The organism is Aeromonas sp. s1(2024) (assembly GCF_040908005.1).
GTDB classification, from domain to species: domain Bacteria; phylum Pseudomonadota; class Gammaproteobacteria; order Enterobacterales; family Aeromonadaceae; genus Aeromonas; species Aeromonas caviae.
In genome coordinates, this window is the sequence record NZ_JBFOCW010000035.1 from 1 (window position 1) to 57295 (window position 57295).

The window sequence follows — 57295 nt, forward strand, 5'->3', positions numbered from 1 at the left end:
AACGATAACCAACTGGCGATGTTATTCACGCTGGCCAACCTGTTTCGGGCGGACCAAATGATACGTCAGTGGGAGAGATCTCACTAAAAACTGGGGATAACGCCTTAAATGGCGAAGAAACGGTCTAAATAGGCTGATTCAAGGCATTTACGGGAGAAAAAATCGGCTCAAACATGAAGAAATGAAATGACTGAGTCAGCCGAGAAGAATTTCCCCGCTTATTCGCACCTTCCTTAGGAAATCTACTTTACCACGCAAACGATATGAAAATGAAAAGACACTACTCGGGTGTCTTTCTTATTGTTGGGTGTTGGAGCCAACTGGTTGGAGGCTATGACCCCTCCCCGCTTTGCCCCGTAGCCAAATCAGATCGGGGTGATGGCGGTGATATGGGCCGAACCATCCAGGGATTGGAAGATCTGCACCACGGCTTCCCCGTGGATCGGGTTGGGCAGCGGCACCATGGTTTTGCATTTGAAACGGTAACTGGTACGCCTGCTATCACTTGGGGGGATTTTGAAGGAGTGCTCCCTTCCCATCTTTTGATGCTGGACACAGTGGCACTTAACTTTCTGGGCATAACACTCGTGGATGGCCTTCAGAGGCTATGCAGCAAAGCCTTTCCTCTGCCCGGAGAAACCACAACCTGCCGCCGTGTGTGGATGCGATAGATGAGGTTCTGCCGATCGACTCGGGCACTCACCACGACAACATTGGTAACAGAGCCCTCACCCCTTCGCCAGGAGCAAAATTTTCTCGCAAACGATTGGAAAAAGAAAAGGCGCCTCAAGGGCGCCTTTTTGACAGTTTTGCGTTACCGCTGGGAGAGAGGCGTTAGCCGCTTATTCCCACGCCTTTTATTCCCACTCAATGGTTGCGGGCGGCTTGCCGGAGACGTCGTACACCACGCGAGAGATGCCGTTGATCTCGTTGATGATGCGGTTCGACACGTGGCCGAGGAAGTCGTACGGCAGGTGGGCCCAGTGGGCGGTCATGAAGTCGATGGTCTCGACGGCGCGCAGCGCAATGACCCAGTCGTACTTGCGGCCATCGCCCATGACGCCGACGGAGCGCACCGGCAGGAAGACGGCGAACGCCTGGCTGACCTGGTTGTAGAGGTCGGCCTTGCGCAGCTCTTCGATGAAGATGGCGTCAGCCTTGCGCAGCAGGTCGCAGTACTCTTTCTTCACTTCGCCAAGCACACGCACGCCCAGGCCAGGACCCGGGAAGGGGTGACGGTAGAGCATGTCGTAGGGCAGGCCGAGTTCGAGGCCGACACGGCGCACTTCGTCCTTGAACAGCTCGCGCAGCGGCTCCACCAGACCCATCTTCATCTCTTCCGGCAGGCCGCCGACGTTGTGGTGGGACTTGATGACGTGGGCCTTGCCGGTCTTGCTGGCAGCGGATTCGATGACGTCCGGGTAGATGGTGCCCTGGGCCAGCCACTTGGCGTTCTTGAGCTTCTTGGACTCGTCGTCGAACACTTCGACGAAGACGCGGCCGATGGTCTTGCGTTTGGCTTCCGGCTCGTCAATGCCCGCGAGGGCGGAGAGGAAGCGCTCTTCGGCGTCGACCTTGATGATGTTCAGGCCGAAGTGATCGCCGAACATGTCCATCACCTGCTGGCCTTCGTTCAGGCGCAGCAGGCCGTTGTCGACGAAGACGCAGGTCAGGCGATCGCCGATGGCGCGGTGCACCAGCATGGCGACCACGGAGGAGTCCACGCCGCCGGAGAGGCCCAGGATCACCTCGTCGTCACCCACCTGCTCGCGGATGCGGGCAACGGCGTCGTCGATGATGGTGGCCGGGGTCCAGAGGCATTCGCAGCCGCAGATGTCCTTGACGAAGTGTTCCAGCATACGGGCACCCTGACGGGTGTGGGTCACTTCCGGGTGGAACTGCACGCCGTAGAAGCGCTTGGCCTCGTCGGCCATGGCGGCATGGGGGCAGGTGGCGGTCTGGGCGATGGTGGTGAAGCCGGCGGGGATCTCGGTGACCTTGTCGCCGTGGCTCATCCAGACGTCCAGCAGGGCATTGCCGTTGTCGGCAATGGCGTCTTCGATGTTGCGCAAGAGGGCGCTGGTCTTGCCGGACTGGCCCAGCACTTCGACCTGGGCGTAGCCGAATTCACGCAGGTTGGAGGACTGCACCTTGCCGCCGAGCTGCTCGGACATGGTCTGCATGCCGTAGCAGATACCGAACACCGGCACACCGGCGTTGAACACGTACTCGGGGGCGCGCGGGCTGCCCGCCTCGGTCACTGATTCCGGGCCGCCGGAGAGGATGATGCCGCTCGGATTGAACTCGCGGATCTGCTCTTCGGTTACGTCCCAGGCCCACAGCTCGCAGTAGACGCCGATTTCACGGACGCGACGGGCGATGAGCTGGGTGTACTGGGAACCGAAATCCAGGATAAGGATACGGTGGGCGTGAATGTCTTTAGTCATTTTATTCCTGCATCAGGCTGATGTTGTCACAAAAAGCACGGGATAAAAAAAGGGTGGAAAAACGGGGCGCAGAGCCCCGTTTCATCAGCCCATCCGGTAGTTGGGGGCTTCTTTGGTAATGGTCACGTCGTGAACGTGGGACTCTTTCATCCCGGCGCCCGAGATGCGCACGAACTCGGCCTTGGTGCGCATGTCGTCGATGGTCGCGCTGCCGGTCAGACCCATGGAGGAGCGCAGGCCGCCCATCTGCTGGTGGATGATCTCTTTGAGGCGGCCCTTGTACGGCACGCGCCCTTCGATCCCTTCCGGCACCAGCTTGTCGGCGGCGTTGTCGGTCTGGAAGTAACGGTCGCTGGAGCCCTTGGACATGGCACCCAGAGAGCCCATGCCGCGGTAGGACTTGAAGGAGCGGCCCTGATAGAGCTCGATCTCGCCCGGCGCCTCTTCGGTACCGGCAAACATGGAGCCCACCATGACGCAGCTTGCGCCCGCGGCGATGGCCTTGGCCACGTCGCCGGAGAAGCGGATGCCGCCATCGGCAATCACCGGCACGCCGGTGCCTTCCAGGGCGTCGACGGCGTCGGAGATGGCGGTGATCTGGGGCACGCCCACGCCGGTCACGATACGGGTAGTACAGATGGAGCCCGGGCCGATACCGACCTTGACGGCGTTGACACCCGCTTCCACCAGCGCCTTGGCGCCAGCGGCGGTGGCGACGTTGCCGCCGATGATCTGCAGGTCAGGATAGGCTTCACGGGTCGCCTTGATGCGATCCAGCACGCCCTGGGAGTGGCCGTGGGAGGAGTCAATCAGCAGCACGTCCACACCGGCTTCCACCAGGGCGGCGACGCGCTCTTCGTTGCCGGCACCGGCACCGACGGCGGCACCGACCCGCAGACGGCCACGCTCGTCTTTACAGGCGTTGGGCTTGCGCTCGGCTTTCTGGAAGTCCTTCACGGTGATCATGCCCTTGAGCTTGAAGTCGCCGTTGACCACCAGCACCTTCTCGATGCGGTGCTTTTGCATCAGAGCCACCACCTCTTCACGAGGGGCCCCTTCACGCACGGTCACCAGACGATCTTTCTGGGTCATGATCTGTTCGACGGTCTGGGAGAGATCGATGACGAAGCGCACGTCACGGCCGGTGATGATACCCACCAGCTGGTTGCCGTCAGTCACCACGGGGTAACCGGCGAAACCGTTCTTGTGGCTCAGCTCCTTGATCTGGGCGATGGTCATGTCAGGGCGCACGGTAACGGGGTCGCTGACCACGCCGCTCTCGTACTTCTTGACCTTGCGCACTTCGGCAGCCTGCTGCTCGATGGACATGTTCTTGTGAATGAAGCCGATGCCGCCTTCCTGGGCCAGTGCGATAGCCAGACGGGCTTCGGTCACTGTGTCCATGGCAGCGGAGATCATCGGAATATTCAGCGTTATCGCAGACGTGAGCTTGGTACGCAGGTCGGCGGTATTGGGGAGAACAGTGGAGTGGGCTGGAACCAACAGTACATCGTCGAAGGTCAGCGCTTCTTTGGCAATCCTGAGCATGGCAATATCTCACCGTTGAGGAGTGGGGGTGTAAAATATTGCCGACAAATTTTACTCATGCATTGGGCAGTGGTAAAGAAGTTTTTTGAATTTTTTATGGCGTAGCCCGATTTAACGCCACCAACAGGGCAAAAAACCAATAAATTCAGCCGTAACCATGCCGTTTTTCCCGACAAGATGATCTTTTTTGCCGTTGAGCCCCTTTCTGCCGCCAGTCTCCCGGAACGGCCTTTTTTCCACTCACAGCCGTCAGCCAGACCGGCGGTCAGTTCCCCTGATAGCGGCCCGGCTTGTGCCAGTTCATCAGCATGGCGTTCATGGCCAGCGCACTCAGGGTTGACCAGAGCAGCAGGGGAAGCGGCAGGGTGAGCAGAGAGAGCGCAAACACCAGCACATCCAGCACCATCTGGCTCTTTCCTGCATTGATGCCGGTGCGCCGTTGCAGCCAGAGCGTCACCACGCCGGTGCCCCCCACGGAGGCATTGTGGCGCGCCAGAGACAAGACCCCCATGCCGAGGAAGGTTCCCCCCACCAGGGCGGCAAACAGGGGATGGACATAGCTCACCGTCAGCAGCAGCGGCACCGCCTGGGTGGCCGCCGAGAGGGCGACGTTGACGATCAGCGTCTTGAGGGTGAAGGCGCGCCCCATGGTGACGTAGCAGAACACCATGAAGGGCAGGTTCACCAGGAAGAAGAGCACGCCGATGGGCAGGGTGCTGACATGGGCGATCAGCAGGGCGATGCCCGCGATGCCGCCGGTGATCATGCCGGAACACTTGAGCAGATTGAGCCCCACGGCGATAAACATGACCCCGAGCACCATGCCGTAGACATCGTCCTTGAGGGTATGGGCCAGCCCCCTGCCCGCGGCCGCTGGCTGCATGGTCATTTCACCTTCCATATGACTCCTTAGATCCGATTTGATGGTGGCATCCGTTGCCCGACAACCAGGCCGCATTGGGGCTGATGGCGGCGACCCATTCACCTTGCCGTCCCAACCCCCAATCTTGCGCTCCCCCGCCCCCTGATGTCGCCATCATGGGGATGACAAGGCACAGCAAAAAGAGCGCCAATCAAAACAAGAGTCCGCGACACCATAAATAATCGGATTTAAATTCTGATAAATACGCAATGTGCAGACCGAATGCACTACTTCAGTGATCGGCCATCATGGTGGCGCAGCATGTTTACCCGAGTCACCGAGAAAGGCCTCGTGGTATCCCCTTCACAGTCCGGTTTTTCGGCAGATCATGTCGATACGATGCCGCTTTTCAGCATGGATGATGCCTGTCATGGGGTAAGCCCGAGGGCTATACGGCGTGTTTCTTCGGGGCGGGCTCCAGGGGCGGATGTGGATGGATCGCACCAATAAAGTGCAATTGCACCAATATAGATCAACCGAGTGGCACAGTTTGCCTTGCACCGCGGCGCAAAGGCGGTATGGGCACCGCTTTGCTCACTGCCATGAGCACTGCAATATGCAGAGCATGGAGTGACTCGGGCGGCGGATGCACCACTCCCCTTCCCTCTAGCCCCCTGCCCATGAGCGTGCTGGTCGCGAGTCCACAGGTCTGCCCATTCACCAGCCCCTCCGCAGCCAGAGTCCCATCAGGATGGGGCATCCATTCAGGCATAGGCAGAAGGCAGAATAAAAAAGTCGGCCCGAAGGCCGACTCGCTGCTCCCTGTGACAGGGCTTCCTTACTTGAGGTATTTGCCGTCCGCGCCCACCTTGCCCGGGCCGTTCAGTACCCAGACCCGCGCCGAATAGGCGGGCACCGCAAAGCTCAGGCTGCCGTTGCTGACGCTCTGGCTCGCACCGGTTACCGCGTCCGTGTAGGTGCCGTTCTTCAGGCCACTCAGGTTTATCTGCTGGGCCGAGTTGGCCGCAAGGCCCACGGCAGCGTAGCTCCCTTGGGCGCTCAGATCACGCACGAAGCTGATGCCGCTCCCCCACTCGTTCACCTGGCTCATGGGCGCCTTTTGCAGGGCGGGCACCGCCTTGCGGATCTGGTTCAGGCGCTTGATGTGCTGATAGAGCGGGTGGCTCGGGGTGGCGGGGTTGTCCAGCACCTCCCCGTAGTAGGCACGACCGGTCTGATCCACCGTCATGGTGGCCCCGTCGATGTCCTGGGGCTTGCCCGCCTGGAACATCACCTCCTCCCCGTAGTAGAGGGTCGGGATCCCCCGCGCCGTCCAGAGCAGGTTGTAGGTCATGGCCGCATTCCCCTCTTCCCCGCCGTAGCGGTACTTGAAGTCATTGTCCGGCCCCACGTCGTGGTTCTGGAAGAAGGTGATGAGCTTGGTGGCATCCCCATAGACCCAGTCCATGGCGAAGATCCCCCCTACCCCGCCAAAGTTCCCCCGGGTGACGTTGTCACGGAAGGTGGAGAAGAGGGAGAAGTCCAGCACCGAGAGGCCGGAATCACCCCCTGCACGGGGATTGGCCGGGTTCGGCGTGGTGCGGGTATACCACCAGGGGCGGATCACCGCCGAGGCATTGTCGTTGGCGAGCTCAGAGCCCCAGCCGGTGCCCTTGACCAGGTTTTCGCCAAAGACGAACAGCCCCGGCTTGTGGGCCTGCCAGTCATGGACATAGGTCAGCAGTTCGTCCCGCTCGATGTGCTTCAAGGTATCGATACGGATGGCATCGACCCCCATGTCGAGGTACTGACGAATGGCGCCGTTGAGGTAGTCCTTGACGTTCTGGTTGCCGGTGGCGAGATCGATGCAGTCCCCCGCCATGTGCTTGCGCTGCAGGGCGAGCGGGCTCTCCCAGTCACCGCCTGACATGAAACCGTCCAGGTGATACCAGGCGGGATCCAGGGTCTGGGCGTCGATGCCGAAGAAGCGGTTTGGGTTGTAGCCTGCGCTCGGCACGGTGGCGCCGGTCTTGGGGTCTACCAGGGGCTGGGTGCCCGCCGGATCGGACTGGCAGCGGGCCTTGTACCAGTCGGGCGCCGCCGGGTTGTCGTCGTCACAGCGATTGGCGCTGGCGTAATCCCCGAGATTGCCCTGATAGGGACCATTGTTGATGAGCCCCTGGCTCGACCCCGCCGGTACGTAGTATTTGACGGGCAGGCGATCGATCCAGGTCTTGCCGCGCAGGCCGTACTGGCTCGAGTGGTTGAGCACCACATCCTGGATCACCTTGAGCCCCTTGGCGTGAGCCGCCTGGATGAACTCCCGGTAACCCGCCCCCGGCGACTCCAGACGGGGATCGACCCGGTAGAAGTCGTAGGCATGGTAGCCGTGGTAGTCGAGGCCGGAGCGGTTCTCCACCGGCGGCGTCACCCAGATGGCGGTGAAGCCGAGATCCTTGATGTAGTCGAGCTTGGCGATCAACCCCTTGAAGTCGCCACGCCACTGGGGATCCCCCGCTTTGTAGCGATCCCGGTTGTAGTAGTTGTTGCTGGCATCGCCATCATAGAAGCGGGCAGTCAGCAGGAAGTAGATGCTCTCGGCGCGAAAATCGCCGCTCGCCACCCCCTGCTCGCCGATACGGTACTCGAAGCGCTGCTCGCGCTGATTGCCGCTGGCGTCGATGGCAAAGGTGCGGATCACCAGATCGGTGCCGCTCCCCTTGTCACTCGCCACCAGGGGCTGGCCTGCATAGCGGGCCGATGCCGTGGTGGGCTGGCTGCCGTCCGTCGTGAAATGCACGGCGGGGGCGCTGTCCTGATCGTCGCTCACTCCCAGGGTGATGGACTGACTGTCCACATAACTCCCCGGAGACGGGGTGGCCGTCACCGTGGGGGCCTGCAGATCGGCCCCGGCCAGCGTCTCCACCTCGATGGCCTTGCGCAGGCTGTCAAAGCAGATGCGATAACTGGTGTTGGCGCTGACCAGGTAATCCTGGGCCGGATACGCCTCGCTCCAGTCCCCCTTGTGGTCAATCTTGAAGCGGGGGTTGTTGCTGCCAAAGGCCTGCTCGGTGCAGAAGGTGGTGCCATCCTCGCTGGTCATGGGGGTGAGCCCCCAGTTGTTGGCCGTGCCCCGGAAGTACCAGCTGTCGCTGCTCTGTCCTGCCCCGACCACCACACTCACGCTGCTGCTGCCCTTGGCGCCCTGATCGTCGGTGACAGTGAGGCCATAGGTGAAGGTGCCGGTCTGGGTGGTGTTGACGACGATGCTCTCCGTGGTCTCGCCGCTGCTCCACAGATAGCTCGCGATCTGGCCGTCGGGATCCGTGGAGTCGCTGCCGCTCAAGGTGAGCGACGCCCCCTGGGTCACGTTCACCGTCCCCCCCGGGGTGATGACCGCGAGCGGCGGCTGGTTGTCATCCCCGAGGGGGGTGATGCTGTAGGCCAGGGTCTGATCGTTGACCTGGATGCGCACCGTGCCCACGGCGCTCCAGAAGATGTCGCCGCCACTTTTCTCCAGCACGCCGTCGCCGTTGCTGTCGCCAAAGTTGACGGCCCAGTCGCCAGCCTGATCAAACTTGAGGCGCTGGCTCGCCTTGCCATCCAGGTAGGCTTCCACCTGCCACAGGTGATCCCCTACCAGGGTCATGGGGAGGCTGGCCCAGCCGTTGAAGGTGCCGCGCACGTTGAGCTGCGGCAAGGTGCTGGCAAACCCCGAAGCCTCGCAACTGGCCACCGCCGTCACGCTCACCGCCTGGGTGCTCGCGTTGATGCGGATCTGGTACGCCGTGTTGGCATTGACCCCGTAGTCGGCCGCCGGGTAGCTCTGCTGCCAGTTGCCGTACCTGTCTATCTTGAAGCGCGGGCCGCCGCTGGCATCCCCGCTCACGAAGCGCTGACAGGTATCAAAATTGACGCCGTCCGTCGACGTCATGGCGGTCGCCGCCCATCCATTCGCGGTGCCCCGGAAGAACCACTCCGCCGCCGTGCTCGGCGCCGTGATCAGGGTTCCCAACAATCCGGCCGCGAGTATCCATCTAGCCATTGATAGTCCTTTATTTTCATTGTTTGTGTGTGATGCCGGTGTGTCCCGGCATTCCCCCATCCGCAACGTCCCGCCTTCAGATGAGCCCGACCAGTCTAGAGTCCCCCATGGCCAATTAATGGCCAGCACGCGCAAAATGTGACCACTGTCGACCTCGTCATGGGCTGTATGTGATTGATAGCGCTTTCATTTCCTGGCGCAGAAGTGAGGGGCACCCCCATCGGGGAGAGCAAGATGGCCGCCCTCCGCGACCACCTCGGGCACAGGGTCAGCCCCTGCCTCCTGCACGGCGCCGTTGCCACCGGGGACACTTGCCCCCATGATGCAATCCCCCTTGCCATCTCGGGCAACAGGGCGGTTCATTCAGGGAGAAACGATGAGACCATCGGATTACGGGAGATTGCTCGCGCTGGCAGCCATCTGGGGTGCCAGCTTTTTGTTCATGCGCATCGCGGCGCCGGCGTTCGGCTCGGTCAACACCACCTTCCTGCGGGTCTTCTTCGCCCTCGTCGGGCTCGCCGCCATGCTCCTGCTGCTGCGCACCCCCATGCAGTTTCAGGGCAAGCTCAAATCCATCATGGTGCTTGGCATCATCAACTCCGGCGTCCCCTTCCTGATGTATGCCGTGGCGGCCCTCTGGCTGCCCGCAGGGTATTCCGCCATCCTCAACGCCACCACGCCCCTGATGGGCGCCCTCATCGGCTTCTCCTTCTTTCACGAGACGCTGACCTTGCGAAAGTGGGCCGGGGTCATGCTGGGGCTGGTGGGCATCGGGCTCATCACCACCACCGGGGAGGTCGACCTGAGCGGCCAACTGGCCATCGGGGTGCTGGCCTGCCTCATCGCCACCGCCTGCTATGGCTGCGCCGGCTTCCTGACGAGACGCTGGGTCACCGAGCGGGGAGGCCTGGACGCCAAACTGGTGGCCTTTGGCAGCCAGATAGGGGCCGTCCTCTTCCTGCTTCCCTTCTTCGGCTACACCCTGGCGACCGGCCCCGCCGTCGACTGGGCCCAGCCTGGGGTCTGGGCCAGCGTGCTGGCGGTCGGCTTCCTCTGTACCGCCTTCGCCTATCTTCTCTATTTCAGGCTGATCGCCGACATCAGCCCCCTGCGAAGCCTCACTGTCACCTTCCTCATTCCGCCCTTCGGCATCCTGTGGGGCTATCTGGTGCTGGGGGAAACCCTCACCGGCGGCTTCGTGTTCGGCGGCGCCGTGGTCTGCCTCGCGGTCTGGCTGGTGACCAGCCCCGCCAGAGCCGTCAAGTCGGCCAAGGCACAAGCCTAGGCTCCGCGTCATCTGCCGGGCCCATGGCTCGGCAGATGGGCGCAACTGGGGTAAGATGACCCCCATCGTTTCTCCCGCCCCGGCGGACACCACAGCAGGGCCAGCCTTGAATCACCTCGAACCCGCCAGTCAGAGCAGACAACAGCAGATCTTCACCGTCACCCGCCTCAACAGCGCCGTGCGCATGATCCTGGAGCAGGATCTGGGGCTGGTGTGGCTCACCGGCGAGCTCTCCAACCTGGCGATGCCAAGTTCCGGCCACTGGTACTTCTCCCTCAAGGACATGTCGGCCCAGGTGCGCTGCGCCATGTTCAAGGGCAACAACCGCCGGGTGCCGTTCCGTCCCCAGGATGGCATGCAGGTGCTGGTGCAGGCGCGAGTCTCCCTCTATGAACCCCGGGGCGACTACCAGCTCATCATCGAGTCCATGCAGCCCGCCGGGGATGGCATGCTGGCCCTGCGCTTCGAGGAGCTCAAGCGCCGCCTCGGGGCCGAAGGGCTCTTTGACGAAGGGCGCAAGCGCCCCTTGCCCCGGGAACCCCGCGCCGTCGGGCTGGTCACCTCCGCCACAGGCGCCGCCCTGCACGACATGCTGACGGTGCTTGAACGCCGCGCCCCGGACTTGCCCGTTTTCATCTACCCGACCCAGGTGCAGGGGAGCGCCGCCACCGCCCAGATCGTCTCGGCCATCATGCTTGCCAACCGCCGCGCCGAGGTGGATGTGCTCATCGTCGGACGCGGCGGCGGTTCCCTTGAAGATCTCTGGTGCTTCAACGAAGAGGCGGTGGCACGGGCCATCGCAGGCTCCGCCATCCCCGTGGTGAGCGCCGTAGGACATGAGGTGGACGTCACCATCAGCGACTTTGCCGCCGACCTTCGTGCCCCCACCCCCTCTGCCGCCGCCGAGCTGGTCGCGCCGGACAGGAGCACCCGCGCCCAGCGCCTCGTGCACCTGCGCCAGCGGCTCACCCAGGCCATGAGCCGTCACCAGGTCGCCGCCCGCCATGGCTTCGTCCTGCTGCAGAAGCGGCTCGATCATCAGGATCCCAAGCGACGGCTGGAGCAGCAGTCCCAGCGCCTCGACGAGCTCGACCGCCGCTTGCAGCAGCACCTGCGTGATCGCCTGCACCAGGGGGAGCGGCGCCTCGCGGGCCTCGCCATGCGCCTGCAGGCCAGAAGCCCCGAAAAGCGGCTGGCCATCGGCAAACGTCGTCACCAGCTGGCCGAGGAGCGCCTCCATGCCCTCATCGCAAAACGCCAGGATCTCGCCCGCCACAGCCTCGCCATGCTGGGAGCCCGCCTCGACGGCATCAGCCCGCTGGCCACCCTGGGGCGCGGTTACGCCATCGTGCGCACCCCCTCCGGGGAGGTGATCCGCCGCGCATCCCAGGTCAATGCAGGCCAGACCCTGATCACCACCCTCGCAGAGGGAGCGCTGCGGGTACGGGTGGACGAGGTCGACAACCGCTGACAAAAAGCGGGGGCCTGCACCAGGCCCCCGCCTCCTTTCTGTGCTCCGATAGCCCGTTATACCAGGGCATGACCGGCCATCTTGCCCGGGTGGCCGGATGGTTTCTCGCCCCCCTTGATCCCCCCCGGTGGATTGCACCTCAGATACTCGAACAACCCGGCCTGCAAATTCACGTTCCAGAAACGCCCCGCCAGGGTGAGGGCGAGACGCTCGGCCGAGAGCCGTGCCAGCCCGTGTCGCTGCCAGGCCTCAAAGAGCGGCATCAGGTGGGAGACCAGCCCCTGTGGCAATTGCGACAACGCCAGCCATCCGGTATCGAGCCCCCCTCGCAGCAGCCCGTCGAGACGGGCATCGGGATTGGGCCTCATCACCATGCCGGGAGCACGCACGCCCCCCGCCTGCGCCTCATGCCAGGGCGCCAGATCCCGGCCATACATGAGGCCGTGGCCGTGAATGTTGCCCCCCGCCCCTGCGCCGAAGGGCAGGATCTCGGCGCCCCACTTGGCCATCTGGTTGTAGCGGCTCTGCTCGGCATCGATGCGCCGCCAGTGGCTGCAGGAGAGCCGCTCCCAGCCCCCCGCCTCCAGCGTCCGTGCCCCGTCGGCATACATGACTGCCCGCTGCTGGCCATCGGCGGCCCAGCCCTGGGTGCCTTTCTCGTCGGCGCGCGCCAGGTTGGTGCCCGCCATGGAGAAGAGTTGATAGAGATCAACCCCGTGCACCCCACTCGCCATCACATCCGCGATATCCTGGCGCCACACGGCCTCATCCTGCCCCGGCAGACCGAAGATGAGATCCGCCACGATCACCGCCTCGTTGTGGCGGGTCAGCGCCGCCAGCCGGGACAGCAAGGTCTCCCTGTCATCGAAGCGGGCCGCCTGCTGGCGCACGCGGGTATCAAAACTCTGCACGCCGAACGAGAAGCGGTTGAAACCGCCCGCCAGGGCCGTCTGCCACTTCTCGTCATCAAAGCCGTTGAGTCGCCCCTCCAGGGTCAGTTCCGCATCCACGGTCAGGGGAAAACGGCGGATGACGCTGGCCAGGCGGGCGAGATCGCCCGCCGCCATGTCGGTTGGCGTACCGCCCCCCACATAGACCGCCGAGAAAGGCCGGCTCTGGACAAGCGGCGTCTCGGCTGCCTGGCGCAGCGACCCGCAGAGTGCCTCCATGTAGCGGCTCATGCGCGCCGGATTGGCGCCGTTTTCGAAGAAGTTGCAAAAACTGCAGCGCTTGCGGCAAAACGGGATATGGATATAGAGCGCTCGGGCCTTGGCCTCGCTCTCCTGCTGCCACCAGGCTTGCCAGCCGGCATCGTCCAGCATCAGGGGGGCGGTCCCTCCCCGGCTGGCATGGGCCGACGTCTTGGCGGTGAAGGCGAATTTGAGGGGATCCGGGGTACAAAGCCCCGTCATGGTCGAAGAAAGCTGGAGAGTCGTCACTGGGGTTACCCTGCTCAAATAACGCAAATGATAACCAATATCAGTTGCAGGTATTTGTGCTGGATCAAGTCGGGAAGGATTGAGCCGTCACTCTGTCACCATCAGGGCAACAGCGCGTCAGGCAAGGAAGGCGTGAAACAACAAGGGAAGAGAGCCACTCTCCCACTGGAGAGTGGTGGCACACACAGGATCAGGCGGTTGATTCAAGGCTCCTGACGGGAGCGCCGCGCCGATACCGGCTGACGGGGGTCAGCCATTGCCGATGATGATGGCAACCCGGCGATTTTCCGCTCGCCCGGCAGCGGTCGCGTTGTCGGCGATGGGCGCCTCTTCTCCGCGGCCGCGGATATCCAGGTTCCCCTGTGGCATACCCACCGACACCAGGACATCGGCCACCGACCGTGCCCGCTTGAGGGAGAGTTGCTGGTTGTAGGCCTCATCACCGTTGGAGTCGGTATGACCGTCCACCCGGGCCCGGTTCAGTCCTACCTCAATCAGGGCCTTGCCGAGTTTTTCCACCACCTGGCGGGTCTCGGGGTTGAGGGCCCCCACATTGTTGGCGAACAGCACCTTGTTGGAGATATCCAGGGTCCATCCTTCGTCGGTCAGGTGAAATCCCTGCTCCTTCAAGGCGGCGATCTGCTCCGCCGTGAGCCCCTGGGGAGGGCTCTGGCACGCCGCCAGCACACTCAGCAACAGTACCACCAGGCCCGCTTTGATCGGGTTCAACATGCGCATTCTTATCATCCTTTCACTATTTCCGGTTCAACTTCACGTGCTCGTTTTTCGTGTTTCCCTCTCCTCCCTGCGTTGTCGTTTGGCTTGATACATGGCGTCGTCTGCCCATTGCAGCAGGGCATCCGCCGTCTTCCCCTGCTCGGGATAGCGGGCAGAGCCGATGCTGATCCCCACCCCGAGATGGCGACCGTCACTCAATACCACGGGGGTGTTCATGGCCTGCTGCACTCGCCCTATCACCTCGCGCACCTCGTCCTCCCCCTGGATCGGGGTCAGGAGGATGACGAACTCATCTCCCCCCAGCCGGCAGACCAGATCCAGGGGCCTGAGCTGATGCTGCACCCGCCGCGCCACGGCGATCAGCACTTCGTCGCCGATGCTGTGGCCCAGGTTGTCATTGATCTGCTTGAAACGATCGCAATCCAGATAGAGCAGGGCAAAACCTTCATGCCCCTTGTTGCCTGCCAGGATGGCCTGCTCCATGCGAGCCTCGAACAGAGCGCGGTTGGGCAGACCGGTCAGGGGATCATGGGTTGCCTGATGCAGCAGGCTGGCGTTCTCCCGCTTCTGGTGGGCCTGCCAGGCTTCCAGCTCATCGAGCAGCGAATTGAAATCCTCGCCCAGCTCGTGCAGCTCGGCGATATTGGCCGCCGGCACCCGCTCCTTGAGGGCCCGCTGGCGGCTGACGTTGTAAGCCACCTCGGTCAGGGCCTTGAGGGGTGCCGTGATGGAGCGTTGCATCCGGCGCGCCACATGGAGTGCCCCGAGAATACTGATGAGCAGGCACACCAGGGTAGCCAGCAAGGTCTGCAACAGGAATCGCAACAGGTACTGGCCGTGACCGACCAGATGCACCCTGGCTATCTCCTTGTGCTCGCGCACCATGGGGAGCGCCACGGGCCCCGGCAGGATCAGGCGGGCCAGGTGCTGCTCCAGGGTGGTCCAGGGGGTAGTGATGTCCCGGCGCCAGCTCGCCAGCACCTGGCCGTCCGGCAGCACTATGCTGGCGCTGGCTATGTCTTCCTGGGAGGTGATGGTCTCCAGGGCATCCAGTGCCGCCTCCTTGTCATGGAAGACCACGGCCGCCTCAGTGGTGTAGCTGATGGCCCGCGCCACCAGCTTGAGGTTGTGATCCGCATAAAGGCGCAGCGCCAGCAACGCCGTGACGGTCAGAAACAGCCCGGCCATGCAGACGGCAGTCAGGGAGATCATCATGTGGGTGCGCCCCAGACTCTGTCGCAGGGTAAGCCGGGGAGTGGCGTGATGGACCGTCATCGCAGCTCCTCATCGGCTCGCGCGAGCTTGAGCACGGCCGGGTGCACTCGCACACCGCTGCGGGCCAGCGCATCCAGATTGACCCGAAAACGCACCCTCTCCTCCCCGGCCTGCAGACAGAAGACCGCATCGGCGATGCATTCGCGGCTCTGCTCACTGATGCTGAGGATGGCGTGACCGCGCAGGCGCTCGAACAGGGAGAGGCGCTGTGCCGGTGCCAGCACCCCCAGATAGATGACATCGCAGCGCTGGATCAGCGCCTCATCGTCCATGTCGTAGCGATGGACCTCCACCGGTCGGCCATTGGCCTGCCGTTCGATGGTCAGAAGGGATGACGCATATTCCGTCGGCGCCGTGATGCAGAGCCGAAGTCTGGCGGGCTCGCTGGGCCAGCGGGTGTAACTGAGGATATCGAGCACGGTCTGGCGCACCATGTCACTGCGCGCCTCGGCGGAGGTCGCCGCCATGGCCTGGTTTGCCAGCATCAGCATGCAGCACAGTGGCGCCAGCCACATCAGTAACCGGAGGTAACAAAACATCTGCATGGTGCCCGCGAGAGTGTCCAGGTCGGCGCCGGGGTCACCCGACGCCCATGATGAGAGTGCCTGCATGGCACAGCACCGAGCTTACCAGCCGGGTGGCCAGCCCCCAGAGGCAAGTGGCACGGTTGCGTCACCGGGCGTCGCAGCCGTGCCTGCAAGGCGCTCAATGCCCCAGGCAGACACCGTCCATCGACACTACTTCTTGCCAATCCCATATTCGCGCAGCTTGTTGGCGATGGCGGTATGGGAGACACCGAGCCGCTTGGCCAGTTGGCGGGTGGAGGGGAACGCCGGGTAGAGCCGCTCCAGCAGGCGGCTCTCGAAACGCTTCACCGCCTCGTCGAGCCCCCCTTCGAACCACTCGTCGATGAGCGGCATGGCATCGGCCGCCACCGGCAAGTCCACGTGCTCGGGTCCAATCTCGTCCCCTTCCAGCAGGGTCATGGCCCGATAGAGGCAGTTGCGCAGCTGGCGCACGTTGCCGGGCCAGCGGTAGGCGGTGAGGTACTCGGCCATGTTGCGGGTAAAGCGCGGACGCGGGCGCTGCAGTTCGCTGGCAAAGCGCGACACGAACTGCTGGGCCAGGGCCATGATGTCCGCCTTGCGCTCTCGCAGCGGCGGCAGATTGAGGCTAAGCACATTGAGGCGGTAGTAGAGATCTTCGCGAAACTTCCCTTCATGGACCAGATCCAGCAACTGCTTCTGGGTGGTGCAGATGAAGCGCACGTTGACCCTCACCTCCTGCTCGTCACCGACCCGGCGAAACACGCCATCTTGCAGCACCCGCAGGAACTTGGTCTGCAGATGGGGGGACATGTCGCCGATCTCGTCCAGCATCAGGGTGCCGCCGCTGGCCAGCTCCAGCACCCCGCGCTTGCCCTCGGTGTTGTTGCCAAAGGCGCCGGGGGCATAGCCGAACAGCTCGCTCTCGGCCACGTTGTCCGGCATGGCCGCGCAGTTGAGCGCCATGAAGGGGTGGCTGGAGCGCAGGCTGGCGCCGTGGCAGGCCCGGGCCAGCAACTCCTTGCCGGTGCCGGTCTCCCCCACGATGAGCAAGGGAGCGTCCTGCATCGCGAGCTTGGCAGCCTGGGCCAGCACCTCTTTCATCTTCTGGCTCTCGGCCTGGAGGTGCTCAAAGCCCCCCACTTCCACCGCGTGCAGGGCACTGAAGTGCATGCCGACCCGGCGGGCGGATTTGAGCACCACCACGGCGCCGGCCAGAGCCTGCTTGCCCTTCTCTTCGGCCACGAACAGCGGCATCAGATCGCCCAGGTACTCTTCGCCACCGAGGCTCAGCTTGCAGGTCTGGGGCTTGATCTCCCCCGACTCCAGCCAGCGGCCAAACGAGAAGCCCTTGACCAGGGAGGAGATCGCCACGCCGCGCACCTCGTCCGGTGGCAACGCCAGGGTGGTGAGGGCGGCCTGGTTGGCCTGGGTCACCCGCCCCTTGCTGTCGAGGGAGAAGACCAGGTCCGGCAGTGCCTTGAGCAGGGCCTCTATCTCGTGGTGTTCCCGCTCGGAGGGCATGTAGGGGATGGTCTTGACGTCATAGACGCCGGGAATGCGGCGAATTTCCGGCATCAGATGCTGAAAGTCACGAAACTCCAGCTCGGGGAAATTGAGATAGATGATGCCTGAGGTATCGATTTCGATGCCGCGCAGATCGATGTTGTGCTCCACCAGTCGGTCGAGCAATTCCCGGGTCAGGCCCAGACGGTCTTCACAGCTGACTTCAAGACGCATTCGGCACACACTTCCTAGCTAACATTCTGAATAACGGGATAATACAGACTCGATCCCGCCAGTGCGAGCGCTCCCCCACAAAAATGCGGGCCTGCCCCGCTTTCACCGGGCAGGCCCTGTCTGCGTTGGCGCCAGACGGCGGTTACTTCATCAGACCGTCGGTGCGGGCTGCCATGATGAAATCGTTGCGATGCAAGCCGCCTATCTTGTGGGTCCACCAGCTCACGGTCACCTTGCCCCATTCAAGCAAGATCGCCGGATGATGGAACTCCGCCTCCGCCAGTTCTCCGAGGCGGTTGGTGAACGCCAGCCCCTCCTTGAAGTTGCGAAACACAAATTCACGGCGCAGTTGCAGCTCGCCGTTGACCACCAGGGGCTGCCAGTCGGGGATGAGGTGCATCAGCTCCCCCAGCTCCTGATCGCTCACCCTGGGGGCATCGGCGCGGCACGCCTCGCATCGTTGACTCGCCAGTTCAGTCATTCGGGACTCCTTTCATGAAACATCGTGGGAATGAATTCGGGTTAGCTCGCCTGCTTGCCGGCAACGGGGGCAAAGCGGGGTGGACGCAAGCCAAGACGACGGGCCTCGGCCACGGCCGCCATGATCCCCTGCCCCTCCAGACCATAGAGGGTATCGAGACGAGGCAGCACGAAATAGGTCGGCTGCATGATGTCGATGCGATAGGGGGTACGCAGGATCTCCAGCAGATCGAAGGGTTGCAGCTCGGGCTTGCCCGAGAGGGCATAGGCGGTCTCGCCGATGGAGGAGAGAATGCCGCCGCCGTAGATACGCAGCCCCTCCTCCCCCTGCAGGAGACCGAACTCCACCGTGAACCAGTAGAGCCTCGCCAGATAGACCCGCTCCTCCTTGCTGGCATGGAGTCCGAGCCGACCATACAGGTGGGTGAAGTGGGCAAAGGCCGGGTTGGTCAGCATGGCGCAGTGGCCGAAGATCTCGTGGAAGATGTCGGGCTCTTGCAGGTAGTCGAGCTCGTCCCGGCGGCGAATGAAGGTGGCGACGGGAAAACGGCGATCAGCGAGCAGCGCGAAGAAGTGATCAAAGGAGATGAGGGCCGGCACCGCCGCCACCGACCAGCCGGTGGCGGGCATCAGGGCGGCGTTGATCTCGCCCAGCTGGGGGATACGGTTCAGAGGCAGGTCGAGGCGTGCCAACCCGGCCTGGTATTCGTCGCAGGCCTTGCCATCGAGCGCCGCAAGCTGGCGTGCAATCAGGATCCGCCAGGTGCCATGCTCCTCGTCCGTGTAGTGGATCCGGCCCTGCCCATCCGGTTGGCGGGCCGTGTAGAGACTTGCCATGAGTGATCCCATCCTTCGGGTGCCAGCCGCCATCCGGGCGGTCACTGGCCGTTGAGTCATGGGATCACTGTAACGGTTTGCCCCTCAAAAAAGCAGCCGACCCCGGGGTCGGCTGCTTTTGACAATTGTAAATAATTTGTGACATTCATGTCGGGTGCCAGCCACCTCACGACTTGTTGAGATAACCCGCCAACTGGCCGATCAGCCGCTTGCGCAACTCCCCCAGCTTCGGCTTCTCGTCGGCACACCAGGGGAGCGGACGACAGGCTTCCATGGTACGCATCCCAAGGCGCGCGGTGAGCAACCCGGCCCCGACCCCTTGGGCGGCGCGGGCGGAGAGCTTGGCGGTCAGCTCGGCCCCCAGCAGATCCATCCCTACCTCGGTCACCAGCTCGGTGGCCCCCGCATAGAGCATGTTGCGAAACACCTGACGAATGAGGCGGATGCGGCTCCAGTAGCCGAGCTCGATGGCGTAGACATCGGCGATGTCCTCGATCATCCGCAGGTTGCGCCAGAGCATCAGCATCATGTCGACGGTGGCGAGCGGGCTCAGGGCCACCAGCACGGCGGCCTCCCCCGACCATTTGGCGACGCGGGCCTGGGCCAGCTTGTCCCGCTCGGTGAGCACCAGCTGGCTGTAGAGGGTCAGCACTTCCCGATCGCTGTGGCTCTCGTCAAGCTGGGATAGCCAGGTGCGATACCCTTCCCTCCCCTTGTCACCGCTCTTCTCGGCCAGGGCCTCGCAGAAGGCCTGCCCCTGACCCACCCCCTGGTGGGCCAGCAAATCCTCGGCTCTTGAGCGCACATCCTGGCGCCGCTTCAAGGTGCGCAGCCGCAGCCATTCGCGCCCCGCCACCCCGGCGGTGCCCACCGCCACCAGGCCGGAGGCGAGCAGCCAGGCCCCACCCCAGAAGGGGGAGGCGGCAAACTGATCCACCAGAAAAGCGCCAAACTGGCCAAGCGACAGCAGCCCCACCCCGCCCAGCCCCCAGGCCAGCAGACGATGGCGGCGCCGAGGCCTGACGGTAAGCGCGGGTTCCACCTCGGTGAGCTCGTCCAGCGCGTCCAGAGGCGCGAAGCTCTCCTCTTCCAGCCGCCGGGCCGGGGCGGGTGGCTGCGCTTCGCTTGCCACCGAGGGCGCGGGCTCCAGCGTCACCTTGCCTTGCAGGGGAGCGGCGTCATCGGTGCGCCATCTTGTCTGATCGTTCATCGCATTCTCTCCTGTGGGCGCCCCTCGAGCACAGCGGGCCACCCACCCGTTATTCGAGGTGATCCCCGAGCAGGAATTCCAGCGCCGCATCGAGCCGGATATGGGGGAGCGCCTGATGGGCGCTCATGGGCAGCGGGCGAAAGGCCTGAAAATCAAACCCTTGAGTTTTCCACCACTGCGCAGGCGGGATCTGGGCAGGCACCTCCCCCGGGAAGAGCAGCAAGGGCTCGCCCGAGAGGGTAGTGCCACGAATGGCGGGAAATTCCCGTCCGTCTGCCACCCCCTTGCCCACCTCGGTGGCCTTGATGGCGGCCAGCGCCAGGCATTCGGTCTCTATCCCCTCGAAGCGGGCCTGACCCCGGCCACGGCTCACCAGGTGCTGCAGGAGCGACACCAGAGGCCCGTGCTGCTCCGGCGTGACGTGATCGGCCTTGCTCGCCACAAACAGCAGCTTGTCGATGCGCGGGGAGAAGAGGCGGCGCCACCAGTTACTCTTGCCGTAGGCGAAGCTCTCCATGATGCGGGCGATGGCCTGCTGCATGTCACCAAAGCTCGCGGCGCCGGCATTGAGGGGCGCCAGGCAGTCCACCAGCACGATCTGGCGATCAAAGCCTGCAAAGTGCTGCTCATAGAAGCCCTGTACCAGATGCTGCTTGTACTGCTCGAAGCGCTGCTTGAAGGTGGCGTAGAGGGTGCCGTCTTCGGGGGAGTGTATGGGCATCTCCCATACCCAGGGCACGAATTGCAGCAGCGGCGCACCGGCATACTCGCCGGGCAACACGAAACGCCCGGGCTGGATGAGGTGAAGCCCGAGCGCCTGCTTGCAGGCGTGCAGATAATCGGTGTAGCGGGCGGCCAGTTCGCTGGCGGCCCGCTCCTCGAAGGCTTGATCCGCCTGCCAGAGCGGCGTCAACCAGCCTGCCGCCAGGGCTTGCAGCTCGGGGCGGCACAGTTGCTCCCGCACCTGCTCGCTCCACTGCTCGTAGTTCAGATCCAGCAGCGGCAAATCCAGCAGCCACTCCCCGGGATAATCCACCAGATCCACATAGAGGGTGGAGATCTCCCCCAGGTGCCGACGCAGCGGATGGCGGGTGCAATAGCGGATCTCGAGGCGTACCTCGGCCACCCCCCGGGTCGGCGCGGGCCAGGCGGGCGGATCGCCAAACAGGGCATCGAGGCCCCGTTCGTAGGGGAAGGTGGGAATGTGGGCGTTTTGCTGGGGCACCCGGCGAGCACCGAGGATGCGTCCCTGGCGCTGGGCGTCCCAGAGTGGCAGACGACCGTCGATGGCCGCGTGCTCCAGTTGATTGACCAGCGCCGTGATAAACGCGGTCTTGCCGCTGCGAGAGAGGCCGGTGACCGCCAGCCTGATGTGGCGATCCCGGGCCCGGTTCACCGCGTCAACGGCCTTGTGCTGGAGCACCGACCAGGAGTGTTCTAGTTTGTTGCGTATCAAGGCGGGTCTTCTTCTCCTTGTGATCACATCAGAGAGACGGCCGCGAGGCGGTATCCTCGCGGCCCGGCACGTTTAGAGCTTGCTGAACTCCCGTTGCAGGGTGAACTCCTTGGAGGTCACCAGCTTCTCGATGCGCTGCACCCTGGGCTCCAGTGCATCCAGCTCCTGGCCGATGCGGGCAAGGGCCTGATGAGGTGTGACGCCAGCCTGCCAGCTGCGCGCCTTCATCCGCACCTCGGCGAACTCGACATCTTCCTGGGAGTAGAGGGTGACCGGCTTCTTGTCGAGCAGGAACCAGGCGGCAATATAGGCGGTGAAGGTGATGAAACCGGCGAAGATGAGACCACTGATGGCCAGCAGCCGCACGATCCAGGTCTCCACCCCGAAGTACTCTGCCAGACCGGCACAGACCCCGGCAATCTTGCCTCGCTGGGGATCCCGGTACAGGTTGCGCCCTTCACGACTGACACTGTTCATACCTTGTTCCTCCAACCGGGGACTTCCGCATCCAGAATCGACGCCAATACGGTTCCGGCACGCTCCGGCTTTTTGCCACGGTCATGACATCTCTCATTGAAAACCGTCATACCTTGTTTCTCCAACCAGGAACCTCAGCATCCAGAATCGACTCCAGGGCGCCGACCCGTTCCTGCATCTTCTCGGCACGCACCAGCAAGCCCTGCAGCTGTTCACGCTCACCATCGGCAAGACCGGCGCCAATGCGTCCCTTGGCGCGGTAGTGCAGCACCAGCCAGATGGGGGCCACCACCACCATGAAGACCACCATGGGAACCATCAATACACCCAGCAGATCTTCCATCTGTTACTCTCCCTGTTTCGGTGCCGGATTGTGCTGGCCCAGCTTCTGGCGCATGGCTTCCAGCTCGCGGCTGATCTGGTCGTCCGCTTCCAGCTCGGCAAACTGCTGGGCGAGCGCCTTGTCGGACTGCCCCAGATCGGCGCGGGCTTCCATCTCGTCGATGCGGCGCTCCATGCGCTCGAACTTGCTCACCACGGCCTGGCTGTCGCCACGGGCCACCTGGCTTTGCACATTGAGACGGCTGCTGGCGGCTTCGCTGCGAATGGCCATCGCCTTCTGGCGGGCACGGGCGTCTTCCAGCTTGGCTTCCAGCTGGCGGATCTCCTCCCCCAGCTTCTCGATGCCGCTGTCCACCGCCTGCTGTTCACGAGACAGGGCGTCGGCAAGCTCCGCCTGCTTGCTCTTCTCGATGAGGGCAGCCCGGGCCAGATCTTCGCGCCCCTTGGTCAGGGCCAGCTCGGCCTTGCCCTGCCACTCGGCGACCCGCTCCTGATGGCGGCTCACCTGACGGCCGATCTCTTTTTGATTCGCGAGGAAGCGGGCCAGGTTGGAGCGCTCCTTCACCAGTTCATCTTCCATCTCCTGGATGATCAGACGCACCATCTTCTGGGGATCTTCCGCCTTGTCGAGCAGAGCCGTCAGATTGGAATTGATGATGTCGGCCAGGCGAGAAAAAATGCTCATGATTGTACTCCTGTGATAGGCATCGGGTTGTGTCTCCATTGACAATGGCAACTTGTGTGCCAATCTGGAACAATATTTAACTTGTTGATTTATATGGGCACTCAGAATGCAGTTCAAGTCCCGGGGAAACAAGTGATGATTAAAATAACCAACTTTTGGTAAGATTAACCAGATTTTTCAACTCACAGGGGCAGGGATGACCACGGCCACGGAAAGTCTGTTGGGTGAATCCAACGCATTTCTAGAAATCATCGAGCAGGCATCGCGCCTCGCGCCGCTGCGCAAGCCCGTACTCATCATCGGCGAGCGGGGGACCGGCAAGGAGCTCATCGCCCACCGCCTACATTATCTCTCGGATCGCTGGGATCAAAGCTTTGTCACCATCAACTGCGCCACCTTGAGCGAGAGCCTGCTGGAGACCGAGCTGTTCGGCCACGAGGCGGGCTCTTTCACTGGCGCCGCCAAGCGCCATCAGGGGCGCTTCGAGCGGGCCGACGGCGGCACTCTGTTCCTCGACGAGCTGGCCACCACTAGCGCCCGGGTGCAGGAAAAACTGCTGCGGGTCATCGAGTACGGGGAGTTCGAGCGGGTGGGCGGTGCCAAGCCCCTCAAGGTGGATGTGCGGCTGGTGTGCGCCACCAACGAGGATCTGCCTGCACTGGCACAGAAAGGACGGTTTCGTCACGACCTGCTGGACCGGCTCGCCTTCGACGTCATCACCCTGCCCCCCCTTCGGGAGCGGCGCGAGGACATCCTGATGCTGGCGGAACACTTCGCCCACGGCATGACCCGGGAGCTGGGGTATCCGCTCTTTGCCGGCTTCTCGCGCAAGGCGACCCAGCTGCTGCAAGATTACCCCTGGCCGGGCAACGTGCGGGAGCTCAAGAACGTGGTGGAGCGCAGTCTCTATCGCCAGGGCAACCCCCAGTTGCCGCTGGCGGATCTGGTGCTCAATCCCTTTGACTCCCCCTGGCGCCCCCGTGCCCGAGGTGACGCCGCCCCTTCCACGGACGCGCCGACCTCGGCAGAAACGGCCCCGACCCCGACCCTGCCGCTGGATCTCAAAGGGGCGGTGGCGGAGTACGAGATTAATTTACTCAAGCAAGCGATGCAGCAATCCCAGTATAATCAGCGCAAAGCAGCCCAGTTGCTGGCCCTGAGCTATCACCAGTTCCGGGGGATGCTGCGCAAATATCAATTGCTGGACGGGGATGACAACAGTGGCAACCAGGAGGCGGGCTGATGCCTGGCACCGGGTCTGTGCGCGCGGATAACGCGGCGCACGTCACCCCTGACGGGAGCGCCTGCCCGGCCGCCCCCCGCAACGCGCCCGCCCCCTGGCGGGCAACTCTGTCTGAAAACATGGTTCCAACATGAGAATGCTCACCCCCCTGCTGCTTGGTCTACTGGTCCTGGTCAGCGGCTGTCAGAAACGCGATGAAGCCTCCAAAACCGGGCTCATCTATTGTGCCGAAGGGGCACCCCGAACCTTCAACCCGCAGCTTGCCAATTCGGATGCGACCCTGGATGCCAGTGCTCGCCCCATCTACGATCGCCTGCTCGAGGTCAATGCCAACACCCTCGGCATCGAAGGGGGGCTCGCCACCCGCTGGCAAAGCAGCGAGGACGGCCTCTCCTATACCCTGACCCTGCGCAAGGGAGTGACCTTCCACCGTACCCCCTGGTTCAGCCCGACCCGTCACTTCAATGCCGACGACGTCCTGTTCACCTGGCAGCGTCTGCTGGACGAACACCACCCCTTCCACGCCGTCTCCGGCGGCGAGTACCCCTATTTTTACAGCCTGGGGCTCGGCAACCTCATCAAGCGGGTCTACAAGAAGGGGCCCTATGAGGTGGTGTTCGAGCTGAACCGCCCCGATGCCTCCTTCCTTGCCACCCTGGCCAGCGACTACGCCATCGTGCTCTCCGCCGAGTACGGGGAGCAGATGCTAAAGGCCGGCACCCCGGCGCTGCTGGACAGCCGCCCCATCGGCACCGGCCCCTTCAGCTTCAAGGAGTATCGCCACAACGAGTTCGTGCACTACCTGCGTCACCCCGGCTACTGGGGCGGCGAGGCCAGAATGGAGCAGCTCATCTACGACATCACCCCCAAGTCCTCCAAGCGCCTGGCCAAGCTGCTGACCGGCGAGTGCGACGTGATGAGCACCCCCTCTGCCAGCCAGCTGTCAGTGATAGACAAGGACTCCCACCTGGATCTGTCGGTGCAGTCGGGGATGAACGTCGCCTTCCTCGCCCTCAATACCCGCAAGGCCCCGTTCAACAAGGTGCAGGTGCGCCAGGCCCTCGCCAGCGCCATCAATGTGCAGAATCTGCTGCAGGCTGTCTATTTCGAGACCGGCCAGAGCGCCGCCAGCCTGCTGCCACCCCTCTCCTGGGGCTACAACCCCTCCCTGCCCCAGCGCAAGCCGGATCTCAAGCTCGCTCGCCAGTTGCTCAAGGACGCGGGCTACCCCAACGGCTTCGAGATGCAGGTGCTGGTGCAACCCGGCGCCCGTCCCTACAACCCGGACGGCCTCAAGACGGCGCAACTGATGCGCAGCGATTTCGCCAAGATTGGGGTGAGCCTCAAGATAGTGCAGCAGGCCTGGCCGGTCATCGAGACCCGGCTCGCCCATGGACAATATGACAGCCTGCTTTCGGGCTGGATCGCCGACAACGCGGATCCGGACAACTTCTTCCGCCAGTTGCTGAGCTGCGCCGCCGTCGAGCGGGGCAACAACTACAGCCGCTGGTGCAGCCCCGCCTTCGATCAGCTGCTGGACGATGCGGTGACCACCCCGCAGCTCGCCTTCCGCCTGCGCAACTATTACTATGCCCAGTCCCTGCTCAACGAGCAGTTGCCGCTCATTCCCCTGGCCCATGCCCTGAGAACCCAGGTGAGTCGCAGCGACATTCAGGGGCTGACCCTGATGCCCTTTGGCGGCACCACCTTCAACCAGGCCCATCGGGAGTGACCATGACAGATAACCACTCCATCGTCGGGCCATCGGCGCACCGTCCCCAGGAGGCATAAGCATGTTTTTCTATATCCTGCGCCGCATCACCCTGCTGGTGATCACCCTCCTGGTGCTGACTTTGGGGGCCTACCTCCTGGAGTTTCGCCTCATCACCCAGGTGCTGGATTTCTGGCACGGCTATCCTGACTTCCTCCAGCGCATCGCCGCCGGGGATTTCGGGCTCTCCAGCGTCTCCGGCCAGCCGGTCCTCGACGAGATCCGTCACTACTTCCCGGCGACCCTGACCCTCTGCCTCGCCGCCTTCGCCATCTCGCTGCTGGTGGGCATCCCCCTGGGCACCCTGGCGGCCCTCTATCAGGGGCGCAGCCCGGACCTCTCCATCATGGCCGCCGGCCTCGTCGGCTATGCCATCCCGGTCTTCTGGCTGGGGCTGCTGATGGTGATGTTCTTCTCCCTGGATCTTGGCTGGCTCCCCTCCTCCGGCCAGATCAGCCTGCTCTACGACGTGCCCTCCATCACCGGGATCGCCATCGTCGATGTGCTGATGAGCCAGGAGCCCTGGCGGGAAGCGGCCCTGCACGACGCCCTGCGCCATCTGGTACTGCCTTCCCTGGTGCTGGCCGTGGTGCCCACCACCGAGGTGATCCGCCACGTGCGCAGCTCCCTCATCGATGTGATGAAACAGAACTACATCAAGGCTGCCGCCAGCCGCGGACTCTCCCGCCGCCAGATCGTCTGGCGTCACGGGCTCAAGAACGCCCTGCCCCCCGTGTTGCCGCTGCTGGGGCTGCAACTTGGCAGTGTGCTCACCTCCGCCATGATCACCGAGGTGGTGTTCGACTGGCCCGGCATCGGCCGCTGGCTGGTGAGCAGCATCGCGCTGCAGGACTATGCCGCCATCCGCGGCGCCTTCCTGGTGGTGGCGAGCTTCGTCATCTTCATCAGCGTCAGCACCGATCTGCTGACCACCATCATGTATCCGGCACGGCGTAAAGAACTCTATGCAAGACAAGATTGATTGCGGTCTGTGGATGAACCACGGCGGCCCATGGGCCACCGGCGCACAGGCGTGCCCATCCCCTTGCGACCAGCACGGGAGCCTGCATCATGCACGATAAATCGAACATCTATCCGGAGCTCAAGATCCTCTCCCCCCTGGAGCAGACCTGGGCCTCCTACCGACGCAACCCGCTGGCCATGGCGGGACTCTGGTGCTTCGGGCTGCTGCTGCTGGTGACCCTCATCGGTCCCCTGGTGATCCCCTACGGCATCGACGATCAGCACAGCAGCCACCTGCTGCTCGCCCCCTCCTGGGCCAACAGCGGCAACATCGATTACTTCCTGGGGACCGACGATCTGGGGCGCGACATCCTCTCCCGTCTGGTGGCCGGGGCCAGACTCACCTTCGGCAACGCCCTGCTGGTGGTGCTCATCGCGCTGGTCATCGGCTCGGCCATCGGCATCCTCGGTGGCATGAGCAAGGGGGTGAAGTCGAGCGTGCTCCATCACCTGCTCGATACCCTGCTCTCCATCCCGTCCCTGCTGCTGGCCATCATCGTCGTGGCCATCCTGGGGCCGGGTCTGTTCAACACCCTGATCGCCATCACGCTCGCGTTGATACCGCCCTTCATCCGGGCGACCTACAACGCGGTTCACGCCGAGATGCAGAAGGAGTACATCATCGCCAGCCGCCTCGACGGCTCTCCGCCCCAGCGGATCATGCGCCTGGCCATCTTGCCGAACATCGTCGAGACCCTGGTGACCCAGACCACCCGCACCCTCTCCGCCGCCATCCTGGACATCTCGGCGGTGGGCTTCCTCGGTCTCGGGGCCCAGTCTCCCCAGCCGGAGTGGGGTGCCATGCTGGCCGATTCGAGCGATCTTATCTATCTGGCCCCCTGGACGGTGACCCTGCCCGGGATGGCCATCCTGTTCAGCGTGCTGGTGACCAACCTGGTGGGCGAAGGCATTCGCGAAGCACTCAAAGAGGGGAACGACTGATGTTGCCAGCCTTGTTATCTATCCCCGCCCCCGGACGCCCTGAGCGACCCGGCTGCGCCCTGAACGGGAGACATTGCTGATGCCTCTGCTCGACATACGCAACCTCACCATCGAAATCGACACCCCCCAGGGCAAGGTCAAGGCGGTGGACAGAGTCAGCCTGACCCTGAACGAGGGGGAGATCCGCGGGCTGGTGGGGGAATCCGGCTCGGGCAAGAGCCTGGTGGCCAAGGTGATCGTCGGCATCCAGAAGGACAACTGGACGGTGCGCGCCGACCGGATGCGCTTCAACGACATGGATCTGCTGACCATGGCGCCCAAGGAGCGGCGCCGCATCATGGGGCGGGAGATAGCGATGATCTTCCAGGACCCCATCAGCTGCCTCGACCCCTCGGAGGAGATAGGCACCCAGCTCGAAGAGGCCATCCCCACCAGCGCCTTCACCGGCAAGTTCTGGCAGCGCTTCCAGTGGCGCAAGAAGCGGGCCATCGCCCTGCTGCACCGGGTCGGGGTCAAGGATCACCGCAAGGTGATGCGGGCCTATCCCCACGAGCTGTCGGACGGCATGTGCCAGAAGGTGATGATCGCCATGGCCATCGCCAACCAGCCGCGCCTGCTGGTGGCGGACGAACCCACCAGCGCCATGGAGTCCACCACCCACTCCCAGATCCTGCGGTTGCTGGACAAGATGAACAAGCTGGGCAATACCACCATCCTCATCATCAGCAACGACATCGCCGCCATCGCGAACCTGACCGACACCCTCAACATCATGTATTGCGGCCAGATGGTGGAAGTGGGGACCCGGGACCAGATCCTGGAATCCCCTCACCACCCCTATACGGATGCCCTGCTCAAATCCATCCCGGACTTTGACAAACTGGTGCGCCACAAGTCCCGGCTCGAGACCCTGCCCGGGGTGATACCGCCGCTGCAGCACCTGCCCATCGGCTGCCGCCTCGGCCCACGCTGCCCCTATGCCCAGAAGCAGTGCGTGCAGACGCCGCTGATGAGCAAGGTCAAGGGGCATCAGTTCAGTTGCCACTTCCCGCTCAACATGGAAGAACCGAAGAAATGAACCGGCACCAGACCCTGATCCGGGGCACCTGCCCACCCCGTCAGCCCCTCTATCCGGCGAGCGCACCCAAGGAGACCACGTCGTGACCGAACCTTCCCTGTTGCAGGTCAGGGGCCTGTGCAAGACCTACCAGAACCGCACCGGCCTGTTCAGGCGCCGCGCGGTGGAGGCGATAAAGCCCCTCTCGTTCGATCTCGAGGTGGGCCAGACCCTGGCCATCGTCGGGGAGGCGGGCTCGGGCAAGAGCACCCTGGCCCGCATTCTGGCGGGCATGATTGAACCGAGTGGCGGGGAGATCGCCATCGAGGGGCAACCCATGGTCCACGGCGATTACCAGACCCGCTGCAAGCTGCTGCGGATGATCTTCCAGGACCCCAACACCTCCCTTAACCGGAAAATCCGGGTCGGCCAGATCCTGGAGACCCCGCTTCGCCTCAACACGGCCCTGAGCGAGGAAGAGCGCCGGGAGAAGGTGATCCAGACCCTGCGCATGGTGGGCATGCTGCCCGACCACGCCCTCTTCTATCCCCAGATGCTCTCCGCCGGCCAGCAGCAGCGGGTGGGGCTGGCACGGGCGCTCATCCTCAATCCCAAGATAGTGGTGGCGGACGAGGCGCTCTCGACCCTGGATATTTCGGTACGCTCCCAGATCATCAACCTGCTGCTGGAGATGCAGGAGACCATGGGGCTGAGCTATGTGCTGGTGGCCAACGATCTGGGGATCGTCAGCCACATCAGCGACGAGGTGCTGGTGATGCACGAAGGCCGTGTGGTGGAGCGCGGCAAGACCTTGCGGGTCTTCGCCGATCCCCAGCACGACGTCACCCGCCGCCTCATTCAGAACTACAACAACGAATACCGCCGCTGATCCCGCGGCGCGTTTCCCCTTGCGCCAGACATAAAAAAACCCGGCCTGATGTCTCATCAGTCGCCGGGGGATTGCGCTCAAAAAGTGATTGCGTCGCTCGTAGTAGGAACAGGGGAATGGTAGGCAGCCCCCGTCACCTCAACAACTGTCAGATCTGACAGGCAGTCCGCTATGGAACCGGAATTGCGGATCCGGCGAACAGATGAGCTCGGCCTCCAGGCGACCGAAGAAGGCCACCCGCTCGCTGATGTCTTCGTCTGCGAACGTCTGTGCCAGGGCCAGGTAGTCCTGATAGTGACGCGCCTCCGAGCGCAGCAGGGAGACATAGAAGCGGCCAAGCTCCTCGTCCAGATGAGGGGCCAGCCTGGCAAAACGCTCGCAGGATCGCGCTTCGATATAGGCACCGATGATCATCTTGTCCACCACGGCCGCCGGCTCGTAGGTGCGCACATGGGTCAGCAGGCTGCGGGCATAGCGGGAGGCGGTGACGGGACCATAGGGGATGCCCCGTGCGGCCATGATCTCCAGCACCTGCTCGAAGTGGTGCAGCTCCTCCTGGATGAGGCGCACCATGGGGAACAGCAGGGGATTGCGCTCCAGCTCGGCAAACACGCTCCTGTCTGATTCGCCCATGGTGCGCTTGCCGAGGATCTCCGCCTTCTCCGGCAAGGCATCGAGCTCCCGGTAGAAGGTCAGCTTGGGCAACAGGTGACGCTTCTCCTTGGGCAGGCAGTAGCGGCGCACCAGGCTGTGGGCGGTGAGTGCCGCCTTGTTCTCGCAGTTGGCGTGATCGATAAGCAGGGTCTGCAACTGGGCGGGATCCCGCGCCATTTCCACCCACTCATCCGGGGTCTCGCAATGCAGGAACTGGCGAACGGGGGCTAACAGGTCATCCATCTGAACTCTCATCTGTTGATACGACACGCGGCGCCTGGCGCCGGGGGGCCTATGCTAACGGATCCCGCCCGGCCTGCCCACCGCCATCATGGCTCAGCCCGTCAGACGCCTGAGGGAGTCGCGGCGGATCAGGGTGCCGCTGAAGGCGGGCAGTGCGTCCCGGCTCCCCTCCTCCACCATGGTGATCAGGCGGTTGATGGTCTCCTGGATCATCCCGTTCACCGGCATCTTGACGCTCGACAGCGCGGGAATGACGTAAGGGGCCAGGGGGATGTCGTCAAACCCCACCACCGAAACCTCGTCAGGCACCATCACACCGGCTTCGTGCAGCCGTTTGATGGCCCCGATCGCCATGTCATCGTTGCTGGCCACCAGGGCGCTGAAGCGAGCGCCTCGCGCCAGCAAGGTCGAGACGGCGGCCGCGCCACAGGCGGGGGTCCATTTGCCGGGGGCGATCAAGGTCTCCTGCACGGGGATGCCGTGCCGGATCAGCGCCTGCCGGTAACCGGCCAGGCGCTCGGCGCCGGTGGGGGAATCCGCAGAGCCTGCAATGAAGGCGATCTCCCTGTGCCCCATGGCCACCAGCTTGTCCATCACCGCCTCCGCCGCCGCCTGCTGATCCGCATAGACGCAGTGGGCCGGATGGCGGCTCAGACGCCGGTTGAGCACCATGATGGGCTGCTCATGCTGCTCGATGATCTCGTCCATCTCCTCCACCCCAAGAAAGCGCGGATAGATGATGACGCCATCGCAACGGGAATCGAGCAGATACTGGATGGCCTGGCGCTCCTCGTCGGCGCTGTGCTTGCCGTCCGCTAGTATGAGCTGGCGCCCGCGATCCTCGGTCATCCGCGCCACCTGGGAGAGCAGCTCGCCGAAGTAGACGCCGTGGTAGAGGGTGTTGGTGACCACCAGTCCCAGGGTCCGGGTGTGCCTGGTCGCCAGCTGCCTCGCCACCAGGTTGGGGCGATAGCCGCACTCCTCGATGGCCTGCTGCACCCGGTCCCGGGTCTCCTGGCTGGTGTAACCATTGCCCGACAACACCCGGGAGACCGTCGCCTTCGACACCCCTGCCCGCCTTGCCACCTCCAGCATCGTCGTCATTGTGTTCTCCCTTGCTCGTCACGGGGCGCAGTGTACTGCACCGCCCCCGGCTTGTCGTCGCACGAATGGCGTGCTGGCCCGGGTTCAGTGATCCCATTCACGGATCCGGACGCTCGCTGCACAAGGTGCTTGTCTCCCGCGCTCAGGCCGCGCACTCTATGTGGAACCGGTTCCACATTCAGTTTCATGCGCGTTCCCGCCCTTCGCGGCGGCGGGGGCGAGCAGGCCCACTTGGTGAAAAGGATCTACCTCGATGTCAAAAAACTATGCGGCTCTGGCCGGTACCGTCATCACCGCACTCGGCGGCGCCGACAACGTCGTCGCCGTGACCCACTGCATGACGCGGCTGCGCTTTGTGCTCGGCGATCCCGCCCGGGTCAATGGCCCTGCCCTCAAGGCCATCACGGGCGTGCTCGGGGTGGTGCAGGCGGACAACCAGTGTCAGGTGATCATCGGCAACACCGTCTCCCACGCCTATCGCGAGGTGCTGGCCCTGCTGCCCCAGGGCGGCGGGCAGACTCCGCTTCCGGAGGCTTCCGCTGGCTGGAGCCTGCGCCGCATGGGCGCTGCCATCCTCGACGCCCTGATCGGCACCATGTCCCCCCTCATCCCGGCCATCATCGGCGGCTCCATGCTCAAGCTGCTGGCCATGGTGCTGGAGATGACCGGCGTGCTGGAGAAAGGCTCCTCGACCCTCACCATCCTCACGGTGGCCGGGGATGGGGCCTTCTTCTTCCTGCCCCTGATGGTGGCCGCCTCCGCCGCCGTCAAGTTCAAGACCAACATGTCCCTGGCCATCGCCATCGCAGGCGTGCTGGTGCACACCAGCTTCATCGAGCTGATGGCCAGAGCCGCCGAAGGGGAGCAGGTGACTTTCGCCCTGGTCCCGGTGACCGCGGTCAAATACACCTACACCGTCATTCCGGCGCTGGTGATGACCTGGTGCCTCTCCTACATCGAGGGCTGGGTCGACCGCATCACCACGGCGGTCACCAAGAACTTCCTCAAACCCATGCTGATCGTGCTGATCGCGGCGCCGCTGGCCATCCTCTTCATCGGCCCCGTCGGCATCTGGATTGGCACCGCCATCTCCGGCCTGGTCTACACGGTCCACGACTACCTGGGCTGGCTGTCGGTGGCCATCATGGGGGCGCTCTGGCCCCTGCTGGTGATGACCGGCATGCACCGCGTCTTCACCCCGACCATCATCCAGACCATCGCCGAGACCGGCAAGGAAGGCATGGTGATGCCCTCCGAAATTGGCGCCAATCTCTCTCTTGGCGGCTCGTCCCTGGCGGTGGCCTGGCGCACCCGAAACCCGGAACTGCGCCAGACGGCGCTCGCGGCGGCCGCCTCCGCCATCATGGCGGGGATCTCCGAACCCGCGCTCTACGGTGTGGCCCTGCGCCTCAAGCGTCCGCTCATCGCGAGCCTCATCAGCGGCTTTGTCTGCGGTGCCGTCGCCGGCATGGCGGGGCTCGCCAGCCACTCCATGGCCGCCCCCGGGCTCTTTACCAGCGTGCAGTTCTTCGATCCGGCCAACCCCATGACCATCGCCTGGGTGTTCGGCGTGATGGCCCTCTCGGTGGTGCTCTCCTTCGTGCTGACCCTGGTGATGGGGTTCGAGGACATCCCGGTCGAGAGCCCGGCCTCCCGCGCCGAGCCCGTGCAACCCGTCGCCACCAGCCAGGCGCAGGCCGGGCTGTGACACCCCATTCAGACATGACAAGAGGTAACAGATGTCGTTAACAAGATTTCCCGAGGGCTTTCTCTGGGGCGGTGCCCTGGCCGCCAATCAGGCGGAGGGCGGCTATCTCGAGGGGGGCAAGGGGCTGACCACGGTAGACATGATCCCCCATGGCCCGCGCCGCATGGCGGTCAAACTCGGCCAGGAGAAGCGCATCACCCTGCAAGATGACGAGTTCTACCCAAGCCACGGAGCCATCGATTTCTATCACCGCTATCGGGAGGACATCGCCCTGATGGCCGAGATGGGCTTCACCGTGTTTCGCACCTCCATCGCCTGGGCCCGTCTCTACCCCAGGGGTGACGAGCGCGAGCCCAATGCCGAGGGCATCGCCTTCTACCGGGCGGTGTTCGAGGAGTGCAGAAAGTACAACATCGAGCCCCTGGTGACCCTGTGCCACTTCGATGTGCCCATGCACCTGGTGACCGAGTACGGCTCCTGGCGCAACCGCCAGATGGTGGAGTTTTTCACCCGCTACGCCCGCACCTGCTTCGAGCAGTTCGACGGCCTGGTGAAGTACTGGCTCACCTTCAACGAGATCAACATCCTGCTGCACAGCCCCTTCTCCGGGGCGGGGCTGGTGTTCGAGCAAGGGGAGCACCAGGATCAGGTGAAGTATCAGGCCGCCCACCACGAGCTGGTGGCCAGCGCCCTGGCGACCCGGATCGCCCACGAGGTGAACCCGGCCAACCAGGTGGGCTGCATGCTGGCGGGGGGCAACTTCTACCCCTACTCCTGCAAGCCCGCAGACGTCTGGACCGCCCTCCAGAAAGATCGGGAGAACCTCCTCTTCATCGACGTGCAAGCCAGGGGCGCCTATCCGGCCTATGCGCAGAGGGTATTTCGTGACAAGGGGATCACCCTGGTGAAGGGGCCGGAAGATGACGAGATCCTCAGGCACACCGTGGATTTCGTCTCCTTCAGCTACTACGCCTCCCGCTGCGCCGCCGCCGACATGAATGCGGGCAACACCAGCGAGGCCAACGTGGTCAAGTCCCTGCGCAATCCCCACATCGAGGTGAGCGAGTGGGGCTGGGGCATCGACCCCCTGGGCCTTCGCATCACCCTCAACACCTTGCACGATCGCTACCAGAAGCCCCTCTTCCTGGTGGAAAACGGCCTGGGTGCGGTGGACGAAGTGAACGAGCTAGGGGAGATAGAGGACGACTACCGCATCGCCTACCTGCGCGCCCACATCGAGGCCATGAGGGACGCCATCGAGGACGGCGTGCCCCTGATGGGGTACACCAGCTGGGGCTGCATCGATCTCGTCTCCGCCTCCACCGGCGAGATGAGCAAGCGCTATGGCTTCGTCCACGTGGACCGGGACGACGCCGGCCATGGCACCCTGGCCCGCCGGCGCAAGAAGTCGTTCTGGTGGTACAAGAAGGTGATCGCGAGCAACGGGGAGGATCTGGCCTGAGCCCCCCTCAGTTTCGCCGCAAGGCGCATCCATGCAACAGGGGGGCCGAGGCCCCCCTGTTGTTCATCACGCTGGCAATCTGAAAACGTTTAACTGCCTTCGTTGAAGATCTCGAGGTTGCTGGTCCCTTCCTGCCACTCGCGCACCGCCTTGTTGTCGTCGCTGCGCAGGGCATTGAGGTGGTCCAGATAACCCTGATCCACGTCGGAGGTGACGTAGTGACCGTTGAAGACCGAGGTCTCGAAGTGGCGCAGCTCGGGGTTGATCTCCCGCACCGCCTCTTCCAGATCTTCCAGATCCTGGAAGATCAGGCCGTCAGCACCAATAAGCTTGCACACCTCTTCCACTTCACGGCCATGGGCAATGAGCTCGTTGGCGGTGGGCATGTCGATGCCGTAGACGTTGGGGAAGCGAATTTCCGGCGCGGCCGAGGCGAAGTAGACCTTGGCGGCCCCCGCTTCACGGGCCATCTGGATGATCTGCTCGGAGGTGGTGCCCCGCACGATGGAGTCGTCCACCAGCAACACCTTCTTGCCCTTGAATTCGGAGCTGATGGCGTTGAGCTTGCGGCGCACCGACTTCTTGCGCTGGGTCTGGCCCGGCATGATGAAGGTACGGCCGATGTAGCGGTTCTTCACGAAGCCCTGACGGTACGGAAGGCCCAGGGTGTGGGCGATTTCCAGCGCCACGTCGCAGGAGGTCTCGGGGATGGGGATGACCACGTCCACGTCGAGATCGTCCCACTCCCGTGCGATCTTCTGGCCCAGCTTGCGACCCATGTTGAGGCGGGCGGCATAGACGGAGACCTTGTCGATGAAGGAGTCGGGGCGGGCGAAGTAGACGTATTCGAAGATGCAGGGGTTCATCTGCGGGTTCTCCGCACACTGCTCGGAGAAGAGCTGGCCCTGCTCGGTGATGTAGATGGCCTCGCCCGGGGCGACGTCACGCACCGTCTCGAAGCCGATGGCGTCGAGGGCCACGCTCTCGGAGGCGAGCATATACTCCACCTGCCCCTGCTCGTCGACCCGGCGACCCAGGATCAGCGGGCGAATACCGTTGGGATCGCGGAAACCGATGAGGCCGTGACCGATCACCAGAGAGACCACGGCATAGGCGCCGCGGATCTGCTGGTGCACTTTGCGCACCGCCGAGAAGATATCTTCCGGGCGCAGCGCCATCTTGTCGCACAAGTCCAGCTCGTGGGCCAGCACGTTCAACAGCACTTCGGAGTCCGAGGTGGTGTTGATGTGGCGGCGGGCCACCTTGAACTGCTGCTCCTTGAGCTCCTTGGCGTTGGTGAGGTTGCCGTTGTGGGCCAGCACCATGCCGTAGGGGGAGTTCACGTAAAACGGCTGTGCCTCTGCCGCGCTGGAGCTGCCTGCGGTGGGATAACGGACGTGTCCGATGCCGATATTCCCTTTCAGGCGCTGCATGTGGCGCACTTCAAACACATCCTTCACCAGACCGTTGGCCTTGCGTTGCCGGAAGTTTCCACTGTCAATGGTCACGATCCCGGCGGCATCCTGTCCCCTGTGCTGCAACACCGTCAAGGCGTCGTAGAGGGCCTGATTGACGGGGGTGGTGCCAACTATACCGACAATACCGCACATGTCTTTGCTACCTCGAAGTCACTGTACCTGTTGAAGAAAACTGGACGAGTTCATCATGAACCCGAAAAACCACTGGATCACCGGCTTGAACTCCGGCACCAGCCTGGACGCCACCCACCAGTCGCTCTGGGAGAGGCTGGTGAAGGTATCCATGAAAAACAGCAGGGCGCTGACGATCAGCACCCCGCGAATGGCGCCAAAACAGACCCCGAGCACCCTGTCTGTGCCGGAAAGCCCGGTCTTTTCCACCAGCAGGCCCACCACGTAGTTCACCACGCTCCCCAGGATCAGGGTCGCCACGAACAGGGCGGCGATGGCCAGACCGTTGCGCACCATGGCATCGGAGAAAGAGGTGAAATAGACGGCGAGATCGGGATAGAAATGGCTGGCAATGAAAAAGGCGACGAACCAGGTGACCAGAGACATGGCCTCCTTGAGAAAGCCGCGCACCAGGCTGATGAGGGCGGAGAAACCGACGATGCCGATGATGGCGTAATCAATCCAGACCATAGAAAAAGATGTCCTGCGAAATTGCGGCGCAGTCTAACAAAAACGATTGCGCAATGCTTGATAAAATTGTGTTACAGGCCCGAAGGGAGCTATCCCTTCCCCTTGCGGCGGGTTTCCCGGGCCCAGAATGCACAACGCCATGGCATGCCATGGCGTTGTCGTCTGCAACGAGCGCTTACCCGATGTGGGTCAGGCCGCCCATGTAGGATTGCAGCGCAGCCGGGATGGCGATGCGGCCATCTGCCTGCTGGTAGTTCTCGAGCACGGCCACCAGGGTACGACCCACCGCCAGACCGGAACCATTCAGGGTGTGAATGAGCTGCGGCTTGCCGTCGATGCGCACGCGAGCCTGCATGCGGCGCGCCTGGAAGTCGGTGCAGTTGGAAACGGAGGAGATCTCGCGATAGGTGTTCTGGGCCGGCAGCCACACTTCCAGATCGTAGGTCTTGGCGGCGCAGAAGCCCATGTCACCGGTGGAAAGCGCCATCACGCGATACGGCAGCTCCAGCAGTTGCAGCACCTTCTCGGCGTGACCCACCATCTCTTCCAGGGCATCCCAGGATTTTTCCGGGTGCACCAGTTGCACCATCTCGACCTTGTCGAACTGGTGCATACGGATGAGGCCACGGGTATCACGACCGTAGGAGCCCGCTTCGGAGCGGAAGCAGGGGCTGTGGGCGGTCATCTTGATGGGCAGCTCCTGCTCGTCGAAGATCTCGTCACGGGCCATGTTGGTGAGCGGCACTTCGGAGGTCGGGATGAGGGAGAACTTGCGCACCTTGCCTTCGTCTTCCCCTTCCCCTTCGATGCCGGTATTGAAGAGATCCTGGGAGAACTTGGGCAGCTGGCCGGTGCCGTACAGGCTGTCCGGGTTGACCAGATAGGGCACGTAGCACTCGGTGTAGCCGTGCTGCAGGGTGTGCAGGTCCAGCATGAACTGGGCCAGGGCGCGGTGCAGACGGGCAATCTGGCCCTTCATGACCACGAAACGGGCGCCGGAGAGCTTGACGCCGTTCTTGAAGTCGACCCCCTTGGCCGCCTCACCCAGATCGATGTGATCGCGTACCGGGAAATCGAACTCACGCGGGGTACCCCAGCGGCGGACCTCCACGTTGTCGTTCTCGTCACGGCCCACCGGGGCGGTCTCGCTCGGCAGGTTGGGGATGGCGTCGGCGATCCCCTTGAGCTGGGCCAGCAGGGCCTCCAGCTCGACCTTGCTGGTCTCGAGCTCGTCGTTGATCTTGGTCACCTCGGCCTTGAGGGGGGCAACATCTTCACCACGACGGGCAGCCTCACCGATGGACTTGGAGCGGGCGTTGCGCTCGGCCTGCAGCTCCTGGGTGCGGGACTGCAGATCCTTGCGTTTCTCTTCCAGAACATTGACCGCCGCTACGTCCAGAACGTAGCCACGTGTCGCCAGACGAGCGGCAGCTTCGGTGATGTCGCTGCGCAGATATTTGGGATCCAGCATGGTTTACCTACTTTTTTTAATGGGATCTGGGCCCGGGTCATCGTGACCGGGTTGGGAAACAGATCCGGAAGTTAACATCGGTTGGCGCACCCCTTTGCCTTCGGAATCGGGCCTTCGAAATCAAGAAGATGGTGCAAGGCCAAGACAACCGGGGTCAGACGGGCAGTGTAGCAGACCGCCCCCCCGCCCGAACAGGGACTATTACGCCCGTTTTTGCCGGGCCCCCCTCCCCTGATGCCTTTGCCGTGCGCTTTCCGGGCAAGGGGCTTGAAGGTCTTTCCTATCGCTTGCGCGGGCTCTGCTTGTCCAGCTCGTGCAGATAGTCGAGCTTCTGGGCTATCTGCTTCTCAAGCCCCCGCTCGGTGGGTTGATAGTACTGCTTGCCGGCAAGCTCCGGGGGGAAGTACTGCTCGCCGGCGGCATAGGCCCCCGGCTCGTCGTGGGCGTAGCGATATTCGGCGCCGTAGCCCAGCTCGCTCATCAGCTTGGTCGGTGCATTGCGAAGGTGCGGTGGCACCTCGAAGTCCGGCAGGTTCTTGGCGTCGTGAAGCGCCGCCTTCCAGGCGGTGTAGACCGCATTGCTCTTGGGGGCACAGGCGAGGTAGACGATGGCCTGGGCGATGGCCCGCTCCCCTTCCGCCGGGCCGATGCGATGGAAGCAGTCCCAGGCCGAGAGCGCCACCTGCATGGCACGGGGATCGGCGTTGCCCACGTCTTCCGAGGCAATGGCCAGCAAGCGGCGGGCGATGTAAAGGGGATCGCAGCCGGCGCTCACCATGCGGGCATACCAGTAGAGGGCCGCATCCGGTGCCGAGCCGCGAATGGACTTGTGCACCGCCGAGATGAGGTCGTAGAAGTGATCGCCGCCCTTGTCGAAACGGGCCACGTGCTCCCCCACCACGGCGGCGAGCAGGGTACTGTCGATCACCCGCGCCCCTGAGCTGTCGGCCTCGGCCATGTCGGCCAGGAGCTCCAGATAGTTCAGAGACTTGCGCCCGTCCCCGTCCACCGCTTTCGCCAGCGCCTCCTTGGCCCCGGGGGCAAAGCGCAGGCTAGGGTCATTGAGGCCGCGCGGGTCCTGCATCGCCTGATCGATCATGGCGAGGATGTCATGCTCCTCCAGCCTCTTGAGCAGATAGACCCGGGCCCGGGAGAGCAGCGCATTGTTGAGCTCGAACGAGGGGTTCTCGGTGGTGGCGCCGATGAAGGTGATGGTGCCGTCTTCGATGTGGGGCAGGAAGACATCCTGCTGGCTCTTGTTGAAGCGGTGGACTTCATCCACGAACAGGATGGTGCGCACCCCGCGCCACCCGTTCTCCTTCGCCTTGTCGAGGGCGGCGCGGATCTCCTTGATGCCGGAGGTGACCGCCGAGAGCCGCTCCACCTCCGCCTGGCAGTAGTGGGCAACCAGTTCTGCCAGCGTGGTCTTGCCGGTGCCGGGGGGGCCCCAGAGGATCATGGAGTGGCAGTGCCCCGCCAGGATCGCTTTTCGCAGGGGCTTGTCCGGCCCCAGGATATGCTGCTGGCCGATGTACTGCTCGAGGGTTTGCGGCCGCATCCGGGCCGCAAGCGGACGAAAGTCCGAGGAGAAATCCAGGGATAAATTGCTCATCTGCATTGACCTTGCATCTGACCGGTCATAAACAACGCCCGGTCAGACGATAACGCCGGTAACGGCTGGCTCATCAGCGCTGGTCGTCCAACTCGACCCCCTTCGGGATCTTGAAGACAAATTCGTTGCCCTTGAGCACCGGCTTGCGGTTGAAGCTGCTCAGGGTGAACTCGCTCCACTGGCCCTGGGCCTCTTTCACGTCGAAGCGACTGATGTTGTTCTGACGGTCGAAGGTGATGCGAAAGGAGGCGATCAGCTCGTCCTTGTTGCGGCTGGTGACGGTATAGACATCCCCTTCCTGGGTCACGTCATAGTTCTTCCAGAGGCTGTTGTCGTTGCCCGCGATGAGCACGAAGGGGGTGTTGAGCACCGCATCCTTCATCTTGAGAGCGGTGACCTGCTCGACGAAGGGGTCGTACACCCACACATCCTTGCCATCGGCCACGATCAGGCTCTCGTCCGGGGAGGTAGTGTGCCAGTTGAAGCGGTTGGGTCGCTGCACCAGCAGGGAGCCGCTCGCCTTTTGCAGCTCCTTGCCCTTGCTGTCATAAACGGTCTGGGCAAATGTCGCGGAGAAGACATTGACGGAGGAGAGCTTCTCCTTGAGATCGCTGGCCGCATCGGCCCACACCTGGCTGCTGGCAACCAGCAGAATGGAACCCATCAACAGTTGTTTTTTCATCAGGCTCTTCATAGGGAGGTTCTCGATAAAAGGCCACGCCCGCAAAGGGCATGGCCAGAATGATACAGGAGTTAGGCTTAGTCACGAACCGGCGGCGGTGCCAGCACGTCGCGCTGGCCGTTGCCACCCGGGGCGCTGACGATGCCCTGGTTTTCCATCTGCTCGATGAGACGGGCCGCCCGGTTGTAACCGATCTTGAACTTGCGCTGGACGCTGGAGGTGGAGCCACGGCGGGATTCCACCACGAAGGCCACCGCCTCGTCGAACAGGGGATCGAGCTCTTCATCGCCGCCCCCGCCGAAGTCGCCACCGCCGCCCTCGCCGTCCGACTCGCCGGAGAGGATCTCGTCGATGTAATCCGGCTCACCACGCAGTTTCCAGTCCGCCACCACCTTGTGTACCTCGTGGTCATCGACGAAGGCACCGTGGACACGGGTGGGGTTGGAGGTGCCGGCAGGCATGTAGAGCATGTCACCCATGCCGAGCAGGGATTCGGCGCCCCCCTGGTCCAGGATGGTGCGCGAATCGATCTTGCTCGACACCTGGAAGGAGATACGGGTCGGGATGTTGGCCTTGATGAGGCCGGTAATGACATCCACCGACGGACGCTGGGTCGCGAGGATAAGGTGAATACCGGCCGCCCGCGCCTTCTGGGCGATACGGGCGATAAGCTCCTCCACCTTCTTGCCGACGATCATCATCATGTCGGCAAACTCGTCCACCACCACCACGATGTGGGGCAGCTTTTCCAGCTCCGGCGGCATCTGATCCATGGAGTCGCCCGGACGCCACAGGGGGTCGACCAAGGGATCCCCCGCCTCGATGGCGGCCAGCACCTTGTCGTTGTACCCCTTGAGGTTGCGCACCCCGACCGCGGACATCAGCTTGTAGCGACGCTCCATCTCGCCTACGCACCAGCGCAGGGCGTTGGCGGCATCCTTCATGTCGGTGACCACCTCGGTCAGCAGATGCGGAATCCCTTCATAGACCGAGAGCTCCAGCATCTTGGGGTCGATCATGATGAAACGCAGATCCTCGGGGGAGGATTTGTAGAGCATGGAGATGATCATGGTGTTCACCCCCACCGACTTGCCCGAGCCCGTGGTACCCGCCACCAGCAGGTGGGGCATCTTGGCGAGGTTCACCACCACGGGTTCCCCCGCGATGTCCTGACCCAGCCCCATGGTGAGCGGATTGCGGCTGGCCGCGAACGCCTCGCAGTCCAGGGTCTCCCGCAGGTAGACGGTCTGGCGTACCCGGTTGGGCAGCTCGATCCCGACGAACGTCTTGCCCGGGATCACTTCCACCACCCGCACGCTGCTGGCAGAGAGAGAACGGGCGAGATCCCGGGAAAGATTGGTGATCTTGCTCGCCTTCATGCCCGGCGCCAGGTCCAGTTCGAAGCGGGTAATGACGGGACCGGGATAGACGCCCACCACCTTGGCCTGCACGTTGTAATCGGCGAGCTTCGCCTCCACCAGCCGGCCCATGCGCTCCAGCTCGTCCTTGCTCATCATCTGGGTCTTGGCGGGCGGCCTGTCCAGCAGATCGATGCTCGGCAAAGGGGCCAGACCGGGCTGGGGACGGCGCTTGGCTTTCACCGGAGCAGCGGCAACGGGAGCATCGGGTTCGTCATCCCCCTCCGCCCAGGGCAAGTCGAGGTCATCTTCTTCCTGGCGCACGGCGGGACGCGGACGGCCATTGGCCACGCGCTTGCCCTTGGCGGCAGGCGCCGGAGCCTCGTCCTCTTCGTCGTCAAACTGCGGATCGAACTGGAAGGTGTCTTCGTCAAGCTCCGGCAGCCATTCGTCAGCTTTTGTCTTTTGAGCGCGATTCTTCGCCTTGGGGTTGCGTGTCCAGCTGCTGTGGGGGTCTTCGTCATCCTCTTCCTGATCGAAGCTACCCACGCCCCCTTCCAGCAGGGGATCCGGCCCCTCATAGCGAGGCTGGCGCCAGCCACCGGTGAGCCAGCGGCCCAGAGTGGTGGGGAAATGGTAGATGGCGCTGACAGAGCCGGTGCAGGCGGCACCGATGCGCTCGACAATGGTGAGCCAGGACCAGCCGGTAAAGAGGGTGATGCCGGTCGCCACGAAGCAGAGCAGCATCAGGTTGGCCCCCACGCCGCCAAACAGCGGCACCACGGCGGAGGCGATCACATCCCCCACCAGGCCGCCGGCGGAAAAGTTCTGCAAGTCGTTGAAGTTCATGCTGGCGATGGCGGACATGCCAAGCACCGTCAGCACGAAGCCGATGATCCGTACCGACAGGGTGAGGTAATCCACTTCCAGCAGCTTGCTCGGGCGCCAGAACAGGCTCCAGCCAAGCAGCACTACCAGGGGGGGCACCAGATAGGAGAAGGCCCCGAAGGTAAACATGGTGATGTCGGCGAGCCAGGCACCGGCGCTGCCCGCGAGGTTTTTCACCTCCCCTTGCCAGGAGGTTTGCGACCAGCCGGGATCGGCGGGATGGTAGGTCAGCAGGGCAAGCAAAAGATAGGCAGCCATCAGGGTGATGGCGATCAAGACGGCCTCGAAGATCCGTTGTGTACCTGATAAAGGAGTAAACAGCTTTTTATCGGCCAAACTCCGGCTCCTTTGTGAAAACATGAATGCGGGGATAGGGGGCCTAGTATCCCTGAAAAGCCCACCGATTGTCAGCCAGTGCCTGAGGGCGGGCCTGAAACTCTCTATAAGAAGAAACGAGCGGACCGGCCGCTCGTTTCTGACTATCGTGACTCGTCATGGAACTTGCAAGTCACAGCACAACCCCGCTTATCGGGTGCTGATCACCAGACGACTGCTCTGTTTGACCTCTTCCATCACCACGTAGGTGCGGGTGTCGTTGACGCCCGGCAGACGCAGCAGGGTTTCACCCAGCAGGCGGCGGTAAGCGGACATGTCGCTGACGCGGGTCTTGAGCAGATAGTCGAAATCACCGGACACCAGATGGCACTCCTGGATCTCTTCGAGCACCTGAACAGCCTTGTTGAACTGCTCGAACACATCGGGGGCGCCACGATTGAGGGTAATTTCCACGAACACCAGCAGAGACGCGTCCAGATAATGAGGGTTCAGAATGGCGGCATATCCTTCGATATACCCTTGTCGCTCCAGGCGACGAACCCGTTCCAGACACGGTGTGGGACTCAGGCCAACTCGTTTGGACAACTCAACGTTCGAAATCCTGCCATCCTTTTGCAGTTCATTCAGAATGTTGCGGTCAATCCTGTCCAAATCCTTTAGCCGACTCTTAGCTTCCATCATTTAATTCCATCCTTTGGCTATTTTTTGGTAAGAATCACCAGTCATTTTATAATAATGGTCACAAATCCTGTCAATACCTGAATATACTAGGCGCAAATGTCGCTTAACATCTAGGCAACATAAACCACCAATCGATAGACGAGGGATAGCATGATTATCGGTGTACCTAAGGAAATAAAAAACCATGAATATCGCGTAGGCATGGTTCCGGCCAGTGTACGTGAACTGACAGCACGAAACCATACTGTTTTCGTCCAAAGCGGCGCAGGAAATGGCATTGGGTTCAGTGACGCAGATTATCTGGCTGCCGGAGCCGAGATCCTAGCCTCCGCTGCCGAAGTTTTCGCCAAGGCGGAGATGATCGTCAAGGTCAAGGAACCCCAGGCAGTGGAACGGGCCATGCTGCGTCCCGGCCAGACCCTCTTTACCTATCTGCATCTGGCGCCGGACCTGGCCCAGACCCAGGATCTCATCGACAGTGGTGCCGTCTGCATCGCCTATGAAACCGTCACAGACGGTCGTGGCGGTCTGCCCCTGCTGGCCCCCATGTCGGAAGTGGCCGGACGCATGTCTATTCAGGCCGGAGCCCAGGCACTGGAGAAATCCCGTGGCGGCAGCGGCGTGCTGCTCGGCGGTGTGCCCGGTGTGGAACCGGCCAAGGTGGTGATCATCGGTGGTGGTGTGGTGGGCTCCAACGCAGCCCGCATGGCCGTCGGCCTGCGTGCCGACGTCACCATCCTCGACAACAACGTCGATACCCTGCGCCGTCTCGACAGCGAGTTCCAAGGGGCTGCCAAGGTGGTCTACTCCAACCGCGAGACCCTGGAGCGCCATCTGCTGGCGGCGGACCTGGTCATCGGCGGCGTGCTGGTACCTGGCGCCACTGCGCCAAAACTTGTCAGCCGTGACCACATTGCTCGCATGAAACCCGGTGCAGCCATCGTGGACGTGGCCATCGACCAGGGCGGCTGTGTCGAGACCTCCCATGCCACCACCCATGAAGATCCCACCTTCATCGTCGACGAGGTGGTGCACTACTGCGTGGCCAACATGCCGGGTGCCGTGGCGCGGACCTCCACCGTGGCCCTGAACAACGCCACCCTCCCCTTCATCATCAAGCTGGCCGAACAGGGCTATCGCAACGCTCTGCTCGCCGATCCCCACCTGTTGCACGGCCTGAACGTGATGGCGGGCAAAATCACCTGCAAGGAGGTTGCCGTGGCCCACAACCTGGCTTACACGGATCCCCTGACCCTGCTGAACTGATCGCGTCCCTGCAAAGGGAGGTAGATGAGTGAAAATCCGCCCGCGATGGGCGGTTTTTTTATGCCTGCCATCCCCGGCTCACCCCTCTTGCTGGCGATTGCCCCAATCGATGCGCTGGCCTTTGACCACGGATCACGAATTACCTACAATCGCGCAAACTCATCACGTCTCGGAAATCACATCATGAGCCAAGTCACTCACAGCAAACTGCTGATCCTGGGATCCGGTCCGGCAGGTTACACTGCGGCCGTCTATGCCGCTCGCGCCAACCTCAATCCCCTGCTCATCACCGGCATGCAGCAAGGTGGTCAGCTGACCACCACCACCGAAGTGGAAAACTGGCCAGGGGACGCGGAAGGGCTGACCGGCCCGGCCCTGATGGAGCGCATGAAAGAGCATGCAGAGAAGTTCGATACCCGCATCCTCTTTGATCATATCAATGAAGTGACGCTGACCGAGCGTCCCTTCCGCCTCAAGGGGGACAACGGTGAATACACCTGCGATGCGCTGATCCTCGCCACCGGTGCCTCCGCCAAATATCTGGGTCTGCCCTCCGAAGAGGCTTTCAAGGGCCGCGGCGTCTCCGCCTGCGCCACCTGTGACGGCTTCTTCTACCGCAATCAGGAAGTGGCAGTGGTCGGCGGCGGCAACACCGCCGTGGAAGAGGCACTCTATCTGGCCAACATCGCCAAAAAGGTGCACCTCATCCATCGCCGCGACGAGTTCCGCGCCGAGAAGATCCTGATCAAGCGCCTCAACGACAAGGTCGAGAGCGGCAATATCGTCCTGCACACCCATCAGACCCTGGACGAAGTACTGGGTGACGACATGGGCGTCACCGGCGTGCGCCTGCGCAGCACCCGGGATGACACCACCTCCGAGCTGCCGCTGATGGGGGTCTTCATCGCCATCGGTCACCAGCCCAACACCCAGATCTTCGAAGGGCAGCTGGCGATGGAAAACGGCTATCTGAAAGTGCGTGGCGGACTGGAAGGGTTCGCAACCCAGACCAGCATCCCGGGCGTGTTCGCCGCCGGCGACGTGGCCGACCACGTCTACCGCCAGGCGATCACCTCCGCAGGGACCGGCTGCATGGCCGCCCTCGATGCTGAGCGATATCTGGACGCACAATAATCGGAAGGATATAAAGGGCATGCCAGTTGGCATGCCCTTTTTTATTGCAAGGAGCAGGATGAAACGAAAAATAATGATAGTGGAAGACAGCCTGACGGTACGCCGCATGCTGACCCAGGCCATTGCGCAGCAGACCGGGCTGGAAATCGACGCGTTCGATACCCTTGAAGGGGCTCGCGATTGCCATGGGGAAGATTATGTGGTCGCCCTGGTGGATCTCACCCTGCCGGACGCCCCCGGCGGAGAGGCTGTCAACGTGCTGAGGGAGCGTGGGCTGCCGGTGGTGATCCTGACGGCCGACATCAGCGAAGAGAAGCGGGAAGCCTGGCTGGAGGCCGGGGTGCTGGACTACGTGATGAAGGATTCACGTCACTCCCTGCAATATGCTGTCGGTCTGGTGCACCGCCTCTACCTCAACCAGGCCATCGAAGTCTTGGTGGTCGACGATTCACGCACCTCCCGTCACCGTACCGCGGCCCAGTTGCGCAAGCAGTTGTTGCAGGTGCACGAGGCCAATTCTGCCCGCGATGCGCTGGCGCAGCTCGAGCAGCACCCCGCCATTCGCCTGATGCTGGTGGACTACTATATGCCGGAGATCGACGGCATCAGCCTGGTGCGAATGCTGCGCGAGCGCTACAGCAAGCAGCAGCTCGCCATCATCGGCATCTCGGTATCGGACAAACACGGCCTCTCGGCACGCTACCTCAAGCAAGGGGCGAATGATTTTCTCAATCAGCCCTTTGAACCCGAGGAGCTGCAGTGCCGGGTCAGCCACAACCTGGAGGCCCTTGAGCAGTTCAACAACATCCAGGAATCGGCCAACCGAGACTACCTGACCGGACTTTACAACAGACGCTACTGGTTCAACGAGGGTCAAAAGTGGTTCGAGGAGCATCAGCGCCATCAGGCGCAGCTCTCCCTGTGCGTGCTCGATGTGGATCACTTCAAGCAGGTCAATGATCACTGGGGGCACGCCATCGGCGATCAGCTGCTCTGTCATCTGGCCAGGCTGCTCACCCAGTTCTTCCCGGATGCCATGATAGCCCGATTCGGTGGTGAAGAATTTGCCCTGATGGTGCCACACTGCCCCGTTCCCGTGCTGCTCAAGCGGCTGGAAGGGCTTCGTCTGCAAATGCGCCAGCAACCGCTGTCCCGGGAGATATCGCTCTTTGTACGCGCCAGTTTCGGCGTCATCAATGTCGGGCGGCTCTCCATGGACGAGGCGCTGAGCGAGGCAGATCGCCAGTTGTATCAGGCAAAGAATACCGGGCGAGACAAGATAGTCTGTCAGGACGTCTGAGCAAGCATCAGCAGAGACACTCCGTGTAGTACCGCCCGGCGCCCCTTGTGTGGCGGCCGCCGGGTCAATCCCTTCTTCACCGTTCAATAGGTCTTGTCGACCCGCACTCCATCGTTGAAATAGAGGATGCGTACCTTGTCGCCCTGCGCAAAGACCATGGCCGGATCGTAATCCTGGATCACGTTGATGAGCCCATTCTGCTCGTTGCGGATCAGCAGCTCCACCAGCTTGTTCTCCACCACGCTGCCCCCTGACTGAAACTGCTGCACCGCCGCCGCTCCCGCCAGTGCCCCGACCGCAGTGGCAATCTCCCGCCCGTGCCCACCGCCAAACTGGTTGCCGAGCAGCCCGCCAAGCACGGCCCCTCCCAGAGTTTTCCAGCCGGAATGCTCTGATTCCACCATCTGGCGCTGGGTGATGTTGCGCACCGCATCCACCTGGCCGAAGACCACCTGCTCCACCGGACGCGCCGTGTTGCGTTCATACACCGCACTCCAGGCCGGTGCCGTGACAAAGCCAAGCAAGCTGGATACTATCAGGATAATGGCCTTCATCTATGAACCTCTGCCTTATGTCTCGCTATCTTACCGAACTGGATGATGAGCTGTGCTGGTTTCCCTCCCCCAGCCATGCGCTGGAAGAGCCCAACGGGCTGCTCGCGATTGGGGGAGATCTCTCCCCCACTCGATTGCTGGCAGCTTACCACAGCGGGATCTTTCCGTGGAATGAACCCCATCAGCCACTGCTGTGGTGGTCACCGGATCCCAGGGGAGTCATCGTGCCCGAGGAACTCCACATCGGCCGCAGCCTGCAGAAGTGTTTGCGCCGCACCCCCTTCGAGATTTACATCAATCGCGCCTTTGATGACGTCATTGCAGCCTGCGCCGCCCCCCGTCGCACCGCCAGCGGCACCTGGATAAGTGCCCCCATGATCGACGCCTATCGGCGCCTTCATCGCCTCGGTCATGCCCACTCCATCGAGATCTGGCAGGATGATCAGTTGCAGGCAGGTCTCTATGGCCTCTCCCTGGGCCGACTCTTTTGTGGTGAATCCATGTTCAGCCGCATCGACAATGGCGCCAAACTGGCCATGGTGGCCCTCTGTCGCCACTTTGCAGGGCACGGCGGTGCCCTCATCGACTGCCAGATGCAAAACGACTTTCTGGCCACACTGGGCGTTCAGGAGTGGCCAAGGCAGCGCTTTCTGACCACCCTGGCCACCCTGACCCGGCAACCGTTGCAAGAGGGATGCTGGCAACCGAGGAGAATCAGCCTATGAGTGAAGAAGTGATCCTCAAGGTCGGGCTGACCCCCAGGCACCCGTGCAGCTACCTCGGTCACGAGCAGGAGCAGTTGCTGGTCCTGATGGACCATGAATTGCTCAACGCCGCCGGGTACGAACGGCTGCTGACGGCAGGATTCCGGCGCAGTGGCAACGACATCTATCGTCCTCACTGCCCCGCCTGCAGCGCCTGCCAATCCTTGCGCATACACAGTGAACGCTTCACCCCGAGCCGTGGGCAGAAACGCATCCGCCAGTTGAACCGAGATCTCGAACTCGTACTGAGCTATGACGACAAGCCCGAGTATTACCAGCTCTATGAACGCTATATCCGTGAACGTCATCGGGATGGCAGCATGTATCCACCGAGCCGGACCCAATACAAGGGATTCCTGCACTGCGACTGGATGCCCCCCCTCTATCTGGAGATGCGCAAGGAGGGACGCCTCATCGGCGTGGCCACCACGGACCTGCTTCCCCACTCTCTGAGCGCCATGTACACCTTCTTCGACCCCGACTATGCCGATCGGTCGCTCGGCACCTTCGCCATCCTGAGCCAGTTGGAACTGGCCAGACGTACCGGTCGTCAGTGGCTCTATCTGGGGTATCTGGTGGAGGAGTGCCGCAAGATGAATTACAAGCGCCAATACCTGCCCCATGAGCTGCTGGTACAGGGCGAATGGAAAAAAATCGACACCAAGCCCGAGTAAACTTTACACATAGCCTTAAATCCGGCATGATCCAGCGGTTTTTTGTTGTGGCTTATCAAGAGGATTCAATGGCTAAAGAAGACAGTATTGAGATGCAGGGTACCATTCTCGAAACCTTGCCCAATACCATGTTCCGTGTGGAACTGGAAAATGGTCACGTGGTTATCGCTCATATTTCCGGCAAGATGCGCAAAAACTACATCCGTATCCTGACTGGGGACAAAGTAACGGTGGCTCTGACTCCGTACGATCTCTCCAAGGGACGTATTGTTTTCCGCTCTCGCTAAGCCAGGAATTCAGCAAAAAACCCCAGCCTCTCGGTTGGGGTTTTTTGTCATTTCCGGCCTTGCTCACAGTCAGTGAGAGACAGCTTCAACGTTGACCTGAAAATCAAAGCTGAGGCTGTTGTTCACCAGCTCGACCTTCACAATGCCGCCATCGACCAGGGAACCGAACAGGATCTCGTTGGCCAGGGGCTTCTTGAGGTGCTCCTGAATGACCCGGCCCATGGGTCTTGCTCCCATTGCCCTGTCATACCCTTTCTCTGCCAACCAGTGGCGCGCCTCTTCAGACACCTCCAGTGAAACGCCCTTGGCATCCAGCTGAACCTGCAGCTCGACGATGAACTTGTCGACCACCTGATGGATCACTCCCATGTCGAGATGGTTGAACCAGATGGTGTGATCGAGCCGGTTGCGGAACTCCGGACTGAACGTCTTGTTGATCACCGCCATGGCATCATGGCTCATGTCCTGCTGCTGGAAGCCGATGGACTTGCGCTGGGTCTCCTGAACCCCTGCGTTGGTGGTCATCACCAGGATCACATTGCGAAAATCTGCCTTGCGCCCGTTGTTGTCCGTCAGGGTACCGTTGTCCATCACCTGCAGCAGCAAGTTGAAGACATCCGGGTGCGCCTTCTCGATCTCGTCAAGCAGCACGACGGAGTGCGGATGCTTGAGGACGGAGTCGGTCAACAGCCCTCCCTGTTCGAATCCCACGTAACCGGGAGGAGCCCCGATCAACCGGGACACGGTATGGCGTTCCATGTATTCCGACATATCAAATCGCAATACCTCGACCCCGAGCGCCTTGCCCAGTTGCTGGGTCACTTCGGTCTTGCCCACCCCGGTCGGGCCGGCAAACAGGAAGCAGCCCACAGGTCGGCGTTCGTTGCCAAGCCCTGAACGTGACAACCGAATGGCATCGGTCAGCACCTCGATGGCCTTGTCCTGCCCGAACACCACCATCTTGAGATTGCGCTCCAGATTCTTCAGCACCTCCTTGTCGGAGGAGGAGACAGATTTCTCGGGAATACGAGCAATCTTGGCAACAATGGCCTCGATTTCCGGCACATTGATCACCTTCTTGCGCTTGCTGACGGGCAAGAGGCGTTGCCCTGCACCCGCTTCGTCGATGACGTCGATGGCCTTGTCAGGCAGATGGCGATCATTGATGTACTTGGCGGAAAGCTCCACCGCCGCCCGGATCGCCTTGACGGTATAACGCACGCCATGGTGAGACTCATAACGGCTCTTGAGTCCCATCAGAATGCGAGTGGTGTCGTCTACTGTGGGTTCGACGATGTCGATCTTCTGGAAGCGACGAGCCAGAGCCCTGTCCTTCTCGAAGATCTGGGCATATTCCTGGTAGGTGGTGGAGCCCACGCAGCGCAGCAAACCATTGGAGAGCAGCGGTTTGATGAGGTTGGCCGCATCCAGCTGGCCACCGGAAGCCGCACCAGCGCCAATGATGGTGTGGATTTCGTCGATGAAGAGGATGGCCCCTTCCTGACGTTCGATCTGCTTGAGCAGCACCTTGAGGCGCTTCTCGAAGTCACCACGATACTTGGTGCCCGCCAGCAGGGAGCCCATGTCCAGGGAGTAGATGGTGCTACCCGCAATCACCTCGGGCACATCCCCCTTGACGATACGGTAGGCAAGCCCTTCGGCGATGGCGGTCTTGCCCACCCCGGCTTCCCCGACCAGCAAGGGGTTGTTCTTGCGACGGCGGCACAATACCTGAATGGTGCGATTGAGCTCCTGATCACGGCCGATGAGCGGATCGATGCGCCCCTCCAGCACCAGCTGGTTGAGGTTGGTGGCAAAGCTTTCTATCTGGGCAGAGGATACCTCGTCATCAGATTCCGCATTGTTGCCACCACTCTCGGGCTTGTTGTCCTTGCGCACCCCGTGGGACAGGAAGTTCACCACATCCAGGCGGCTTATTTCGGCTTTTTTCAGGAAGTAGGCGGCCTGGGACTCTTGTTCGCTGAAGATGGCGACCAGGACATTGGCACCGCTCACCTCGGTATTGCCGGACGACTGGACATGGAAGACGGCACGTTGCAGCACGCGCTGGAAGCCCAGCGTCGGCTGGGTTTCCCTGTCTTCGTCGTCACGGGGGATGAGCGGGGTCGTTTGATTGATGAAGGCGCGGATCTCTTTGCGCATCTGTTCCACATCCGCACCACATGAACTCAGCGCCTCATGGGCTGAGCTGTTATCCAGCAGGGCCAACAACAGGTGCTCGACGGTCATGAATTCGTGGCGCTCGTCACGGGCCAGCTTGAAAGCCTCGTTCAGCGTCTTTTCTAGATCTTTGTTCAACATAGGCACCTCCCCTCAGTACAGCAACAATGCGGTGTCGTTATCGCCATCAAGTCATCAGATTCAAGCCTTTTCCATGGTACATAGCAGTGGATGTTCGTTGTTACGTGAATAGGTGTTGACCTGGACCACTTTGGTCTCGGCAATCTCGGCGGTAAATGTGCCGCAGACCCCCTTACCACTATAATGCACGCTCAGCATCACCTGAGTGGCCTTCTCCAGATCCATACCAAAGAACCTTTGCAGCACCTCCACCACGAACTCCATCGGTGTGTAGTCGTCGTTGTTCAGGACGACCTTGTACATGGGTGGCGGTTGCAGCTTCGTTTTCTCTGCCTCTGCAATCTCTTCATTAGCAAAGAGTTCTTTCTGCTTGCTCATAGTTGCGCTTTGGTACCTCTAGATTACTACCGTGTCGCTCAAGATTGTCAATAGACTTGTTAACCAGATCACATCGGTTGTTAACAACTTCTTGACTCGCTTAAAAGTTGGACTAGATTGGTTACTTGCTAATCGGCGCCCGTCTGCTACGGGGTCATGCCCTAGTTATATAAGGCTGGCGCAGGTTACTCAACGACTTCAGGGTAATCAATAAAAGGATGTAGATGTATGGCAACCGGAACAGTCAAGTGGTTCAACAACGCAAAAGGATTTGGGTTTATCTGTCCGGAAGGCGGTGGTGAAGACATCTTCGCTCACTACTCCACGATTCAAATGGAAGGTTACAAGACCTTGAAAGCAGGTCAGGCAGTCAACTTTGAACTGCAGCAGGGGCCGAAAGGAAATCATGCCTCTGTCATCGTGCCAAACGAAGCACAGAACATCTAAGAGTCAAACTGGATAAATTAAAAAGCGGCATCCCAAGGGATGCCGCTTTTTTATGGACAGGCACGAAGAGGGGAACAAGAAAGGCCAGGCCTTCCCTGTTCCCTGCTGCAGCTACCTCAGCGGGCCAGCAGGATGTTCAGCATGCGACGCAGCGGCTCGGCGGCGCCCCACAGCAGCTGGTCACCCACGGTAAAGGCGGCCAGGTACTCCGGACCCATATTGAGCTTGCGCAGACGACCCACCGGGATGCTGAGGGTGCCGGTGACGGCAGCCGGGGTCAGCTCGCGGGCGGTGATGTCGCGATCATTCGGGATCACCTTGACCCAGTCGTTGTGGGCGGCCAGCAGGGCTTCGATCTCGGCCAAGGGCACATCTTTTTTCAGCTTGATGGTGAAGGCCTGGCTGTGGCAGCGCAGGGCCCCGATCCGCACGCACAGACCATCCACCGGAATGGCGGCGTTTTCGATACCCAGGATCTTGTTGGTCTCGGCCTGGCCCTTCCACTCTTCACGGCTCTGGCCGTTGTCGAGCTTGGTGTCGATCCAGGGAATGAGGCCACCGGCCAGCGGTACGCCGAAATTGTCCACCGGCAGGGTGCCGGAGCGGGTCTTCTCGGTGATCTTGCGCTCGATGTCGAGGATGGCGGAGGCGGGATCCGCCAGCTCCACCGCCACTTCATCCCGCAGCATGCCCATCTGGGTGACCAGCTCGCGCATGTGGCGGGCACCACCACCGGAGGCCGCCTGATAGGTGGCCACGCTCACCCACTCCACCAGATCGGCCTTGAACAGGCCACCCAGGGCCAGCAGCATCAGGCTGACGGTGCAGTTGCCGCCAACGAAGGTCTTGATGCCGTTGTTCAGGGCGTGTTCGATGACGTCGCCGTTGACCGGATCCAGGATGATGACAGCGTCCTTCTCCATGCGCAGGAAGGAGGCGGCGTCAATCCAGTAGCCCTGCCAGCCGGCGGCTTTCAGACGCGGATAAACATCCTTGGTGTAGTCGCCGCCCTGGGCGGTGATGATGACGTCCTGCGCGGCCAGCGCCTCGAGATCGAAGGCGTCCTGCAAGGTGCCGGCATCGACACCAAAATTGGGGGCGGCCTCACCGGCCTGGGAGGTGGTGAAGAAGGTGGGTTGAATGCGGGCAAAATCCTTCTCTTCCTGCATCCGGCTCATCAAGACCGAACCCACCATGCCACGCCAACCGACCAAACCTACTTTTTTCATAATGTCCTACCCTGGATAGCTGCTTATAGAAATCGTGTGTGGTACCCGTGACCCCTGCCTTGGCGCCAGCCGTTTACAAGGGATTCACAATATATGAGTTGCAAAAAATGCGTCTGTCCACATTACGGATTGTGACGGCGGGCGCAAGTCGAATTGCGCAATATTCTGTGCCATTCGCTGCAATATCCGTCGGCCTGGCCGACCTGCGGGCAGCCGGTTGGCATCCTGCCTCCAGTTGGGGCATCATTGAGACCGACCGGCAGCCCCGCTGCCCCTCGGGGACGGCCCCGAGGCCTCCTGATACGCAGGGACGACCCTGCTTCCTGCGGAATCTGCCTTATGTCGTGGTTGCTCCTGCTGTTGGCCGGCCTGTTCGAGGTCGCCTGGGCCATTGGCCTCAAGTACACCGACGGTTTCAGCCGTCCCCTCCCCACCCTGCTGACCCTGAGTGCCATGGCCGTGAGCGTGCTGCTGCTCGCCATGGCGGTCAAGCAATTGCCCCTTGGCACCGCCTACGCGGTCTGGACCGGTATCGGCGCGGTCGGCACCGTGCTGATGGGGATCTGGCTGTTCAACGAACCGGCCACCCTGGCCCGGGTGCTCTGCCTGCTGCTCATCATCGTCGGCATTCTGGGTCTGAAATTCATCGGTTAGGCGCGCTGAAAGGGCCGGGTACACCGGCCCCGACGTGGCAAACTCCAGGGGGCGATGTCAGCCCGGCGTGTTGCTGTGTTCCTCTGCTTGCTGATGTGTTCGCAGGCGGTGGGTAAAGGCGGGTGGCACAGACGTGACATGGCGAGCAAGATCCGCCCCATGACCGCCCGGGCGAGCATGGGGCGCCTCCTTTTATCTTTTCGTCTGCTCCTTCAATCACTCCACCAGCGTCTGCTCGATGCGGGCCCCAGGCATCATCTGCGTGAGACCGGCAATCAGCCTGTCGCCGGCCTCCCACAAGGCCGTGCGCGGCATCGGCGGCAGACACTCCAGAATGAACCACATCCGGGGGGAAGAGAGGCTCAGGCGAGTGCGGATCCCCTGGCGCCAGTTCCAGCGGCGACAGGTGACGCCGAGATCGTCCCGCCACACCACCTCTCCGGGAGCCGGTGCCTCCTGGATTGGCAGCCCTTCTTTGAGGGGTGTCAAAGCATTCGCTGCCATCGGCAATCACCAGGCGCGGCGCTCCCACATAGGCCGCCAGATCCTCCCCGCCCACGGGAATGGCATACTCGATGCTGATGGCGTTGTAGAGATCCACCACAGGATCGATGGCGGGCAAGACGCCATCGCGCAGCACCCGCTTGCGCAGTGCCTGGGCCGAGCAGGGCGTGCGGGCAGGCTTGGCGCCAAACCCCTTGAACACCTGATCCCAGGCGGCCAGATGTTCAAGGGCCCAGGGGGCCTCGTCGGTGCCAAGGGCCGCACATGCCCGGGCCAGGGCCCGCTCCCCCACCAGAGTGTCAATCACGGGGGCGGCTTCCACCACGATGCTGAGGGCACAAAAACCCGGCGCCAACCTGGCTATCTCGGGGTCGATACGGGGGATCATCGGGAACATTCAGCACTCCTGGTCAAGGCTCATCAAGACGGGGTGGCGGAACGGGCACGGGCGTTCCCCTCTTTTCCTTCCCCCGCCAACGGTTGACGCCATGATGAAGGGCACAGGGTCATAATAAAATTTACTTTATCTTAATTATGTTAAGTAAAACTGATGACCCAACCCTCTTTCCCATGAAAAATCGCCGCCCCGCAGCGCACCGTCCGGCCCCACTACCACACCCCGCCCATCCAATGCAGACCTGGGCAAGCCCACACCATTGCCCTGGCCGCTTTCCCCGTCACTCATGCTATTATCTGCGTCCAAACATGAGCCCATAAAATCAGGACATTGTGATGACCGACCACACTTTTATTCCCGGCAAGGACGCAGCGCTGGAAGATTCCATCGAACGCTTCCAGACCAAGCTGCAAGCCCTGGGGTTTGATATCGAAGAGGCCTCCTGGCTCAACCCCGTGCCCAACGTCTGGTCCGTGCACATCCGGGACAAGGAGTGCGCTCTCTGCTTCACCAACGGCAAGGGTGCCAGCAAGAAGGCGGCGCTCGCCTCCGCCCTTGGCGAGTATTTCGAGCGTCTCTCCACCAACTACTTCTTCGCCGACTTCTACCTGGGCGAGCAGGTCGCCAATGGCGACTTCGTCCACTACCCGAACGAGAAGTGGTTCCCCATCGAGGGGGATCAGCTGCCCGCCGGTCTGCTCGACTCCTTCACCCGCAAGTTCTACAACCCGGACGGTGAAGTGACCGCCGACATGCTGGTGGACCTGCAATCCGGCAACGAGGAGCGCGGCATCGTCGCCCTGCCCTTCGAGCGCCAGTCCGACCACCAGACCGTCTATATCCCGATGAACATCGTCGGCAACCTGTATGTTTCCAACGGCATGAGTGCCGGCAACACCCGCACCGAGGCCCGCACCCAGGGGTTGTCGGAGGTGTTCGAGCGCCACGTGAAGAACAAGATCATCGCCGAGGCCATCAGCCTGCCCCAGATCCCGGGCGAGGTCATCGCCCGTTACCCGGGCATCAAGGCGTCCATCGATGCACTGGAGGCCGAAGGCTTCCCCATCTACAGCTTCGATGCCTCCCTCGGCGGCCGTTATCCGGTCATCTGCGTGGTGCTGCTCAACCCGAGCAATGGCACCTGCTTTGCCTCCTTCGGCGCCCACCCGCGCTTCGAGGTCGCCTTCGAGCGTACCGTCACCGAACTGCTGCAAGGGCGCAGCCTCAAGGATCTGGACGTCTTCGTGCCGCCGTCGTTC

At 62.4% G+C, this 57295-nt stretch carries 49 protein-coding genes and 1 pseudogene (1 of these 50 cut by a window edge); 19 read left to right on the plus strand and 31 right to left on the minus strand.

All coding sequences use genetic code 11. The features are described from left to right. Window positions 1-857: 857 nt before the first annotated feature. The 4 genes from guaA to AB5Y70_RS08530 all read right to left on the minus strand — a co-directional run bounded on the left by guaA (window position 858) and on the right by AB5Y70_RS08530 (window position 8902). The gene (gene guaA / locus AB5Y70_RS08515; protein ID WP_010674550.1) at window positions 858-2447 is read right to left on the minus strand and encodes a glutamine-hydrolyzing GMP synthase; all 1590 of its coding nucleotides are present in this window, start codon (window positions 2445-2447) and stop codon (window positions 858-860) included. 84 nt (window positions 2448-2531) lie between these two features. Continuing rightward, a complete protein-coding gene (gene guaB / locus AB5Y70_RS08520; RefSeq protein ID WP_010674549.1) occupies window positions 2532-3995 on the minus strand; it encodes an IMP dehydrogenase in 1464 nt (487 codons plus the stop codon). Between the two features lie 265 nt (window positions 3996-4260). Continuing rightward, window positions 4261-4896 (minus strand): YitT family protein, encoded by a 636-nt coding sequence (locus AB5Y70_RS08525; RefSeq protein ID WP_010674548.1) that lies wholly within the window; start codon window positions 4894-4896, stop codon window positions 4261-4263. 799 nt (window positions 4897-5695) lie between these two features. Further along, window positions 5696-8902 (minus strand): alpha-amylase family glycosyl hydrolase, encoded by a 3207-nt coding sequence (locus AB5Y70_RS08530; protein ID WP_223918102.1) that lies wholly within the window; start codon window positions 8900-8902, stop codon window positions 5696-5698. 376 nt (window positions 8903-9278) lie between these two features. Here AB5Y70_RS08530 and AB5Y70_RS08535 point away from each other — a divergent pair, with 376 nt between their 5' ends. Next, entirely contained in the window at window positions 9279-10187 is a 909-nt protein-coding gene (locus AB5Y70_RS08535) for a DMT family transporter (protein WP_029314444.1), read from the plus strand. 106 nt (window positions 10188-10293) lie between these two features. Continuing rightward, window positions 10294-11658: an exodeoxyribonuclease VII large subunit gene (gene xseA, locus AB5Y70_RS08540; protein WP_010674545.1), complete on the plus strand. Its 1365-nt coding sequence runs from the start codon at window positions 10294-10296 to the stop codon at window positions 11656-11658. Between the two features lie 56 nt (window positions 11659-11714). Here xseA and hutW read toward each other — a convergent pair whose 3' ends face one another. The 12 genes from hutW to pspA form a co-directional block, all read right to left on the minus strand. Then, complete coding sequence (gene hutW / locus AB5Y70_RS08545; protein WP_010674544.1) at window positions 11715-13070, minus strand: heme anaerobic degradation radical SAM methyltransferase ChuW/HutW; 1356 nt, start codon at window positions 13068-13070, stop codon at window positions 11715-11717. Between the two features lie 276 nt (window positions 13071-13346). Continuing rightward, a complete protein-coding gene (locus AB5Y70_RS08550; protein WP_043156206.1) occupies window positions 13347-13835 on the minus strand; it encodes an OmpA family protein in 489 nt (162 codons plus the stop codon). 33 nt (window positions 13836-13868) lie between these two features. Next, a complete protein-coding gene (locus AB5Y70_RS08555; RefSeq protein WP_043156205.1) occupies window positions 13869-15110 on the minus strand; it encodes a diguanylate cyclase in 1242 nt (413 codons plus the stop codon). Next, window positions 15107-15625 carry a YfiR family protein gene (locus tag AB5Y70_RS08560; protein ID WP_081844121.1) on the minus strand — a complete coding sequence of 173 codons (519 nt, stop codon included), beginning with the start codon at window positions 15623-15625 and terminating at the stop codon, window positions 15107-15109. The genes AB5Y70_RS08555 and AB5Y70_RS08560 overlap by 4 nt, the downstream gene beginning before the upstream one ends. A gap of 222 nt (window positions 15626-15847) precedes the next feature. After that, the gene (gene tyrR / locus AB5Y70_RS08565) at window positions 15848-17395 is read right to left on the minus strand and encodes a transcriptional regulator TyrR (RefSeq protein ID WP_043156202.1); all 1548 of its coding nucleotides are present in this window, start codon (window positions 17393-17395) and stop codon (window positions 15848-15850) included. Between the two features lie 142 nt (window positions 17396-17537). Continuing rightward, window positions 17538-17876: a 4a-hydroxytetrahydrobiopterin dehydratase gene (locus AB5Y70_RS08570; protein ID WP_010674539.1), complete on the minus strand. Its 339-nt coding sequence runs from the start codon at window positions 17874-17876 to the stop codon at window positions 17538-17540. Between the two features lie 41 nt (window positions 17877-17917). Continuing rightward, window positions 17918-18712 carry a phenylalanine 4-monooxygenase gene (gene phhA, locus AB5Y70_RS08575; RefSeq protein WP_010674538.1) on the minus strand — a complete coding sequence of 265 codons (795 nt, stop codon included), beginning with the start codon at window positions 18710-18712 and terminating at the stop codon, window positions 17918-17920. A gap of 166 nt (window positions 18713-18878) precedes the next feature. Further along, on the minus strand, window positions 18879-19922 hold the full coding sequence (locus AB5Y70_RS08580; protein WP_102948373.1) for a YcjF family protein: 1044 nt from the start codon (window positions 19920-19922) through the stop codon (window positions 18879-18881). Window positions 19923-19971: 49 nt separating this feature from the next. Continuing rightward, entirely contained in the window at window positions 19972-21378 is a 1407-nt protein-coding gene (locus AB5Y70_RS08585; RefSeq protein WP_102948372.1) for a YcjX family protein, read from the minus strand. A gap of 72 nt (window positions 21379-21450) precedes the next feature. Next, the gene (gene pspC, locus AB5Y70_RS08590; RefSeq protein WP_039039018.1) at window positions 21451-21855 is read right to left on the minus strand and encodes an envelope stress response membrane protein PspC; all 405 of its coding nucleotides are present in this window, start codon (window positions 21853-21855) and stop codon (window positions 21451-21453) included. A gap of 106 nt (window positions 21856-21961) precedes the next feature. After that, window positions 21962-22198 carry an envelope stress response membrane protein PspB gene (pspB, locus tag AB5Y70_RS08595; RefSeq protein ID WP_005300084.1) on the minus strand — a complete coding sequence of 79 codons (237 nt, stop codon included), beginning with the start codon at window positions 22196-22198 and terminating at the stop codon, window positions 21962-21964. Window positions 22199-22201: 3 nt separating this feature from the next. After that, window positions 22202-22882 (minus strand): phage shock protein PspA, encoded by a 681-nt coding sequence (pspA, locus tag AB5Y70_RS08600; protein WP_010674534.1) that lies wholly within the window; start codon window positions 22880-22882, stop codon window positions 22202-22204. 196 nt (window positions 22883-23078) lie between these two features. Between pspA and pspF the strand changes: the two genes are divergently transcribed. The 6 genes from pspF to AB5Y70_RS08630 all read left to right on the plus strand — a co-directional run bounded on the left by pspF (window position 23079) and on the right by AB5Y70_RS08630 (window position 29807). Beyond that, window positions 23079-24125: a phage shock protein operon transcriptional activator gene (gene pspF / locus AB5Y70_RS08605; protein ID WP_042880669.1), complete on the plus strand. Its 1047-nt coding sequence runs from the start codon at window positions 23079-23081 to the stop codon at window positions 24123-24125. Window positions 24126-24261: 136 nt separating this feature from the next. Continuing rightward, on the plus strand, window positions 24262-25857 hold the full coding sequence (locus AB5Y70_RS08610) for an ABC transporter substrate-binding protein (protein WP_102948371.1): 1596 nt from the start codon (window positions 24262-24264) through the stop codon (window positions 25855-25857). A gap of 61 nt (window positions 25858-25918) precedes the next feature. Beyond that, complete coding sequence (locus tag AB5Y70_RS08615) at window positions 25919-26878, plus strand: ABC transporter permease subunit (RefSeq protein ID WP_010674531.1); 960 nt, start codon at window positions 25919-25921, stop codon at window positions 26876-26878. An 89-nt stretch (window positions 26879-26967) separates the two neighbouring features. Further along, entirely contained in the window at window positions 26968-27861 is an 894-nt protein-coding gene (locus AB5Y70_RS08620) for an ABC transporter permease subunit (protein WP_069784996.1), read from the plus strand. 79 nt (window positions 27862-27940) lie between these two features. Beyond that, complete coding sequence (locus AB5Y70_RS08625; RefSeq protein ID WP_010674529.1) at window positions 27941-28939, plus strand: oligopeptide/dipeptide ABC transporter ATP-binding protein; 999 nt, start codon at window positions 27941-27943, stop codon at window positions 28937-28939. Window positions 28940-29021: 82 nt separating this feature from the next. Then, window positions 29022-29807, plus strand: a complete 786-nt coding sequence (locus tag AB5Y70_RS08630) for an ABC transporter ATP-binding protein (RefSeq protein WP_039039015.1) — start codon at window positions 29022-29024, stop codon at window positions 29805-29807. Between the two features lie 138 nt (window positions 29808-29945). On the opposite strand, the gene miaE is transcribed toward AB5Y70_RS08630, so the two are convergent. Further along, complete coding sequence (gene miaE, locus AB5Y70_RS08635; protein ID WP_010674527.1) at window positions 29946-30704, minus strand: tRNA-(ms[2]io[6]A)-hydroxylase; 759 nt, start codon at window positions 30702-30704, stop codon at window positions 29946-29948. Between the two features lie 93 nt (window positions 30705-30797). After that, entirely contained in the window at window positions 30798-31808 is a 1011-nt protein-coding gene (locus AB5Y70_RS08640) for a LacI family DNA-binding transcriptional regulator (protein WP_029314441.1), read from the minus strand. 253 nt (window positions 31809-32061) lie between these two features. On the opposite strand from AB5Y70_RS08640, the gene ascF reads away from it, so the two are divergent. Then, a complete protein-coding gene (gene ascF / locus AB5Y70_RS08645; protein ID WP_368175987.1) occupies window positions 32062-33516 on the plus strand; it encodes a PTS cellobiose/arbutin/salicin transporter subunit IIBC in 1455 nt (484 codons plus the stop codon). A gap of 31 nt (window positions 33517-33547) precedes the next feature. After that, window positions 33548-34978: a 6-phospho-beta-glucosidase gene (locus AB5Y70_RS08650; protein WP_010674524.1), complete on the plus strand. Its 1431-nt coding sequence runs from the start codon at window positions 33548-33550 to the stop codon at window positions 34976-34978. A gap of 89 nt (window positions 34979-35067) precedes the next feature. Here AB5Y70_RS08650 and purF read toward each other — a convergent pair whose 3' ends face one another. From purF to lrp, 7 genes are all read right to left on the minus strand, one after another. Next, window positions 35068-36588 (minus strand): amidophosphoribosyltransferase, encoded by a 1521-nt coding sequence (gene purF, locus AB5Y70_RS08655; RefSeq protein ID WP_010674523.1) that lies wholly within the window; start codon window positions 36586-36588, stop codon window positions 35068-35070. 18 nt (window positions 36589-36606) lie between these two features. Next, a complete protein-coding gene (locus tag AB5Y70_RS08660) occupies window positions 36607-37098 on the minus strand; it encodes a CvpA family protein (protein WP_010674522.1) in 492 nt (163 codons plus the stop codon). Window positions 37099-37273: 175 nt separating this feature from the next. Next, window positions 37274-38569, minus strand: coding sequence for a serine--tRNA ligase (gene serS, locus AB5Y70_RS08665; protein ID WP_010674521.1), 1296 nt, complete (start codon window positions 38567-38569; stop codon window positions 37274-37276). A 280-nt stretch (window positions 38570-38849) separates the two neighbouring features. After that, window positions 38850-40187, minus strand: coding sequence for a replication-associated recombination protein A (locus AB5Y70_RS08670; RefSeq protein WP_041201597.1), 1338 nt, complete (start codon window positions 40185-40187; stop codon window positions 38850-38852). A 67-nt stretch (window positions 40188-40254) separates the two neighbouring features. Continuing rightward, window positions 40255-40863, minus strand: a complete 609-nt coding sequence (lolA, locus tag AB5Y70_RS08675; protein WP_039039163.1) for an outer membrane lipoprotein chaperone LolA — start codon at window positions 40861-40863, stop codon at window positions 40255-40257. A 77-nt stretch (window positions 40864-40940) separates the two neighbouring features. Continuing rightward, window positions 40941-43445, minus strand: a complete 2505-nt coding sequence (locus tag AB5Y70_RS08680) for a DNA translocase FtsK (RefSeq protein ID WP_029314440.1) — start codon at window positions 43443-43445, stop codon at window positions 40941-40943. Window positions 43446-43634: 189 nt separating this feature from the next. Then, a complete protein-coding gene (lrp, locus tag AB5Y70_RS08685; protein WP_005300047.1) occupies window positions 43635-44126 on the minus strand; it encodes a leucine-responsive transcriptional regulator Lrp in 492 nt (163 codons plus the stop codon). Between the two features lie 150 nt (window positions 44127-44276). On the opposite strand from lrp, the gene ald reads away from it, so the two are divergent. From ald to AB5Y70_RS08700, 3 genes are all read left to right on the plus strand, one after another. Beyond that, on the plus strand, window positions 44277-45392 hold the full coding sequence (gene ald, locus AB5Y70_RS08690; protein WP_010674517.1) for an alanine dehydrogenase: 1116 nt from the start codon (window positions 44277-44279) through the stop codon (window positions 45390-45392). A gap of 183 nt (window positions 45393-45575) precedes the next feature. Continuing rightward, complete coding sequence (gene trxB, locus AB5Y70_RS08695; RefSeq protein WP_010674516.1) at window positions 45576-46526, plus strand: thioredoxin-disulfide reductase; 951 nt, start codon at window positions 45576-45578, stop codon at window positions 46524-46526. Window positions 46527-46584: 58 nt separating this feature from the next. After that, window positions 46585-47826: a diguanylate cyclase gene (locus AB5Y70_RS08700; RefSeq protein ID WP_029314438.1), complete on the plus strand. Its 1242-nt coding sequence runs from the start codon at window positions 46585-46587 to the stop codon at window positions 47824-47826. An 83-nt stretch (window positions 47827-47909) separates the two neighbouring features. On the opposite strand, the gene AB5Y70_RS08705 is transcribed toward AB5Y70_RS08700, so the two are convergent. Next, window positions 47910-48380, minus strand: coding sequence for a glycine zipper 2TM domain-containing protein (locus AB5Y70_RS08705; RefSeq protein WP_010674514.1), 471 nt, complete (start codon window positions 48378-48380; stop codon window positions 47910-47912). Between the two features lie 17 nt (window positions 48381-48397). Here AB5Y70_RS08705 and aat point away from each other — a divergent pair, with 17 nt between their 5' ends. The 3 genes from aat (at window position 48398) to infA (ending at window position 50105) form a co-directional block, all read left to right on the plus strand. Further along, window positions 48398-49105, plus strand: coding sequence for a leucyl/phenylalanyl-tRNA--protein transferase (aat, locus tag AB5Y70_RS08710; RefSeq protein ID WP_029314435.1), 708 nt, complete (start codon window positions 48398-48400; stop codon window positions 49103-49105). Next, window positions 49102-49818, plus strand: a complete 717-nt coding sequence (locus AB5Y70_RS08715) for an arginyltransferase (RefSeq protein WP_010674512.1) — start codon at window positions 49102-49104, stop codon at window positions 49816-49818. Before aat ends, AB5Y70_RS08715 begins: the two co-directional genes overlap by 4 nt. Before the next feature lie 68 nt (window positions 49819-49886). Further along, window positions 49887-50105: a translation initiation factor IF-1 gene (infA, locus tag AB5Y70_RS08720; RefSeq protein ID WP_005300033.1), complete on the plus strand. Its 219-nt coding sequence runs from the start codon at window positions 49887-49889 to the stop codon at window positions 50103-50105. A gap of 69 nt (window positions 50106-50174) precedes the next feature. On the opposite strand, the gene clpA is transcribed toward infA, so the two are convergent. Together clpA and clpS are read right to left on the minus strand one after the other, a co-directional pair. Further along, window positions 50175-52427, minus strand: coding sequence for an ATP-dependent Clp protease ATP-binding subunit ClpA (gene clpA, locus AB5Y70_RS08725; RefSeq protein ID WP_010674511.1), 2253 nt, complete (start codon window positions 52425-52427; stop codon window positions 50175-50177). Window positions 52428-52487: 60 nt separating this feature from the next. Continuing rightward, window positions 52488-52805 (minus strand): ATP-dependent Clp protease adapter ClpS, encoded by a 318-nt coding sequence (clpS, locus tag AB5Y70_RS08730; protein WP_005325410.1) that lies wholly within the window; start codon window positions 52803-52805, stop codon window positions 52488-52490. 228 nt (window positions 52806-53033) lie between these two features. Between clpS and cspD the strand changes: the two genes are divergently transcribed. Then, on the plus strand, window positions 53034-53252 hold the full coding sequence (gene cspD / locus AB5Y70_RS08735; protein ID WP_010674510.1) for a cold shock-like protein CspD: 219 nt from the start codon (window positions 53034-53036) through the stop codon (window positions 53250-53252). Window positions 53253-53368: 116 nt separating this feature from the next. Here the strand turns inward: cspD and asd are convergent, their stop codons facing one another. After that, complete coding sequence (gene asd, locus AB5Y70_RS08740) at window positions 53369-54481, minus strand: aspartate-semialdehyde dehydrogenase (protein ID WP_010674509.1); 1113 nt, start codon at window positions 54479-54481, stop codon at window positions 53369-53371. A gap of 339 nt (window positions 54482-54820) precedes the next feature. On the opposite strand from asd, the gene sugE reads away from it, so the two are divergent. Then, a complete protein-coding gene (gene sugE / locus AB5Y70_RS08745) occupies window positions 54821-55135 on the plus strand; it encodes a quaternary ammonium compound efflux SMR transporter SugE (protein WP_010674508.1) in 315 nt (104 codons plus the stop codon). Between the two features lie 216 nt (window positions 55136-55351). On the opposite strand, the gene AB5Y70_RS08750 is transcribed toward sugE, so the two are convergent. Both AB5Y70_RS08750 and AB5Y70_RS08755 read right to left on the minus strand, forming a co-directional pair. Continuing rightward, a complete protein-coding gene (locus AB5Y70_RS08750) occupies window positions 55352-55639 on the minus strand; it encodes a hypothetical protein (RefSeq protein ID WP_223918103.1) in 288 nt (95 codons plus the stop codon). 37 nt (window positions 55640-55676) lie between these two features. After that, window positions 55677-56036: pseudogene (locus tag AB5Y70_RS08755) on the minus strand (phenylalanine--tRNA ligase beta subunit-related protein); the annotation flags it as partial. Window positions 56037-56371: 335 nt separating this feature from the next. Between AB5Y70_RS08755 and ycaO the strand changes: the two are divergent. Further along, window positions 56372-57295, plus strand: the 5' portion of a protein-coding gene (gene ycaO / locus AB5Y70_RS08760; RefSeq protein WP_010674506.1) for a 30S ribosomal protein S12 methylthiotransferase accessory factor YcaO. It continues 837 nt past the right edge of the window; 924 of the gene's 1761 nt are visible here — the first part of the coding sequence; the start codon lies at window positions 56372-56374; the stop codon falls past the right edge of the window.

What these genes read in the sequence shown, in the direction of transcription:
- guaA (WP_010674550.1), bottom strand. Translation starts at nt 2,447, where the DNA reads ATGACTAAAGACATTCACGCCCACCGTATCCTTATCCTGGATTTCGGT.
- guaB (WP_010674549.1), bottom strand. Translation starts at nt 3,995, where the DNA reads ATGCTCAGGATTGCCAAAGAAGCGCTGACCTTCGACGATGTACTGTTG.
- AB5Y70_RS08525 (WP_010674548.1), bottom strand. Translation starts at nt 4,896, where the DNA reads ATGGAAGGTGAAATGACCATGCAGCCAGCGGCCGCGGGCAGGGGGCTG.
- AB5Y70_RS08530 (WP_223918102.1), bottom strand. Translation starts at nt 8,902, where the DNA reads ATGGCTAGATGGATACTCGCGGCCGGATTGTTGGGAACCCTGATCACG.
- AB5Y70_RS08535 (WP_029314444.1), top strand. Translation starts at nt 9,279, where the DNA reads ATGAGACCATCGGATTACGGGAGATTGCTCGCGCTGGCAGCCATCTGG.
- hutW (WP_010674544.1), bottom strand. Translation starts at nt 13,070, where the DNA reads ATGACGGGGCTTTGTACCCCGGATCCCCTCAAATTCGCCTTCACCGCC.
- AB5Y70_RS08550 (WP_043156206.1), bottom strand. Translation starts at nt 13,835, where the DNA reads ATGCGCATGTTGAACCCGATCAAAGCGGGCCTGGTGGTACTGTTGCTG.
- AB5Y70_RS08555 (WP_043156205.1), bottom strand. Translation starts at nt 15,110, where the DNA reads ATGACGGTCCATCACGCCACTCCCCGGCTTACCCTGCGACAGAGTCTG.
- AB5Y70_RS08560 (WP_081844121.1), bottom strand. Translation starts at nt 15,625, where the DNA reads ATGTGGCTGGCGCCACTGTGCTGCATGCTGATGCTGGCAAACCAGGCC.
- tyrR (WP_043156202.1), bottom strand. Translation starts at nt 17,395, where the DNA reads ATGCGTCTTGAAGTCAGCTGTGAAGACCGTCTGGGCCTGACCCGGGAA.
- AB5Y70_RS08570 (WP_010674539.1), bottom strand. Translation starts at nt 17,876, where the DNA reads ATGACTGAACTGGCGAGTCAACGATGCGAGGCGTGCCGCGCCGATGCC.
- phhA (WP_010674538.1), bottom strand. Translation starts at nt 18,712, where the DNA reads ATGGCAAGTCTCTACACGGCCCGCCAACCGGATGGGCAGGGCCGGATC.
- AB5Y70_RS08580 (WP_102948373.1), bottom strand. Translation starts at nt 19,922, where the DNA reads ATGAACGATCAGACAAGATGGCGCACCGATGACGCCGCTCCCCTGCAA.
- pspC (WP_039039018.1), bottom strand. Translation starts at nt 21,855, where the DNA reads ATGAACAGTGTCAGTCGTGAAGGGCGCAACCTGTACCGGGATCCCCAG.
- pspB (WP_005300084.1), bottom strand. Translation starts at nt 22,198, where the DNA reads ATGGAAGATCTGCTGGGTGTATTGATGGTTCCCATGGTGGTCTTCATG.
- pspA (WP_010674534.1), bottom strand. Translation starts at nt 22,882, where the DNA reads ATGAGCATTTTTTCTCGCCTGGCCGACATCATCAATTCCAATCTGACG.
- pspF (WP_042880669.1), top strand. Translation starts at nt 23,079, where the DNA reads ATGACCACGGCCACGGAAAGTCTGTTGGGTGAATCCAACGCATTTCTA.
- AB5Y70_RS08610 (WP_102948371.1), top strand. Translation starts at nt 24,262, where the DNA reads ATGCTCACCCCCCTGCTGCTTGGTCTACTGGTCCTGGTCAGCGGCTGT.
- AB5Y70_RS08615 (WP_010674531.1), top strand. Translation starts at nt 25,919, where the DNA reads ATGTTTTTCTATATCCTGCGCCGCATCACCCTGCTGGTGATCACCCTC.
- AB5Y70_RS08620 (WP_069784996.1), top strand. Translation starts at nt 26,968, where the DNA reads ATGCACGATAAATCGAACATCTATCCGGAGCTCAAGATCCTCTCCCCC.
- AB5Y70_RS08625 (WP_010674529.1), top strand. Translation starts at nt 27,941, where the DNA reads ATGCCTCTGCTCGACATACGCAACCTCACCATCGAAATCGACACCCCC.
- miaE (WP_010674527.1), bottom strand. Translation starts at nt 30,704, where the DNA reads ATGGATGACCTGTTAGCCCCCGTTCGCCAGTTCCTGCATTGCGAGACC.
- AB5Y70_RS08640 (WP_029314441.1), bottom strand. Translation starts at nt 31,808, where the DNA reads ATGACGACGATGCTGGAGGTGGCAAGGCGGGCAGGGGTGTCGAAGGCG.
- ascF (WP_368175987.1), top strand. Translation starts at nt 32,062, where the DNA reads ATGTCAAAAAACTATGCGGCTCTGGCCGGTACCGTCATCACCGCACTC.
- AB5Y70_RS08650 (WP_010674524.1), top strand. Translation starts at nt 33,548, where the DNA reads ATGTCGTTAACAAGATTTCCCGAGGGCTTTCTCTGGGGCGGTGCCCTG.
- purF (WP_010674523.1), bottom strand. Translation starts at nt 36,588, where the DNA reads ATGTGCGGTATTGTCGGTATAGTTGGCACCACCCCCGTCAATCAGGCC.
- AB5Y70_RS08660 (WP_010674522.1), bottom strand. Translation starts at nt 37,098, where the DNA reads ATGGTCTGGATTGATTACGCCATCATCGGCATCGTCGGTTTCTCCGCC.
- serS (WP_010674521.1), bottom strand. Translation starts at nt 38,569, where the DNA reads ATGCTGGATCCCAAATATCTGCGCAGCGACATCACCGAAGCTGCCGCT.
- AB5Y70_RS08670 (WP_041201597.1), bottom strand. Translation starts at nt 40,187, where the DNA reads ATGCAGATGAGCAATTTATCCCTGGATTTCTCCTCGGACTTTCGTCCG.
- lolA (WP_039039163.1), bottom strand. Translation starts at nt 40,863, where the DNA reads ATGAAAAAACAACTGTTGATGGGTTCCATTCTGCTGGTTGCCAGCAGC.
- lrp (WP_005300047.1), bottom strand. Translation starts at nt 44,126, where the DNA reads ATGATGGAAGCTAAGAGTCGGCTAAAGGATTTGGACAGGATTGACCGC.
- ald (WP_010674517.1), top strand. Translation starts at nt 44,277, where the DNA reads ATGATTATCGGTGTACCTAAGGAAATAAAAAACCATGAATATCGCGTA.
- trxB (WP_010674516.1), top strand. Translation starts at nt 45,576, where the DNA reads ATGAGCCAAGTCACTCACAGCAAACTGCTGATCCTGGGATCCGGTCCG.
- AB5Y70_RS08700 (WP_029314438.1), top strand. Translation starts at nt 46,585, where the DNA reads ATGAAACGAAAAATAATGATAGTGGAAGACAGCCTGACGGTACGCCGC.
- AB5Y70_RS08705 (WP_010674514.1), bottom strand. Translation starts at nt 48,380, where the DNA reads ATGAAGGCCATTATCCTGATAGTATCCAGCTTGCTTGGCTTTGTCACG.
- aat (WP_029314435.1), top strand. Translation starts at nt 48,398, where the DNA reads ATGTCTCGCTATCTTACCGAACTGGATGATGAGCTGTGCTGGTTTCCC.
- AB5Y70_RS08715 (WP_010674512.1), top strand. Translation starts at nt 49,102, where the DNA reads ATGAGTGAAGAAGTGATCCTCAAGGTCGGGCTGACCCCCAGGCACCCG.
- infA (WP_005300033.1), top strand. Translation starts at nt 49,887, where the DNA reads ATGGCTAAAGAAGACAGTATTGAGATGCAGGGTACCATTCTCGAAACC.
- clpA (WP_010674511.1), bottom strand. Translation starts at nt 52,427, where the DNA reads ATGTTGAACAAAGATCTAGAAAAGACGCTGAACGAGGCTTTCAAGCTG.
- clpS (WP_005325410.1), bottom strand. Translation starts at nt 52,805, where the DNA reads ATGAGCAAGCAGAAAGAACTCTTTGCTAATGAAGAGATTGCAGAGGCA.
- cspD (WP_010674510.1), top strand. Translation starts at nt 53,034, where the DNA reads ATGGCAACCGGAACAGTCAAGTGGTTCAACAACGCAAAAGGATTTGGG.
- asd (WP_010674509.1), bottom strand. Translation starts at nt 54,481, where the DNA reads ATGAAAAAAGTAGGTTTGGTCGGTTGGCGTGGCATGGTGGGTTCGGTC.
- sugE (WP_010674508.1), top strand. Translation starts at nt 54,821, where the DNA reads ATGTCGTGGTTGCTCCTGCTGTTGGCCGGCCTGTTCGAGGTCGCCTGG.
- AB5Y70_RS08750 (WP_223918103.1), bottom strand. Translation starts at nt 55,639, where the DNA reads ATGGCAGCGAATGCTTTGACACCCCTCAAAGAAGGGCTGCCAATCCAG.